Below are 42,370 nucleotides of genomic sequence, written 5' to 3'. Positions count from 1 at the left end.
CATACCCTGTCAGCACGGCATAAGAGTGCGAATCGAATAGGTAATTCCGCGCCGCGCTCTAAATTTACCGAAAAATAACAACGGCATACGCCAAGCACCTCTTGGACTGTCATCATAATTCTACGAACTGGAAGCAATAGCTTGCGAGGTTCTGAGCATAGCAATGCCCTCACGCTCCGTGCTGCATACGTGTAAGCACGGGCCCGAACAACGAGCCGATCTCAGGCAAGGCGGCCGGGGTCAATCCAGAAATTTTGGGGAATTGCAATAATTGCAGACGCGCTATGATTGCTCGATCACAGCGCACGCGCATGATCCTTCCATCCGGAAGATCGCGCTCTTCGATCCATTGGCCATATCCCCATAAGGGATGCGGCAATGTTTATCTCGACACTCTATTTCAGAAGAATGCACGTCAAAACCATGACGCAAAACGCTTGATTTTGCGCCTCAATTACACCCGAACGGCATTCTCTGTCCTTTCAAATACACCCTTACTCTCATGAGACATTCGACGGGCCAAGCAATTTAATTCACAGAACTCTATACTACTCCGAGCAAGACCTTATTCATAATGAATTTACTCTCGTAGTTCGGAACATTAAAGGGTGTGTAGTCTGCTTGCATTCCGCTGCGATCCGCAAAAGCGGTACTGAAATGCTTTATTTCCACGCAATCTCCGCCCTCTGCTCGGGCCCGCAGGCAAGTGTCGATCAGCAATTCGATGACCAGCCCCCACCGATCGGCGCAGGCGAAAGCCAAGCGGCGAAGAAACTCTTCGGTGGCGAGACCCTCGAAATCCAGACCAACTGCGTCGCAATAGGTGAAGCAAACTCGGTTCAGCTCGCTCATGTCGCTTGGAAGCCGGATGTTCTGGAAGCGGACCCGTCTCAACAGGCGATCGAGCTGTTCTTCCTGTTCCACGTGTCCAGCCAACTCATCGACGCCGCTGAGGATCAACATAAGCGGCCAGTCGGTGTTCTTCATCAAAGACTTGAAACTATCAAGCAGTGCCCGGGTGGTCTGGTCCGGCTTGGTTGGAAAGATATGTTGGCACTCATCGAAATGGATGGCGACAACCCCCTGCTCTTTCGCCTGAAAGGTAACACGGGACCAGATCTCGCTCTGCGTCATTCTGCGCTGCCGAACGGGATAACCGAGCGCCTCAGCGGTCCTGAAGCCCAGATCTTTCCAAGTCATTTTTCCATCAAGGATGCAGGAAACGGCTGACGCCACCTTGCCCGACGGCAGCTCCTCTTTTGCTTCGTTGAACTTGGAGAGCATTGACCGGATTTCGCTGGTCTTGCCGACGCGCGACGCCCCGGTCACCATCAGGCCGCGAGCCTCGAAATGCTTCCCGGTCGCCGCCCGGCCCCAATACTCCGTAGCGATGCTCCCGAAGGCGCTTTGCAGTCGGTCCGCACGCTCGAAGGCATAGCGCCATTTGTAGAGATCCGTGGCCGTATCCAGGGCCTTCCTGTTGATGAAGCTCATTTCAGCAATCCCTTGGTGTCCGGCCGCCCGAGCCGGCTGGCTGATGCAGGCGCGGTCACAGTTTCGTCCTCAAGGTGTTCCTCAGGCTCGAGCGCCGGCTGAAGTCCCCTTCCGACCGGCAGCGCACCAACTGGGTCGTCGGCCATGAGCCCTCCCGGTTCGATGACGTCGAGCAGCTTGGTGGAAGGAGCAAGATGAATGCCACTCGTAACCCGTTGGGCCCGTTCTTCGAGCTCTTCGAAGGTCGAAAAGGAGCTGCCCTTGGTGGGTTTGGGTTCGAAGGTTGCATTGAGTTTCTCAATGGCCCGGAGTGCTTCGACGAACTGGTACTCAGACACCTCTGCATCCTGCGGAGCTTGGCGACGGCGCTCCTCCATGGCCTCGACGAACTCCGCGAGGGTCAGGCTTGCCACGTAGGTTGCCGTGAGGTCCGCCTCGATGACCCCGACATAGCCCTCAATCTGAACGGTCACGGCCTGAATATGGTCAGGGTCGATACAGACAGTCCATTTCCCCGGATACAGGTCACGCAGGCGCTGGAACTCGCGGCTCTGGTAAGGAAGACCGCACGCCTTGATACCCTCATCGGTCGGAGTGGCCTTGACCTCTCCACCGAGATGAATGCGCCGGCTTCGCATCGAAGGGGGCCTGACCATTCCGGCCTCTTTCAAAACGCGCTGCATGGCCTGGTACGGCGTGCGCCCGTCCATTCCGAAACCGTGGTGCGCCGTGTGCGAATAGACATCGACCAAGTAGCGGGTCAGGATCTGGTAGAGGGCATCTAGCGGGAGCTTCGCGTTCTCGACCGCATCGTAGCCCGGCAGGGCGCCTGCGGCATTTCCAGTATAGCCCGTCAGCCCAGAGATCAGCTCAGACTCGATCGTGCCGAACAGCCGTTCAATGAACGGCCGGTCGGAACTGTGATAGCTGCGCGTATCGACCGAAATAATGCCGAGACCCGCCATCGCCTCCTTTACCTCTCGGTTACGCAGACCCGTCCCGTTGTCATTGCGGACTTTGCCGATACCGACGGCAGGCGCAGGATTCTGGTCGCAACCATGCTTCACCTTCTCCCTCTCCTTCGAGCGGGTGGCCATGCGCAGAAGCTCCAGCGTCGCGTCAGCCGAGGGCTGTTCGGCCAAGGTCCAAGCTAGAGGCATCCTCGTTGCAACGTCGATCATCAGGAGGAGATGCACTCGCTTAGTGACCACTTCCTCAGCGCCCTTGGGTGCCGTCCCGTGGCTGGAATGCCCCTCTTCCGGCTGCTGTGGCCTCTTGATGGGAATGAGAATGGAAAGCTTGCACTCATCGATCTCGACGAGTTCCCCAAACATCAGCGCCCGGAGGTCAGTCGATCCGGGTCCACGCTTGTTGTAGGCAGCCCGCTCACCCTCGCGCGCAATCTGCTGCCCGATCGAAGAAACGTGCTTGTCGATATGAGCTCGCAAGGAAGCCTGCGACGGCAATGCCAGCTCTGCTTCACCCCTCCCCCTCCGGGACATATTCTCAGCTTTAAGGAGGAGCTTGAGCTTCTGGTAGGCCTTTGCCATCGGAGGCTTGCGCTTATCAAGCCAGGCCTTGCTCGCCTCGGTCATGAGCGGCCGAAGCTCCGGAGCGAGACGACTGGTACGATTGCCCTTCCACCTGTGCTTACCCTGAAGAGCGAGCGGATCGAAATGCTCCGCCTCGAAGAGCCGGTAGTACTTCAACAGCGTCCGACCCTTGGGAAGTGGGAAGACGCGTGTCATGCTCCCCCCGCGAAGTGCGGAGATCGCGATCTTCCCCTCGAAGTGCATTGCGGCAAGCTTGCATATATCCTGCCGCACCTGTGGCTTGTTGAGGATACCTTCCGACAGCCTCAGGCCTTGCCCGACGAGCTCATGGATCGCGTAGCAAAGGGCCGCGCGGAAACGCACATTCTTGCGCTCCTCGCTGGACAGCTGGTTGAGATAGCGGAAGCTGTCATCCTCGATCCCGGCTGCCACAACCTCGCCGTGCTCGTTCTCGAGCACGCAGGCGCCATCCCTCAGCAAATGGTCGAGCTGCTTGCCCGGGAGGAACATGCGCCTGCGGTCTGCCGAACTGACGAGGACGGAGCCACGTTCAGACCGGCTGTCAATAAGGTACCGCTGCTTTTCCAAGACGACCGAAGCATTCTCCGGAAGAAGGTACGTTGCCCCCTGCTTCATTCCGGCCACCAGATGCGAGAGTAGTAGGAGATCACGTGATCGAGGTTCGTGTGCAGCTGCCTGCGGCCAATCAGGCGAAGGATCGACTGGAAGGCCACGCACGGCTCAAAGTCGACCGCGGCGATCAGGTCACGCAGGAGCCAAAGCGTGCGAAGGCGAGCAGCTGTCTCCAAGACGATCTCATCGACTTCGGGCTCAACCTGGTCGAATGCGATCTTCATCCGGTGCAGGTTGTCGCGCCGGGGCCGAGAGTAACTGTCGGCGTCCACGACCAGCACCCGATGCCCTTCGCTTTCCGGCGTCGCGGCGACGAGAGCCCTGAGCTTCGCTTGCTCCTTCGGCCGCTGAAGGCTGGTCCGGTTGCGGACAAAGACAAGCCGCCGCTCCCCGCAGACCATTGTCAGGCGGAGATCGTAAGTATGGTCGTGCTTGGTCCCATCGAACAGGAACGACACCCTGCAAGGCTGGAACTCCAGATCGTAGAGGCGCGGATCCATCAGCGCCTCTTGCGCGACGGCGAGCTCAGCCGCGCTCTCGCACTTGCCGATCCTCGGCTTGTTGTCGTTGGCTGGCACGCAGTAGGTCAGCGTCACCCGGTGGCTCGAGCTGCTGGTTGACAGCGGGCTCCGGACACCCGCGAAGGGCAGAACGCCCTCCACCGGGCCCAGGGTGATAACCGTTTGTCTCTTATACTTGGGCGGCGAATACGCCCACTCGTCGTGTTCGAGGATCATGACTTCTTCCGCTCCCGGAAACCCACGGCTCCGGGCGATCGATGGATATGACCGACTGCGTTGTTGCGGGTGCCCGGTGTTCGGGTCTACGGTCCGCGATGTGATGAGGCCGCAGTCGGCCTTCGACTTCCGCGCGCTCTTCGGGGCGCGCTCTTTTTTTTGCCTGCTCTGCGCCCTGACGCCGTGTTCGAAGCCCGCTGTATGGCGGCCCGGTGGGTCAGGTACGGCTTCCTCAAGATCTCCAACTGCCTCGTCTGCCTTCAACATGAGCGAACCGGGTGAAAATCCCGAGCGGAGATTCTCGGTTGTCCACATGTTTGAGGTAGCGAGGCCTAAAGCAGCACCCCGCAGATTCGTAAACACCTGAAATTATGCAAAAAATCGAGGTTTAGAATTTTCGCAAACCTCCCCGCGCCGCGCCTTCAAGGGGCTGACGCCCCCCTCTGACCGAGGTCACGGCCACTATTTTTCATATGACCTAACGTCATGAAGAAGCGTCTTCTCGATGAACCCGCGCTTTGCCCACCGCCGCTTGTAGCGTGCCGGAGATCGGCTAACCTCCGGCCATGCCGAAGCCCAATCCGTATCGCCCCTACCAGCCCGACCTTGCTCAAATGGCACTGAGACCCGCCGTGTCGGGGAATGACATCAACGGGCTGAATAATCCCGATCCGCATCCGCCGCGCCTGGTCTACTGGGCCCCCGATCCGGACCAGATCCCGCATGGCGAGATGCAGCGCTGGTTCTACACGGTCCAGCCGGACGCGCCGGCGCTGCTCGCGGAACGGGCCGCTCGGCAGACGATCCTCGAAGCGCCGTTGCCAGAGGTTGCCGCGGAGCAGGTCACGCGCGCGCCTGGAGAATGGACCACCCTGCTCGATGGCTTCGTCGAATCCGGCCTGTGCGAGAAAACCGGGGTCGCCGAAATGCAGGACGAGTGGTGCTACGAGGGCCGCTCGGTGCCGCAGTCGCGGGTGATCATGCTTGGGGTGCAGCACGACTACACTCGCCTGAGCCAGGCGCCCGAGGTCGAGGCGGGCGCCGAGGTCATCCGGCAGTATGGCAGGGCAGCGCATGCAGCCAAGCAAGTGGCGGGCTGGCTGCGACAGGAGGGATGGGCCGCGGAGCCGGTAACCGGGCCGATGACCGGGGACTTCACCCTCATCCCGCCCGCGTTGGCCTGCGGCTTCGGGGAACTCGGCAAGCACGGCTCGATCATCGACCGTGTTCTGGGCGCGAACTTCCGGCTCTCGGCCGTGCTGACCGATGCACCCTTCGCCCCCACGCCGCCGCGCGAGCATGGCATCGATGCCTTCTGCGCGAGTTGCCGGATCTGCGAGGACGCCTGCCCTCCGGAGGCGATCTACGCGGAGAAGCAGCAAGTGCGCGGCGCGCACAAATGGTACGTGGACTTCGACAAGTGCTTGCCCTTCTTTAACGAGCACCACGGCTGCGGAATCTGCATCGCAGTCTGCCTATGGTCCCGGCCGGGGGTCGGGCCGAGCCTTGCGGCCAAACTGACGCGGCGGGCTAAGAGACACATAGAATGAACAACGAGACTGACCCTCCAGCTCTACAGGCTAGGGGCTTGAGCGCCACCTAACATGCGGATCGGAACCGCCTGCCCATTGCCCCGGTCCAGATGCTTGCTGACCAGAGTGTCTGACGCGCCGAGCCAGTGCGCGATCTCTGCAAGATTGCCTTGACCATGCACTGCCTCTGACTGAATGGCACGGCATCGCTGATGCCGTTAGAGGGCAGTTACAGCACCAACGCCCCCTCTATCTCAAAAGGGAATATCGTCGTCAAAATCGGGCTCGTTGGGTTTTTTTTGATTGCCAGTATTAGAATCAGCTTGACTCCGATCGACGCCGACTTTTCGTTGCTGAACATTAAATCCCTCACCACTATCGTTAGCGCCGCGCCCCCCTAGCAAAGTCAACTCACCATTAAAGGGACGCACCACGACCTCAGTTGAATATCGGTCATTGCCATTCTGGTCCTGCCACTTACGAGTCTCAAGCTGACCTTCAATGTATACGGTCGAACCCTTTTTCAGATATTGCTCCGCGATCCGGCCTATCCCTTCATTATAGATTGCTACCGAGTGCCACTCAGTACGCTCCTTGCGCTCTCCTGAGCTCTTGTCCTTCCAAGACTCGGAAGTGGCCAAACGCAAGTTGACCACCTTCCCACCGTTCGAGAACTCGCGAACCTCAGGGTCACGACCCAAGTTTCCGATTAAGATGACCTTGTTGATAGAACTAGCCATGATGAATTCCTATTTTAAGATTGCGGCGGCGGTTGCTGCACGCAGCTCCTTACAGAGAGGGCGGCTACTAGGGTCAGGACCCATTGATTGGAGTGGAAGGGCATGATTCACCGCGCGAAAACAGAGCGGTGATATGTCTAATCTCTTCTGGCTAAGCGATGCGCAGATGGCTCGTCTGGAGCCCTACTTCCCGAAGTCCCATGGCAAGCCACGCGTCGATGACCGGCGTGTCTTGAGCGGGATTATCTTCATCAATCGCAATGGGTTGCGCTGGCGAGATGCACCCAAGGAATACGGCCCTCACAAGACGCTCTACAACCGCTGGAAGCGTTGGAGCGACAAAGGCATCTTCGCGGCGATGATGACGGGATTGGCCGCCGAGCACGGCGAGAAGAAAACCGTGATGATCGATGCAACCTACCTGAAGGCTCACCGAACGGCGTCCAGTCTGGGCGCTAAAAAGGGGGACGTGGCCGCCTGATCGGGCGGACAAAGGGCGGCATGAATACCAAGCTGCACGCCATTTGCGACAGCCAGGGGCGACCTTTGAGCCTGTTCGTTACCGCCGGGCAGGTCAGCGACTACATCGGCGCGCGGGCTTTGCTGAGCAGCCTGCCGGATGTCGATTGGCTGCTCGGGGATCGCGGTTACGACGCCGATTGGCTTCGGGAACTGTTGAAAGACAGGGGGATACGCGCCTGCATCCCCGGACGGAAACAGCGCAAGACGCCAGTGAAGTATGACAAGCGCCGCTACAAGCGTCGGAACCGGATCGAGATCATGTTCGGCAGGCTCAAGGACTGGCGACGCGTCGCCACGCGCTACGACCGATGCCCGAAGGTTTTCCTCTCCGCCATCGCTCTCGCCGCGATCGTTATTTATTGGCTATGAGTCCTGAACCTACGCTTCCGAGAATTGAATCTGGAACTTCCACGCGCTTCGCCCCTACGCCCTCCCATAAATTTCAGCCCACTGCACCCGTTACTCAGGATAGAATCTTTATGTCTTACGAGTGGTAATCGTTGAACCTACCCCTAGCAAGCGCGGCGGGTTTGAACACAGGAAATTCCTTCTAGCCTCCGCGCGCATTGAGGCGAATTTTTCTCGTGATCAGATGACAAGGGGAGGCACCCTGCTCCCTACATACTGATTGCGCCTTGAAATTTCCAAGTTCATAGCAGCCAAAATTTAATAAACAGCAAACCACACCTCAGATCAGCGCCATGAAATCTAGAAGCACCTCCAAACGGCAGCAGCACCTTAGCGGATGCGGATTTACATACCCCCACACAAAAGCCGGATTGGCACTCGAACAAGTCGCCTCTGAAGAAGCTTAACGACCGATCAAGAATATGCTGAATACCCGCTACATTGCCGCGCCCGTTACAAACTATCGCACTTGAACCCGAGCTCATCTCCAATCTCATCCAGTCGCTCTCATCGAAATGAGCTGTCAATATTTGATCGGCATTGCAGCTTGCCTAATTTTGCCAGTCACGGAGAATTCGGTCATCGGGCTCTCTGGCAAGGATGTCGATGTCCTTGGCAATCCCAATACGACCGAGAAACAGCTCTGCTCTTTCCATATGTCAGCCTACGCCTGAGACCCGTGCGCAGGGCGGACCATGCCGACCGATTCCGCCTTTCGCGTGGCACTGCTGCGCGCCCCCGGGGGGGGCAACAATCACGCTTGTACTGGTCAGGTCCGGACCAGCGGTTAGCGCAGCATTCCCTCGACCAGCACAACGTATCCCCAGCCGCGGGCCGCCACACTGGCCGCCTGCCTATCGCGTTCGCTTTCCTCGGCGGCGTAGCGAATTACGGCGCTAACCTTGAGATCGGAGCCGGGACCTCCCGCACCGAAGTTGTTGGCGATGAAACCGACCTGACGCTTTTCGCCCGACGGGGCACGGTGGAACAGCCCCTTATTGGCGCCCGCACCGCGCCCGCCTAGTTCCAACCGGTCGCCCACGGCAACCCGGGTTTCGATGTAGGCCTGCGTGGCATCGGGGTCGAGGTTGAAGGCTGAGCGGCACATCGCCCAGCCGATAGCCACCTGTTTCGGTGTCCCAGTCAGGATCTGGCTTTGCCCATTTGCACCCTCAAAGCGCTCTGGACGGAACCGGCCCCAAGCGTACTCGCGGTCGCCCACGTAGTAGACCAGCCGAGACTTCGCCCGAGTCAACGCTACGTAAAGCAGACGGGCCTCCTCGGCGGCATCCGCATCAATGTCCTGAGCGTCGCTACCGAAACCAGTCCGAGATGGCATGACGATGACGTTGTCGTACTCAAGACCCTTAACCTTGTGAATCGTCGAGACGACGGCTTCGCCTTCGCTATGACGCGCGCCCAGCAGGCGTTGCAAGTCGTCGCTCTTCAAGACCTTCAAGAAGCGAATGAGCGTCGACAGGTGCGGGAACGAGCTTTCTTGGGTGCAAAGGTCCCATAGGATTGAGAGGTCCGCTTCTGGGGTAGCATCGCGCTGGGTCTCTGGGATGTCGGTGCCGATGTGGAAGGCGTCGAGAAGCTTGGTCCGCAGCGGATCGGTTAATGCCTGGTCTTGCCGCGCGGCCTCGATCTCCAAGAAATCGATCCAGAGCGCAACGTGGCGTAGCGACCGAGTCGAGAGGTTTTCGCTGTTCTGTACGGCAAGGCCCGGGAAAGCGTCCGCAAGGGCGCGGTGGACGCTGGCTACCTCGTCATTGGAACGACACAAGATCGCGATCGAGCCGGGATTCTCGGAGATAAGTCTGAGGCTGACCTCCCTGACCTGGACGAGCATCTGGTCCCAGCTCAAACCGCGCGCGTCGAGGCGTTCACAGCGGCTGTCAGATGCACCTTGAGCGGCGCACAATAGGCTTGTCTTGAGCCGGCTCGAGCGGGAGTTCCGGTCGAAGAAGCGCTGGATCATATCCTGGCTTTTCTTCACTACTTCGGTGCCTGAGCGGAAGTTCACGCCCAGCTCGAGCGTGGCGAGATCTGTGCCGCCGAAGTCCTCTTGAAAACGCCGGAAATAAAGCTCGGCAAAGGCGCCGTCCCTCGCGGCACCGGATTTGCGATTCCAGCGCAAGATATCTTGGTCGTCATCTCCGATAACCATGACTCCGGCTTGCGACCCGCTGCCCTCGTAGAGCCTGCGGATGATAGCGTAGACCTCCTCTGTGACGTCTTGGAACTCATCAATCAAAAGACTGCGGCATTGCCCGGCGATGTCCTGACGGAAGTCGAGGTCTACGGCGAGGCGCTTCGCGAACTCCTGCAACAGGTTTTCCGCAGATGCGTCCTTGGGTGGGGTATCAGAGCCATGAAGACTGCGCATGGCAAGCGCGTGAAAGGTCGAGACCCGCACCTGCGAGGCGTAGGCAGCATAGCCCAGCGATCGAAAGAGGTCGCGGATTCGCTTGCGTATCTCGAAGACCACTGCGCGATTGAAGGCTAGGACCAGGATCTCGGACGGCTTGACGTGCTGTTCGCGGATGAGGTGAGCGATCCGCCCTACGAGCACAGAGGTTTTGCCCGCGCCGGGTCCTGCGTTGACCAGAAGGTGGCGGTTGAACGGGTGCTGCATGGCTTGCCATTGTGCGGGCTCCTCCGAGGCCTTGTAACGCTCGAAGAACTCGGTGGCCCGAGTGGCGCGCAGCTGGTCGCGCTTCTCGGCGATGAGGCCGCTCTCGTCCTCGATCTCGCCGAGCTGGCCATCGAGAAAATCCTTGAGCGTGTCGACGCTGGCATTGGCGAAATAGCCTGGGATGAAGCGGTCGCGCGCTTCGTCCGGAAGGTTGGCGAATACCTCCATCGCGAAGATCCGCGCTCCAGCCAGTTCGTTGACGCTATTAAGCTCCTCGACAAGCTCGGGATGTTGCCCGAGACCCGGTCGCGCGTCGCGCAGGAGCAAGAGGTAAGACAGCGGCAATAGGTCCGGCAGGGCACTGACGAGACCAAGCGACGATAGCAGCCGCAACAGCGCTTCTAGATCGGCGACGCGGAAAGTCTTGTCTGGGTGGGCATCTTCAAGCTCGCGGATCAAACTGTTGACCTGAATGGACTTCAGATCCTTCGCGTGAAGAAAGACATCTAGGAGAGACGGGGCTTGAGCAAGCAAGGTGTCGCATGCTTTCGCAGCGAACCGGTTGCGAGCCAGGGGAAGCCGCGCATGCCAATAGATCTGTTCGGTCCCCTGCTGCACGCCTTGCTTGAGCCTGACGCCGCTGGCGCGGGCCAGCGTCCTGAAGCCGTTGAGAAAGGCGCGGTGAAAACGAGCCTTCCGCGCGTCGAGTTCGGCTTGCTCCCGCGGCGAGAGGGACTCCGTATCCTTCGGCTCACGCAGGTCTAGCGCTTCGATGTTGAACCACTGACTGGGGGTGAACTGCAGTTCTCCCGTCTTCTTGATGCGTTTGAGCAGGTCGCGCACGGCGTTGCCGACCATAGTCATTAGCGCCGCAATCCGTCTGGGCTCTTCCGAAAGCATCGGGCGTTTCGCGAACTCAAGCGTCCATTGGAGCTCCAGTGCCCCGAGCGATGCCAGCTCCACGATCAGGGACATAGTCGCATCCATGCTCTCGATCTGGCACTGGCGGCGGACTTGGGACAGATTGATCATCGCATCGTTTGTGTCGCCGATGCTTGCGTTGTCGAGGGTCCGAACGCGCACACCCACAGTGTCAGAGACGCGGCGCAACAGATCCGCAGCCACACCCTTCTGTTCCGGCTCATCCTGCGTGGCGCCGAGGATGGCCTTGGCGACGCGACCGTGGAGAGCTTCTTCAGAAGCAATCTGGGCAAGCCGGGAGGGATGAAGCGTGACCGTCAGCAGGTCCGCAACCATGCCGAGCTGTGCGATGTGCCCTGCAGTTTCTAACCAGTAGAGCGCGAGGCGCAGCCGCGTCGCGTTGGCGCGCTTCTCACCTGGTGTCTTGTAGGACCAGTAGCCGTGGCCGGGCACAAAGGCGACCTTTTGGCCATCGAGGATCTCGGCGTTGGCGAAGATCTGGTCTTCGATCTCGTCGACCTGAGGGACGTGTAGCTCGTTGCCAGCACGCTGGCTTCTAATATTCTCGAAATCCTGCGGCGAGGCTAACATTACCGCGTCGAGCTCGCGGAGGCCTGCCTTTTGCCGTTCCACGGCGCCCCTGCCGATACGACCAACTTCCTGAAGGTAATCCTCTAAGTAGCTTGGCGGAGCGAGATGAACGACCCAGTGTATGTCGGGGATGTCCATACCCATGCCAAAAGCTTTGGTCGCGACCAGATTGTCGAGCTCGCCGTCGCGGAACCGGTTGTAAATGTCCTCGCGCGTGGGAGCATCGAGTCCCGCGTGGTAGCTTTCCACTTCGCACTGCATGCTGCGAGTCAGCATGTTGGCCAATTCGTCCGCGTGAGCACGGCGCGAGACGAAAATGATCACCGCGCTGCGTTGGCCCGTTGCCCGCGCGTTGGCGCGGGCTTGGGTAATGACCTTCCTGATCTGAGGCAAGCGTTCTTCCAACGCATTTCCGAAGGACTGCGTGTCAAAGATGTTGCCTTTCATCGGCCGGGGCGAAACCTTGATATGGTCGCGCAACGGGCTTCCTTGGGCCGCAGGATCGGGGCATACGGCGAGGGGTAGGATCGCGTCGCCGCGGGCCGTGCGTTCCAATATCCCCTTGATTCTGCGGCGGTCAGACGCAGTGAGGGTTGCCGAAAGCAACAAGAACGGCGTGGGCTCCTGAAGCGTGCCGTCCCGGAGAGAGATCATCAAGAAGCTGAAGGCAAAGAAGTAGTCGGGACGGAACTCATAGCCCCACTGGTTGATGCAATGAGCCTCGTCGAAGACGACGTATTCCAGCCCTCCGTCGGCCTGGATTCTGCGTCGAAGCACGTCAACGAAGCGGGCGTTGCGCAGCCGCTCCGGCGCGACGTACAGTAGCACGATGCGGTTCTCGAGCAGACCTTGCAGGACATCTTCTTGTTCGAAGCGGGGCCGGTCACTGCTAATGTAATCGACGGATTCTGCGAAGCCTTGCTCGTGCAGCCGGGTGACCTGATCGCGCATCAGCGCTTTCAAAGGCGATATGACCAGCGTTAGTCGACGGTTGCGTAGTCCTCGGCATAGCGCAGGGATCTGAAACAGTACGGATTTGCCCTCGCCGGTAGGCAGCGTCACCATAACATCCTTGGTGCGTGTGCGGATGTGCTCCATTGCTTCGGCCTGCGTCGACTTGAACCCGGTAACACGGTTGCCGCCAGATTGGCCCGCGGGCTGCCAGTTCTCGACGAGGAAGCGTTCCATAGAGGCGAAATCTGAGGGTGCGTCCTCACGCTGGACATGGAAAGCGGCAAAGACGTTCTCGAGCCGCTCGCGCAGATCGGCGGACCAGTCCTGCAATGTAATGGGCATGCGGTCCAGTTGGGCGCGTAGTTCGTAAGCCGCGCTTTCGAGGCGGGGGTCCAGTATGATAGGCGCGAGAGGACTTTCAGTTAGGCCGGATTCCTCGAGCCAGGGCCCAAGCCAAAATCCAATGAGTTTCTGAAGATCCTCGAGAAGCTCGATGTTTGATATCGCAAGGGGGCCTTGAACTGTTGCATCTGTTTGCGACTGGTTTTCGACCTCGGACAGGGCATACCACTCTTCGAGCGGGAGGGCCTCAACGACCGGCTGGAGCGGAACACCCGCGTCCTCGGCGATGGACTGCCAGTCGCGCCACTGGTCAATGCTGTCGACTATGACGCAGCCGCGTGTCACGGCGCGCAACAGGTGTTCGCGGCGGCTGCGATGTGCTGGCTTGATCTCTGCTATGCCGACCTCGGCGCAGGCGGTGACCAATATGTCGATCATGGTCCGGCTCGTAGTGCTGGTCAGCAGGAACACCGGAACGGTGCCACCTTCACAGATCGCTCGAAGGGATGCGAGCTGCCCCATCCAATAACCGCCCTGCGCCTGCGAGCCGGGGAAAAGAGTCGGGAATTGCCGCATGGCCAGGTGGGGTCGTGTGCGGGGAGGGCTCGGCCGTTGTTGGAAGATCTCGAATGTTTCGGGGATGGCGATAACATCGAAGCCGCGCCATCCACCGCCAACTTCGAGCACCCGCGCCGCCGGGTCCTGCAGCGCCCAGCGGGCCCCGTCATACCCAGGAACTTCGAGGAGAGCGATGTTGGCAGGGGCGCTAAGCTGGAGCGTTTCCTCGCCGGTCAGGATACGACGGTTGACCACTAGGGCAGCGTTGCACGGTAGAACCGCCTGCAGCCGTGCCGTTGCGACGTCAGTCCACCACCGGGGCGAACTTGGTAGAGGCGCGACCCGGATCGCCGTAGTGCCCGCCGGGACGAAACAGGCCCGATCGATTGCGGTCACAAGCCAAGGCGATTTCTCAATCAGCCATTGCGGGACCATGTTGCGCCGCACAGCGACGTTTTGCTGCATCGCGCGGCTGCCCACGGCGAGCAAGACAAGCGCGTTGGGCGTGTGGCGCTGGTCATCGGTCAATGCGTCATAGAGGCGCGCGATGTCGATTTGCCAGTAAGCGGGATCGAGACGTTCGTCAGCGGTGGCTGGAACTACCTGCACGCCGGGAACCCAGTCTACCTCGTGAATACTATTCAGCTGCATTAGCATGGGTATGCTGGGATCTGCCGCATCCAAGAAAGCGGGGGCCGGGCGTGCGAGCGACAGACCTTCCGGTAGATAGGCGATGAGCGCTGTGATAAGCGCCTCAGGTGACTGGAACCGCCCGAGCAATATCTTGGTCTTGAGCCCCAGAGCGATAAGGTCGAGCTGCCGGGCAAATAGCTCCAGGGCGGCTTTCGCGTCGGTTTCCGCGTGGTGGTTGGAGCCAAGAGCATGAGATCGAGCTTGCGGTTCAAGGAGGAATTGAACCAGCAGCGTGTCCCATGCCAGCGGCATGGCTAAATCCGGCGCCAGCCCCGACAGGATGGGCCAATCCCAGCCCAGGATGTTATGGCCAACGAGGAGTTCGGCTTCGTTGAGCTGGGCTGCAAGCGTCACCAGGGCATTCTCAAGGCTGGTGCCCAGAGCCGCGTCGTGTAAGCGGGTGCAGCTGTCGTGACCGGCGCTACCAATTTCCCATGTCTGCTCCCCGTCGGTTTCCAAGTCGATTGCCAAGGCCGAGCGCATCAGGATGTCAGAGCCAAGCGCAGAGTCAGCATCCAACGCGCATTCCAAGGGCGCCTTGTTCTTCTTCCAGGAGGCGCGCAGGGCGCGCTGCGTGGACGGCGATAGCGAGGGAAAGAGCGAAATGGCCAAGACAGGGTCGCGGTTGACCAAGCTGTCGAAGTCTTGCTTCTGCATCCAGCCCCGGTCGGCTAGCATTCGAAGCCATGACACGAGCGCTTTAGGTAGGGTTTCGCCACGGTCAAGGAGGCGTTTAGCCAAGATTGCCTCAAACTTCCTGTTTCCCGCCAATACGGCAGAATCGAGATCGGCGTAGGCGCCACGGTGATGTTCTAGAAACCACTCGAGGACATCGGCCTTCTGGGCATCCTCCAGCTTGACAGGAGCGCCCGCGGTTTCAGGTGGCTCCGACCAAGAGGAAGCCAGCCACTCTATTTTGGGAGCACCGATCCGGGCAAGCTGAGCAGGCGAGAATGTCGAAAGCAGTGTAGAGACGGAACAGGCCGAGCTGTCAGGATCAAGCTGCTTGGCAAAGGCAAGTGGGCTTTCCGACAGCAACGTTGGAAGATCGAGCGCCTTGAGTGCGTCGGGGGACAGTGGGACAAGCCGTTCCAGCCAAGCCAGCTTCAAGACGGGGTCGAATAGGTCCGACGGCGGGGTGCCATCCCACTGGTTTTTGTACCACTTCGCAGTGACGGCGTAATCAAGCTTTTTCGGGTGCAATTCTCGCAACACCTCAAGCCGGATGGAATCAACGGTTTCCTGGCTACTGGGCAGGCCATATTCCGGCCAATCCCAATCTGCCAAAGGCGCCCAAGTGACCGCGGAGCGCTTGGCTGGCTCGCGAGGCGTACTGCCGATCTGGCAAAGTACTTTGTCGCCCTCCGCCAGCATCGCGTAATCCGTCTGCCGGCTCAGCGATGCGGTAACGTGGAAGAAGACTTTTCCCGGCATGCCCTCTAAGGCAAGGAAACCAAAGCCGCGATCGGCGACCATGGCCTCGATCGTTGCGAAAAAGGGTAGTTTGACGAGGGCCGATTGGAGCTTCGGATGTTGGGATGAGGCGGGCCGTGCCAATGGCTGAGAGGAGACCTGAAAGCTCAATGTAATTTGCACTCGGAGGTGTTGGACGCCAAATTGACTAAGTATTTAAAATAGATTGAATGTCGGCAAGCTGCCGTGGGCTGGTAAGAACTCCGTCGCGATTTCACGATCTGCATCGCGGCTTCTCTGTGATCTCGTCCCGACATGGGGCTCAAACCTTGCGGCAAATCTGGCCCAACGAGCCGAGCGGCAGTGCATCGAAGTATCTTAATGCGCGGCAGCATAAGGCCTCCAGTGGGGTGACGCTTTCGAGAAGGCGTTTTCTCATAGAATGAAATTCGTCCGCAGCAGAACTCTGCGAGCCGCAAAAATTGCAGCCCTCAGACATGCATTGACTCAACAACATCTGCTTTCAATTCGGCTCGCCTCCCAGCTTACTGTAACCGGAGTCGGGTAGCGCGGGTTCGAAAAAAGAACTTCTCGATTGAGGCATGATATCGCCTCGACCTGCTTGTTTGCAGAAGCTTCAAAGTCGAAGAATGGATCACGCCCCGCCTCTTGAACACGCCAGGAACCCAAACCCTGATCAAGCCTAACGCTCACACAAGAGCCGTCTTCAAACTGGAGCCTGACAATACGAGCGTGATCGACACTGCGTTTATCTAAAAGGTCGACCTTTGCACCAAGCACCCCCGTCAGGACCCGTTTCCGTATTGAGTCGTCTTCCCAATTGTGATGCAGACGATCAGGCAATGGCGTATTGGCAAGCCCAGTCGCCCCCCGAGGTGGCCGCTTCGCTTCACTTTCGACGCGGACCTCAGTCACCGGGTCGCGCCCTGGAGCTGTCGCCAGCACCTGCATCAGGAGCGCCACAGGCGCAGGTGCGTGTAGGTAGCGATCAGAGTAACACAGGCGCGCCAAGCGCAGCCCTGGACGGAACGCTTGGGGCCGAACTTCCCGCACTTTATCCCAGAACTTTCGCCCGAATTCCGAAAGCGGCCCATCGAATTCCTTAAGGACTAGCGCCTCGGTAGAGTTCGGTAGACCATGCTTAGCTAGATCGACCGCTTCAACAAGATGCCCTGGATTAAACTCAGGTGCGGGACCGGCGATAAGAGGCATTCGATCAGCCTGCCCCCACTCTCCGTCAGGTAACACCACTGTCTCGTCCGGCGAAAGAATAGCTCGCCAACTTGCACCTTTTCGAAGAAGCGCGAGAATTGGGTACCCCCCAGCCTCTGGCAGGTTCTGCGTCAGAGACAGCCCCGCATCACCCCGGGCAGTCAAACGCAGTAGATCCATGCGCTCGGGATAATCAAAATAGGTAATGCTCCGAACCGCACTCATTACTCGGGTCGCAGCACCTGCCTCGGAGGCTCGACGAATGACCCTCCCACCGGGCCAGCGCGGGAGATCCCAGTCCCGGTCGTCACCGGGAAGGGTAAGAATTACCTCTTCGACTCCACCGCCGCCAAGGCAAGACAGAATTTCGGCTTCGAGCGACCGCGTAACTGCAGTGCTTTCAGATCCGAAAACGCGAAGGTCTTCAGGTAAGGCAAGGTGCGGGAGTACATCCCTAATCATGGCCTCGTAGCCGCCAGGTCGATCGATGGCCCGCATGTCGAACTGCAAATCGCGCCGCAAGATGCATTCAGGACACCCATGCGTACAGGCACTGGGACAATCGAGCCGGCGGGCCGCATCTACCATAAGAGAAGAAATCTCCGCTTCAGCCGAGACAGCGAAACCTGCGCCTCCTGCTGCCAGATCGTAAAGGAACATGCTCACCCGCTCGATCCCGCCGGAACTGAGACCTCGCGCAACACCCACTCCGACCTCTTCGGCCCCGATGCCAAGTCGAGAGCAGAGCGCCTCGCGCAGCGCTGCCACGATGGCGAGTCCTTTACGTCGTCCCTCTTTATTCCATGAGAGCGTTTCCAGCTGGAGTTCGAAGACGTCGGTTATGGTCTCAGACCCCAAACGAACATGTCGGCGAATACGCAGGCTTGCAGCTTCGGTGCCAAGACAGCGACCATCGCGGCGAGCCTCACCTTTTGGCCGTTGGAGTGGCCTGTGCTCTTTCATGGCTTTCGAGAGCGCATCAGTCCCTTGCGTTTCAGCTTCAGCACGCCCGCAAGTGATGCAGATCGCGTAGCCACTGCCATCTTTTCCGGCCGATGTCGTGACCACTCGTCCCGCCCGGGTCGCTCGAAAACGCCCCGCGTCCGGATCGGGCAATGCAGTCCAAAAGCCGCTGTCGGCAGAGATCTGTGGTGGCTCCGGAGGCACGAAATCTAGCGCCTCATAGGCGGCGTGGGGTGTTTTAGTTCCAAGAAAACCCGAAGGTTTCAGAAGCTCGAATCTGTTTACGCGGCCGTCACAACGCGGACAGGCTTCCGGCGGATTTCGCTCGATACCGAAGGCGCGACACTCGCGGCAGGTCCAATGGGTTCTCAGATCTTCAATTCGGTCAGGATTTTCGCGGTTGCTCCAGCTGGGGAGTATCCCCTCGGATCGATAAACAAGACCGTCAATCACTACCTCAGTGCCCGGCGCATAATCCCGAATTGCGGTCGAAAGCGGTCGGCTTGGTCCACTATTTCGATCGTAGTGTTCGAACGTGACCACATCGACGGGAAAGCCGTAGGCCGGAGTAAAATTACGCCGCGCAAGCTCCGTGAGTAGGAACTCTCGACGCATGCGATTGGCTCGATTAACGTAGAAGCCCCGAACAACAGAGTCGCTGCCGGCCGCTTCCTGCGCGGTTAGTAGTGCGCGATACTCTTCCTCCCATTTACGCTGCAGCGCAGAGAAATCGCGGATACAGCGATCTCGGAGCAAAGCGGGATCAGCTACGGGCGCCCCACGGGCCAGCAGGCGCAGCGCATCAAGGACTTTCCCTTCGGCACCCCAAGCACCCTTCAGGGCATCCAAGAATCCCGAGGCGGCGCTATCATGCAAAATGGGTTGCTTGGACGCGCTATCTAGCGTGGGGTCGGTGGCACCGAAAAAGCTGCCGATATTCTTGGTAACCTTGATGCCGCCTGAGCTCGCTCGCAGATGCATAGCCAACAGTAATGAGTTCGCATGTCGCTGTAGCACGATCGCACTATCCAAGCGCACAGACGGCGCGCGCACCTCACCCTGTAGCAAGGTATGCGGGTCAGAAAATACGCGCCGGTCAAGCGGCTGATCCTTACAGAAGGTAAAGGACAGAGCCCATGGCTCCCCCCTCCGGCCTGCGCGCCCCACGCGTTGGCGATAGTTCGAGGGCGCAGGGGGCACATTGGTGTTGACCACTACGCTGACGTCGGGGATATCGACGCCCATTTCCATCGTAGTCGAACAGTTGAGGATATTTATCCTGTGCGCTTTAAAGTCGACCTCGAATGTACGAAGGCTTCCGCGATCGATTTGAGCGGAGTGCTCTGCGGACCTTAGAAAAGGCGTAAACTCAACGATCCGATCATGGAGATTCGACCACAGACCTTGGCTTCGAAGTCTTGCGACCTGCGGATCTATGGCGAGCCAGTCGCGTAGTCTCGCGCGCTCGACCTCGCTTAAACCCGCCGGCTCAGCCAGCGGCGGTATCGGCAAGGCTACAAGCCGTGTTAGTGCTTTCGATGCAACCGGATTCCGCCTGTCGATTGCGTTTAGCGAAAGACCTGCCGGCGCGTAAGGTAACATCTTTCCAGTGCGAAGACACAATGGCGTCTCGCGGAGTGCAGCGATTTCTGCCCGCTCCAACCGAAGGCGGTATCCCAAACTACTGCTACGTACGAGTAGGCCAGACGACTCAAACGTGGTCCAAATCGCCGCAAGGAGACGCCCCACGCGATCGATGTCGGTCGCGCTACTGGGACTCCCGCCGCTAAGCATAAAGCATAGTGCTGTTAACAACGATTCTCCCTTGGCACTGGGGAACCGGGAATGAAGATTCGCGTCGAAGTGCTCGGATTCTACTGTTGGTGGTAGCACGCTCTTTGTTCGACCGCGCGGGCTGATCCAGTGGCGTATGTCCACCGGCGCTTCTGAAAGCGACACAGCGAGATTGGCCCGGAACACCAAATCAACCGCCGCATGCAACAGATCGCACCAAGCTTGTTCACCATGCCCCGCCTCAGCTAGCTCGGACGGTACTCGAAGCTTTGCCTGTGCCTCCAACTCGGGGAAGACAAGTCTGGCAAGGCCCATAGTCTCGACGTTGTTCTGCATACGTGGTCGCCTGAACAACTCACGAAACAGCATCAATTCTGCGAGCGCTCCAGGCTCCTCTCCGAGTATGTCGCCACCCTTCGGGCGCGACTTCCAGATCTCGCCCGCGAACCCACGGAGTTCGGAATGCCCTGCAAGCCGCGAAATCATGTCCCGCCAGGAAACCCGACCAGCGCTGTTTCCCAATGCGGCCTCAAGTTTTGCGCGCGTCGTGGTAAGTAACGCTGAAAGGCTTGGAACGGTCTCCACGGCCTTCTCGAGGCCAGCGATTTGCGATCTTAGCGCAGCCACCTCCGTTGGGTCATTCTGCCCTGCAGCTTGTACGGCGTGATATATCACAGCGCGCGTTAGGTTTCGTTCGGCATCCTGCTGTAACTTTGCTGAAAAGCGCGCTGTGCCTTGCCGACTATCAGTAAAGGATAAAAGCCGTCGTCCATCTGAGGGTTCGGCCCCGCTACGATCATGCGACGGCACAGCCTCAAGCAGCAGTGGCATAGCATTGCCCATTAAAAATGGTGCGCCAAACCGACGGGGTTTCAAGCTGACTGACTTTTCTTGTGCTCGAGCACAGCAACCACGATCAGTAGCGTCCTCGACGACCTGAACTGCAGCAGAGTGTCCCTCGGGCTTAGTAGTAAAGACTTGTCTGTCCTTCAGGCGCAGCCAGAGATCAGGCACCGAACGCGCACCGGTAGGCCCCACGTAGACGATACCGTCGGAGTGAACGATCTCCGCGTCGGAGTCAGGCTCATGCTCGAAGGCGTAGTCATCCTCGTCATCACCATCCAGCTCCAAACTTAGACGTTCGTTCGCGCCTGAAAAACTACGCGTCGCACGCAGCCAAGGCGTCGCACATTCATCGCAGGCTACGACCTCAAAGATCGGCGCGCCGCACGAGCAATGTTCGCGCGGCTCTAGATGCAGTCGTCCGAAAGGCCAGTCTGTACCGTCCTCACGGAACTCAACATCGCGGCTTTTACATTCCGGGTCGACGCAGGCCCAGAGCCCCGCTTGCGCGCGATGAAAGGCATGCATTCGCCAAGGCGCAAATCTATGGCCACTATGGGGGTCCCGCGCAAGAGCCGCGGCCTCTACGGCCTCCATCGCCGCAGCCCGCGATAGCGGCGCGCCCGGCGATCCCAAAATGGTGGCAGCACTGCCAAGGGAGACGCCGCCATCTCGCATTGCCTGGCGTACCGCGCGAAATTTTGGATGCGGAGCAATGCGGTGCCAGAGTCCCGTCTCGTCCACTGGCAATTCATCAAGCGAAACTGGAAAATCGGGTCCGATCTCGGGTAGCGGCGTCAACTCCTCTAACCCTTCAATCACATCCACGCGGTCGGTTGAGATACCGGCCAGGTCTGCCACGAAGCTTCGCAACGCCTCACGTGTCTCGTTCCCTTCTCCAATGGTGGCAGAGGTTGCGACGAGGCGCACATCTTCAGGCGCGACCTCAAACGCTTGTCGCACCCGGCGTAGCAATAGCGCCATCTCCGCAGCCTGAGCCCCTACGTAGCTGTGCGCTTCGTCAAGAACGATCCATCGCAGCTTGCCTTTAGACTGATCCAAAATCGCCCGGTCTTGTGCCCGGAGAAGCAAGTACTCGAGCATCGTGACATTGGTCACCAGCACTGAGGCCGGATCGGTTCGCAGGGTAGCGCGGTCACGAATTTCAGCTCCCAACCGCGCTTCTGCCTTGCGCAGCTGGTCCGGAGTATCACCATTGTAAGTGGCAAAGCTTAGACGGTCATCAAAAGGCGCAATCCAGGCCGAAAGGCGCTCTCGCTGACTATCGATTAGCGCGTTGAGGGGATAGATGACGAGTGCTCCGGTTCCTTGTAACCGTCGCCCGCCGGCTTGACGCAGCAAGTCGTCGATCATTGGCACCATGAAGCACTCGGTCTTGCCTGAACCAGTGCCTGAGGTGACCATGTAGCTACGCCCCGCTCTTGCTACCTCCCAAGCTTGCAATTGATGCAGATAAGGAAACCAATCGCGCGCGAAGCGCTTTTCTCCGGCTGCGTCGAGTGCGCCGACAAGCTCAGGTAAGAGCAGTTCCCCTGCCAGCTCACCCAATCTCCGATCCGCATTTTTCCAGATACGCGAGGCCTCGAAGACAGGGTCGCCGATCAGTGCTTCTCGAGGAGTCGCAGGTCGCGTTAGTCGCCGCGACAAAGCAGCACGAAAAGCATCCGAACGCACGCGTCCCTGCGCCACAAGTGCGCGCGCTGCACGTTCAGCTACCCGGTCAAGCGTCTCCTCAAAACCTGAGCGGAGTCGAGCTCCCTCTGTCGTATCTTTCATCCGAGGTTCCCCATTCCTGTCATGTCTGCGCAGCGCACCAAGTCATTGCTAGCGGCAATGCACTTGCGATCCAGTCCGGATCTCGTTCAGCTAGGTGTAAAAGCGCGATTTCTTGCCTGTCATTTAAGCGTGCTGGGCGGCGTCCATATGCGATCTCCGCCAACAATAGGGGCGCTCCGAGATACCCATGAAAATCCTCCGAAAACCGCCGAAAGCGGTCAGGTACGTTTCTCGGGACCAGGTTAGAAAACGACCGAGGATCGCCCGATTGCAATCGAACGATTTCGTCGGCTCGAGCCTCAAGCGCGGCCCCTGCTTTCACCGCGTTAACATGATTCATGTCGAGCCGGCCGACCCAAGCGGGCAAGTCCTTCGGGCACACCGGCACTTGGATCAACGCCGGAAGGACATGCCCCATCAACTCCGGCCGAAGCCGCAGTAGATCTCGCACAACCAGTTGGAGGTTCTCCATAGCCAACCCTTCGGCATGCTCACCGAGACCTGGCACTCGTGCGATAGCACTCTTCAATCGATTGACTTCTTCGGCGATCCCTTTTGCCCAGTACTCCGGTGCGATCCGAGTCCAGACAGGCCCCCCTTGCATTTCAAGTGAAAGCCGATCTGCCAATGCCTGCGAGCTACCAGCCAAGAGCACGCGTACCGCCGCGACAGGTGCTTGGGCAAGTGCTATGCACTGGTCAAAGCTTGCGCCAATGTGCCGCTCGGTAGCGAAATCAACAACCCGACCGATGGCTTCTATATCTGCATCTGACAGGCCATCACGCAAACAAGTCGCATAGGCGGAGATACGTTCTTTGCGCCTACCATGCTCGCCCGCAACGCGCATCGCTTCACTAATACCTCGATCCATTGATAAGGGAGAGCTTTCTCGCTCTTCAGGCCGCACGAAGGGTCGCGGGGGGCGTAGCAGCTCACCATTGCAACTGGGAGCTATGAACCAACACCCCGCGTCAAGCAGCTCTGTAAGCCTCGCACCAGAGGCGACGTGCAGACTGACGCTCTGAGACGGGTTGTGAAGGTTGATTGCGTCCACTTCGAGCTTGATCGGAGTTGCTAGCTCCCCCGAGAGCATCAGACGGTCCCCGTTCCAAACAGCCGCACTCGAAAAATCACGCACATAGAGACGAGCAGTCTCATCAAGACCTGCCGCGAGCCGCACGCGCAGCTCACTGTCGGGCCCACCTAAGACGAGAAGGCGTCGAATAACGTTTTCGAAACTTGAAAGAGGACGAGCATCTGGCATGGGTAACGTTAGACGGACCCCGCCGTCAGATAAGTTCGGCCCCATGACCCGCAGAATTAAATCTGTTCGCTCAGCTTGCGCCGGAATAAGCTGCCAAGCGCTCAATCCCGCCGGAGAAACCTCAATTTCTGCGGGTGCCGCTCGGCCGAATGAATCGACAATGCGCGGCATGCGCCGCCGCAAACTGAACCGAAGCGCTAGCGTCTCGCCTGAAACCGGGTCAGCCAAATGTAGCGGAAGCTCCGATAGTTCAGCGCTATCACTGGCAAGCTCTATTTCAGCATCACCCAAAGCCCCCAGCACTACTGGGGCAGCCCCTGCTACAGTCAGATGCCATCCCGGAGGTCCACCTGCTATACACAAGCGTTCAGGCCACTCTTCTACGAGCGACAGATGCATGTTTGGAGGCACCACTCGCACGCGAACCCGACAGCCGAATTTAGCATCTGAAAACTGCGCTAGATAGAATGTCCCGGCCTCATTGGCCAGCGGCGCTCCTGACTGCCATCGCTGCTGACGCGGTTTCTTATACTTTAGCTTATTACGCTCTACCTGTTGCGCCATTTCGCCCTGCGGGCGAAGCCATAGGTCGGGCACCCCACGATATACCGCCGCCCCCGCAGCGTCATGCAGACCTGTTACGATCGAGCCTACAGCGAAAGCTTCGTCTCGAGCTTCCTTGTCCGACCCAGTCTCGATAGCAACCGACCAACCGGCGAAAGCAAGGCGCCCCTTCCCCTCAACGCGCCACAGCTGGGCATCAAACGAGTTTCCGGCCGGACTTACACCTAGTCCATCTGTCCCGATAGGAGGTTCCATTCCTGGTACCCGAACCCAGACACTTGGCGCACGAGTTCTCATACCGCCCGTCCCTACCAGAACAAGTCGATTAATTTCTCCTTCTTCATCCGTACCAAGCGCTGCCCAGATAGTGAGTTCATCCTCAGCAAGTGGACCGCCAGCGGGAAGCGCGACACTCCCCAGCACTTTACCGTCGGCAATGGCGACAAAGTCTGCCTGTCGTTCGAGCGGATATGGGACCTGCGCACCGCGTCGGCCGCTAATCCGACGGGCTGTGAAATCAGGAACGCGTCCAGGCTTTGAAGCGTCACGTTCGACCATCAGCAACAAGTGCGGGGAGGCAGAAGCGAGCATGCCGGACGGCCCAAGGCGCAACCGACTATGCCCTGCCGCCACATCATCTAACAGACGAGCCTCGATGCCGCCCCGTTCCGCGATTTCGATCCGAGGATGCCAATCGGAACCTTCTCGATAAAGCACGCGGCGAAGAGGGCTGCCTTCGACTTGACTACGTGGTGCCGAAACTATCTGGGAGAGAAGTCGTTCTGCACCTCGCTCATCGAGGCGTAAGACCATTTCTTCGCGCCAGTTTGCACGCAGCTCGTCAAGTCGAGGGCAAACGTCATGCGCTAAAAGTCCATCCCCCAATTCTGCGCGAAGACCCACAACTTCACGTGCAAATTCAGCAAATAGACGCCGAAACTCTTCGGTTCGGTAGCCCATTGACAAAGAAGCGGTTCGAGCGTTGGCGAAGCCAAGGGCTAGCTCATCAGAGCAGCCTAAACCGAAGGGCTCTATATCAGAGATTAATCCCGAGATTGCTTGCTGCCATACTCCGTCAGACGAGAGCAATGCTAGGGGGATTCCTCCTTCGGCAGCGAGGGTGCGGAGATACTGGGTTCCGTTCTCAGACCTCAGAAGATTAGTTCGCCCGAAATGAGACAGTCCTGCCCGGGTCATTGCACGGAGGTCAGCTTGATCAAGAGAGACCTTAAGAGGTGCAGTTAGAAACTCCCAACTCGCCACACCTCCATCATAATAAAGCCGATAACGCTCTGCTGCCCAGAGAACGAAATACGGAGCGAGAGACAAACGAGGCCCGCGCTGAAACGCCTGCGATAGAAGGACTTCAATGGCAGCGTAGCTCACCGCCGATAACCGATATTTATGAAGCGGCTGATTTGCTACTACAAGCGGCAGGTCGAATGATGCCGTCCTAGAACCATCAGGGCTCATTACGGCACAGCACAGATTGAAATGGCACCGTGTAACATTGCTACCCGCTCCTTCTTGGCCCCGCCCCACTAAGGGCGCAAGCCGCCCCCTTGGAACAACCTAGACATGCAAGAGGGAGGTCGACAAGGAGCCACTGCTAAGAAGCTAAAAGTTTACGGTAAACAAAATTCTTAGATCGAGTAACAAAAAAAACACAGGGGATAGGGTGGCTAGGCTCACCCGGACGCTGGGCCTGACCTGCTCCCCTGAGAGTCCTCGTTTATAGGTTAGCTCCGTTCAGGGTTTGGTCGTTTTCAGTCTGGTGGTGATACTCGCGGGGCGTTAGCCCGTCGAGGCTCGTATGAGGGCGGTGGTGGTTGTAGTCGTCCCGCCAGGCCTCGATCAGCTGGCGGGCATGGCGCAGGTTCGAGAACAGGTGCTCGTTCAGGCACTCATCGCGCAGTCGCCCATTGAAGCTCTCGACGAAGCCGTTCTGCATTGGCTTTCCCGGCGCGATGTAGTGCCATTCCACCTTGCGGTCCTCCTGCCATTTCAGGATCGCGTTGCTGGTCAGCTCCGTGCCGTTATCGCTGACCACCATGCAGGGGTAGCCTCGCAGTTCGGCGATCCGGTCGAGCTCACGCGCAACCCGTTGCCCAGATAGCGAGGTATCGACGACGGTCGCCAGACACTCCCGGGTGAAGTCGTCGATCACGCAGAACACCCGGAACCGCCGGCCATCGGCGAAGCTGTCGGACACGAAGTCCAGGCTCCACCGCTGGTTCGGCCCTTGCGGGATCGCCATGGGCGCCCTTGTCCCGATGGCGCGTTTGCGGCCCCCGCGCTTGCGCACGGTCAGCCCTTCCTCGCGGTAGAGCCGATACAGCTTCTTCCAGTTCAGCACCCAACCCTCCCGTTCCAGCAGGAGGTGCAGGCGGCGATAGCCGAAGCGTCGTCGCTCGCCGGCAAGTGCTCGCAGCCGCCGGCGCAGTTCCTCGTCGGAAGGTCTGGTGGGCCGCCGCCGATACACGCGCGGATCGATCCCCACCAAGGCGCAGGCGCGCCGCTGCGAATAGCTCTTCTCTGTCATGGCCCAGTCCACGGCACGTCTCCTCGAACCAGGCCTCAGAAGTTTTTTGCGAGCATTTCCTTGAGCGTGGCCATGTCCAGCATCTGCTCCGCCAACATCTTCTTCAGCTTCGCATTCTCGGCCTCCAGCGCCTTCAGCCGCTTGGCGTCAGGCACCTCCATGCCGCCATACTTCGAGCGCCACTTGTAGAAGGTCGCATCACTGATCCCGTGCTGTCGGCACAGCTCCTTCACCCCGAGCCCGGCTTGATGCTCCTTCAGGATGCGGATGATCTGCTCCTCGCTGAACCGGCTTCTTCTCATCGTCTGTCTCCTCGCTTGGAGAACAGGCTAACTTCAAAGCGCGGACATTTCAGGGGAGCAGGTCAGGCCATACTGGCGAATGGTACGACCACAAACGGAAGGACAAGAGCTCGGTTCATGCTCAAGATCGTGGGCCCATTTCAGCCACACCACGCTCATATCAGCTACTATTCGTCAGCAGCGCCGTACAAGTAGATAGCGACGCAAGCTCACCCGTCGGGGACGCGCGATCACTCGACTTGCAACAGCATCACTTCTGGGCAACGAAGACTTCCAGCGTCTCGCTCGGAGCATGGCCCACTGCAGACGCTCTCGGGCCACTTGATAAACGGCTCGCCACCATCGTGAAGAAGAACTGCGACGTTATCCCTCGCTAGGTAACCCAGTTTTTCCACAAGATACCGCGCTATAAGCGCCACCGCTTGTAGCGCGGCTGCGATCGGATAACTTCCGGCCATGTCGAAGCCTAATCCATACCGTCCATTCATTCCCTATCCCGCTCAGCTGACGCGGACGCCGTCGTATCGAGCAAGGAGATAAGTGAGCTGAGCACCTGGTCTCTCGCCTGTTACACGTGGCCTACAGAACTCGAGCAGGACTAACTCCGCGGTGGCAAGTCGCAGGGCTGGTTCTCCAGCGAGGCACGGGACAGGTCAATTACTTTAATCTCTTTTCAATTAACAACTTTACTTTGGAAACGACCTGCAATGGCAAAGCTCGAAGAAATTAGATCTGGAGGTCGCGTAGCTGGCGTTGTGCCGGGTACAGCGGTGGATGTGGTGTCCGTAGAATGGATCGGCAACCAAGCCATCAACCTTGTATTTCGTCAGACGAGTGGCACTGTAGCCGAGACGACCATTTACCGCGATGACGAGTACCGCATTGATATCCAGTCTGCCGGCCGAAACTGGTCGTTCGACGCGGATGGGGCACTCCTGCGCCTGGTGACCGAAGCAAACCGCATCAAGCTCGCCCATTTTTTCGATCCTTATCTGGCGATCCACACCAGTCAGGTCGATCCTCTTCCTCACCAAATCTCGGCAGTTTACGGAGAGATGTTGCCAAGGCAGCCCTTGCGGTTCCTGTTGGCCGATGATCCGGGCGCGGGCAAAACCATTATGTCTGGCCTTCTGATTAAGGAGCTAATCGCCCGCAGTGATCTCGAAAGATGCCTAGTGGTCGCACCTGGCAGCCTTGTTGAGCAGTGGCAGGATGAACTTGGAGAAAAGTTCGGCTTGGAGTTCGATATCCTGAGCCGAGACATGATCGAGAGCTCCCGCTCCGGTAATCCATTCAACGACTGCAACAGGATGATTGCGCGCCTGGATGTCCTGGCGCGCAATGAAGAGCTTCAGGAAAAGCTCCTCAAGTCGACAGAATGGGATCTGATCATCGCCGACGAAGCCCACCGTATGTCCGCGACATTTTTTGGCAGCGAGGCCAAATACACCAAGCGGTATCAGCTTGGGCAGAAGCTGGGACAGGTCTGTCGTCACTTCCTGCTGATGTCGGCCACGCCCCACAACGGCAAGGAACGTGACTTCCAGCTTTTCATGGCGCTCTTGGATGGGGACCGCTTCGAAGGCCGTTTCCGGGACGGCGTCCATGTCGCAGACGTCGAAGACATGATGCGCCGTCTGACCAAAGAAGAGCTGCTGCGTTTTGACGGTCGCCCCCTCTTCCCGGAGCGTCGCGCCTACACAGTCAAGTACGACCTCTCTCCGGAAGAAGCCGAACTCTACACCGCGGTTACGGACTACGTGCGCGATGAGATGAACCGCGTCTTGAGGTTCGCTGACACGGATGGGCGCAAGAAGAACAACGTCGGTTTCGCTCTGCAAATTCTCCAGCGACGTCTGGCCTCCAGCCCCGCCGCAATCTACCAGTCGCTCAAGCGACGCCGGGAGCGGCTCGAAGCTGAGCTGAGCGAGGCGCGGCTCGCCGCCAAGAGTGAGAGGGCAGGCTTCTCCCAACCCAAGGTCAATCAAGACCTGCTGACCAATATCGACGAGTATGGTCAGGACGAAATCGACGAGATGGAAGACCTAATTTCGACTAGCGCAACTAGTGCGGAGACGGCCGAGCAGCTGGAGATCGAGGTCGAAACCCTTAAAGGACTGGAGGGCATGGCCCTCCGCGTTCTTCACTCCGGGCATGACACCAAGTGGCAGCAGCTCGACAAGATCCTCGATGATGATCTGATGCTCGATCCCGACGGGCACCGTCGCAAGCTGATCATCTTCACCGAGCCGAAAGACACGCTCGAATATCTTCGCAACAAGGTGACCGCGCGCCTCGGCAAACCCGATGCAGTGGACGTGATCTATGGCGGAGTGACGCGCGAGGAGCGCCGCAAGGTCGTCGAACGCTTCATGCAGGACAGGGACATGCTTGTCCTCATTGCTAACGATGCGGCAGGTGAAGGCGTCAACCTTCAGCGCGGGCATCTGATGGTGAACTATGACCTTCCCTGGAACCCGAATAAGATTGAGCAGCGGTTTGGTCGCATCCATAGGATCGGGCAAACCGAGGTATGCCACCTCTGGAACCTCGTTGCGAAAGACACCCGCGAAGGGGACGTCTATGCGCGCCTGCTCGAAAAGCTTGAAGCCGCCCGCGAGGCTTTAGGAGGACGAGTCTATGATGTCCTGGGCGAGCTCTTCGAGGATCGGCCGCTGCGGGATCTGCTTCTGGAAGCAATCCAGTACAACGACGATGAGGACGTGAGGGCGCGCCTCTACAAAGCCGTCGATGGCGCGGTAGATCAAAGCCATCTCCTCGACCTTCTTCAGAAGCGGCAACTCACAAACGACACTATGCCAGCGGCCCAAGTCCAAGAGCTTCGGATCGCGATGGAGAAGGCCGAGGCGCAACGCCTCCAACCTCACCACATTCAGAGCTTCTTCGTGGAAGCCTTCCAGCGCCTTGGCGGTCAGATCAAGAGACGGGAAGAAGGCCGGTGGGAGATTACCCACGTCCCGCTCATCATCAGGGAGCGGGATCGCCAGATCGGCGGCGGGGCGCCGATCCAGAAGAAGTATGAACGGATTTGCTTCGAGAAGTCGAAGATCAACCAGCAACCGGTGGCGGCCTTCGTCTATCCAGGCCACCCCTTGCTAGACGCAGTGATCAGCGTAGTCCGCGAACAGAACGATCACCTGATGAAACAAGGGGCCGTGCTGGTCGACGACACCGACGACGGGACAGCAGTCGAAGCCCTTTTCCTTCTGGAACACTCGGTGCAGGACGGGCGTCCTGGTCACGCAGGCAATGCCAACCTTGTCTCGCAAAAGCTCCAATTTGCAACAATCAGTCAGGCAGGTGAAATTCATGATGCCGGGATCGCGCCGCACCTGAACCTGCGGGCTGCGACACCAGAGGAGATCACCTCTGTCCAGACTGAGATCAGCGCCCCTTGGCTTACGGCAGACTTGGAAAAGCGCGTCGTCCAATACGCGACCATCGAGCTTGCTCAAGGCCATGTTGCCGAAGTTCGAGAGCGGCGCCTCCCGGAGATCGATAAGGTCGAGCACGAGGTCAAAGCGCGCCTGAAGAAAGAGATCAACTACTGGGATTCTCGCGCCGCCGAGCTGAAAGAAGAGGAAAAAGCGGGCAAGAAGGTCCGGTCAAACTGGCGCAACGCGGAGCGACGGGCTGAGGACCTCGCCGAACGCCTACGCCGCCGTCTAGAGGTGATCGAGCAGGAGCGCTTTATCACGTCCCTGCCCCCGCGCGTCCGGGGCGGAATGGTCGTGGTTCCGAGAGGCCTGCTCCTGAAGAAGGGCAACTCTGTTGCACCCAATGGCTTTTCAGAAGACCCTGAAGCCCGCCGCGAGATCGAGTTGAAGGCGATGGCTGCCGTCATGGCGTCCGAGCGTGCCCTTGGAAACGAGCCCGAGGACGTGTCCGCCCGCAAAATCGGCTATGACATCGCCTCCTTCGATCCTGATACCAACCATATGCGGTTCATTGAGGTCAAAGGCCGGGTCGACGGCGCAGATACCATCATGTTAACCCGCCAAGAAATAATCACCTCGCTCCACGAACCCGAAAAGTTCATCCTCGCGATCGTGCAGGTCAAAGAGGGGTTCGCTTCTGCCCCGAGGTATGTACACGGTGCGCTCGACTCGCGCGAACCGCCGTTCGATCAGAACGCAATCCAGTTTAATATCAATCGCTTGCTTGAGCGAGCAGAGGCACCGGCATGAAGATCGAGAAAGCGCTTATCATCGACGAACCTTGGATCAGCAAGATCATGAGAAGCGAGAAGACATGGGAGATGCGAAGCACCTCTGCCAAGCAGCGCGGCTGGATCGGTCTCGTCAAGAAGGGCAGCGGCCATATCGTTGGCGTGGCCAAGATGGTGGGGGCTGAAGGCCCTCTGTCCGATCAGAAGATGCTCGACAACCAAGACAAGCATCACATCCCACCCGAGACTTTCCTCTCGGGAAAATTCGCGAAGCATCGACATGCATGGATCATGTCAAGCGCCGTGAGGCTTCACCGGCCCATTCCATACACCCACAAGAGCGGCGCAGTCATCTGGGTCACTCTCGATCAACGCGTATCTGATGCTCTAGCAGCAGACGAGGCTGTAAAGGCACTCGCATGACCCAAGCCTACAAGAAGAAACTAATCGAAGTCGCGATCCCCCTCGAAGCGATCAACGCGGCGTCGGCGCGGGAGAAGTCGATCCGGCATGGGCATCCCAGCACGCTGCACCTGTGGTGGGCGCGGCGGCCGTTGGCGGCGTGTCGGGCGGTGCTGTTTGCGCAGCTGGTGGATGACCCCTCCAGCCACCCGGATCAGTTCCCGACCGATGAGACAGTAGAGGTCGAACGCAAGCGTCTGTTCCAGATCATCGAAGAGCTGGTGAAATGGGAGAACTCGACCAACGAGGAAGTCTTAGAGCGCGCACGGGCAGAAATCCGGCGCAGCTGCGGCGGTGAGCTGCCGCCGGTCTATGACCCGTTCTCGGGTGGTGGGTCGATCCCGCTAGAGGCGCAGCGCCTTGGCCTGCCCGCCTATGGGTCGGACCTGAACCCGGTGGCGGTGATGATCGGCAAGGCGATGATCGAGATCCCGCCGAAGTTCAAGGACATGGAACCGATCCATCCGGGCATCAAGGACCGGTCGTTTTATCGCAATGCCGAAGGGCTCGCCGAGGATGTGAAATACTACGGCGAGTGGATGCGCGAGAAGGCATGGGAGCGCATCGGGCACCTCTATCCTGACGCCGAAACACCGGAAGCATATGGTGGCGGGCGCGCCCCGGTCATTGGATGGATTTGGTCCCGTACCGTTCCTAGCCCGGACCCTGCCTTCTCAGATGTTCAGGTGCCGATTGCCTCAAGCTTTCTGCTGAGCTTGAAGTCAGGGCGGACAGCTTGGCTTGAGCCCGTGGTAGATAGACAGACCAAATCGATATCGTTCAAGATTAGGGTGGGCGGTTCGAAGGCTGACCTCGAGAGCGCAAAGAGCGGAACAAAGGAAGCCCGTGGGGCGAACTTTCGCTGCATAATCTCAGGATCGGCGATTACCCCGAAATACGTTAAAGAGTGCGCGCGCAGCGGAAAGATGGGCCGCACCCTTCTTGCTGTTGTAGTGAGCGCAAAATCTGGACGTGCGTTCGCAGAGGCTACTTCTCAGCATGAGCATATTGCAGACTCGGTTCGCCCGAACTGGGAACCGGGAACGAAACTGCCAAATCACAGCCAGTATATCGGCGTTCTAGGATATGGCTACGAGACTTTCGGAGATCTATTCACGGATCGTCAGCTCGTTGCGCTCAACACATTTGCTGATTTACTCGAAGAAGTAAGATCTGAAATCAGGCAGAGTGACGATTATGCATCCGCAGTAGTCACGTATCTTGCCCTCGCGATAAGTCGGTTGGCAGACAGTTGCAACGCACACTGCCGCTGGGCTGCTGACAAAATTCAGTTGAAGAATATGTTTGGGCGCCAAGCTATTCCGATGACCTGGGACTATTTTGAAGCGAATCCGTTCTCTGGCACAGCCGGAGATTTTCTGGTTAGTGCGACCACTGTTTCGAAGGCCGTAGATCGATGGGTTGGCGGCGGCTCAGGAAAGATCGTCAATATTGATGCTCAGAGCGTCACCTACTCAAGTGATATGGTGATTTCTTCAGATCCGCCGTACTATGATAATATCCCTTACGCTGATCTTTCCGACTTTTTTTACGGCTGGTTGAGGCGGATGCTCCGGGAGATCTACCCTAGTATTTTCGGAACGATGGCGGTTCCGAAAATGGATGAACTCGTTGCTGACAGAATGCGACATAGCGGCACTAGTAATGCAGAACAGTTTTTCCTGTCCGGAATGACCGCAGCAGTCTCGAGAATGGCTCGCAGTTCAAGTGAAGCCTTTCCCGCCACAATATACTATGCATTTAAGCAGAGCGAGATCGCGCAAGAGGGAGTAAGCTCCACAGGTTGGGCGACTTTTTTGCAGGCAATAATTGACGCTGGCTACTCGGTCGTAGGCACGTGGCCGATGCGTACGGAAATGGCCAATAGGATGAGAGCTGCCGGTTCAAATGCTCTCGCTAACTCCGTCGTGCTCGTTTGTCGGAAGAAGGAAGAGATGGCCGAGACAATCACCCGTGCTGAGTTTACTCGTGCTTTGAAGCGCGAACTGCCACCAGCCATTGCCGAGCTTCAGGCTGCGAGCATCGCCCCGGCCGACATGCCGCAATCGGCTATCGGCCCCGGTATGGGCGTCTTCTCCCGATACGCGACAGTGCTAGAAGCTGACGACAGTCCGATGAGCGTTAAGACAGCCTTGCAGCTGATAAACTCTCAGCTGGATGAGTATTTGAACGACCTGCATGGCGAGTTCGATGCCGAGACGCGCTTTACTGCCACCTGGTTTCAACAGAACGGGTTCGACAAGGGTGTGTATGGCACCGCCAACAGCATCGCCACGGCGCGCGGCATCTCGGTCGAAAGCGTCAAGCACGCGGGGATCATCGAAAGCTCGGCCGGAAAGGTCCGCATCCTGAAGCGTGACGAGCTCGACCCCGACTGGGACCCCGAGACCGATGATCATTTCACGATCTGGGAGGCCTGCCAGCACCTGATCCGCGCGCTGGAAAATGACGGCGAATACGCGGCGGCAGAACTGCTGAAGAAGATTGGCAGCGAGCGCGCTGAGACGGTGAAGGATCTTGCCTACTACCTCTATGACGTCTGCGGCAACAAGCGCCAGGACGCGAAGGAGGCGACCTCCTACAACGGCCTGATCGCTGTCTGGACAGATTTGACCCGGCTGGCAGCCACGATTCGCGTGACCGACAAGAACCGCCAGACCCGCATGGATATTTGAAAGTGATATGAGATGGCAAAAAGTACGCGCCAATATGTGTTCGAGGGGATGGAGCATATGCAGAAGGGCCTTCAGCCCTTCGTGATGCAACGGCTCGAAGCGGGGATGGGCAAGGGATGGCCGCAGGACGTAATCTCGCGCTTCCCAGAGTGGCGACCGGAATCTAACGGCAAGTTCACCCTCGATACGCAGAAGCTTCTGAAGATCATGGAGCGCCTCTGGAACGAGGCGTTCCGCGACGTTCTGGACCGGACGCACCGCTCGATCGTCAACGAGCTGATCGACGTCCGCAACAAGCTCGCCCATGATGGCAAGTTCTCCTACGACGATGCGGAACGGGCGCTGGACAGCATGCGCCGCATCCTCGACGCAGTGAGCGCGGGGGACAGTGCCGACGAGATCGGCAAGATGCGGGAGTCGATCTTGCGGACCAAGTTCACCGAGCTTGCCCGGAACGAGGAGCGCAAAAAGAGCAGCTCCACAACGATTTCGACCGAGACCGTTTCGGGTCTACTGCCCTGGCGCGAAGTGGTGGAGCCGCATCAAGACGTGGCGACCGGCGAGTTCCAGCAGGCAGAGTTCGCGGCTGATCTGGCCAAAGTCCATAAGGGCACGGCGGCGCAGGAATACTGTGACCCGCGCGAGTTCTTCAGCCGAACCTATCTGACCGAAGGCCTGAGTGCCTTGCTCAAGGGGGCTGCAAAGCGCCTCTCCGGAGCCGGTGGCGATCCGGTCGTCGAGCTGCAAACTAATTTCGGCGGCGGCAAGACGCACTCGATGCTGGCGCTCTATCACATGGCCGGGCAAACCCGGGTCGGCGATCTGCCGGGCCTCGATCAGCTGCTTTCGCGCAACGGGCTGGATGTCCCTGCGAAGGTCAACCGCGCCGTTCTGGTCGGGACGTCGCGCGGGCCGCAGGACGTCATCACCTTGGAAGGCGGGCAGGTCATCAAGACGACTTGGGGCGAACTGGCATGGCAGCTTGGCGGTCAAGCTGGCTTCGACATGATTGCGGAGAATGATGCCCGCGGTATCGCGCCGGGATCGAACCTGCTGGAAGAGATCTTTAACAAGTTTTCGCCCTGTCTGATCCTGATCGACGAATGGGTCGCCTACCTTCGCCAGATCTACAAGGTCGAAGGACTGCCGTCCGGTTCGTTCGACGCGAACCTGTCCTTTGTCCAGGCGCTGACCGAGGCGGTGAAAGCCGCACCGCAAACGCTGTTGGTTGCCTCCCTGCCCGCCTCTCAGATCGAGGTCGGCGGTGAGGGTGGACAAGAAGCTCTGGCCCGTCTGAAGCAGACCTTCAGCCGTGTCGAAAGCTCTTGGCGGCCGGCATCGCAGGAAGAAAGCTATGAGATTGTCCGACGGCGCCTGTTCCGGGAAATTCCCGGTGACAAGTACCTGCACCGCGACAATACGCTGAAACAGTTCGCGAAGCTGTACAGAGAGAACCCGAACGACTTCCCGCAGGGCTGCGCCGACGAAGATTACCGCCGGAAGCTGGAGAAGGCCTATCCGATCCACCCGGACCTGTTCGATCAGCTTTACACCGCTTGGGGATCGCTTGAGAAATTCCAGCGGACACGCGGCGTGCTGCGTCTCATGGCCCAGGTCATCCACGAGCTTTGGATGTCCGGCGATCCTTCCGTCATGATCATGCCGGGCAGTGTGTCCATCAGCTCTGAACGCGTGGAGCCCGAACTTCTGCACTATCTAGACCCTTCGTGGCAGTCGATCATTGCTGGCGACATTGATGGCACATCTTCGACCCCGTACAGGGTCGACCAAGGCGCGCCGAACCTGAACCGCTACTCGGCTACGCGCCGCGTTGCCCGCACAGTATTCATGGGGACAGCCCCACTACACTCTCAGGAAAATAAGGGCCTCGACGACAAGCAGATCAATCTTGGCGTCGTGCAGCCCGGAGAGAAGATCGCAATCTTTGGCGACGCACTGCGCCGCCTGACCAACCAAGCCAAGTTCATGCACGGTGACCTTGGTCGGTATTGGTATTCGATGTCCGCGAGCCTGAACCGGGTAGCGGCAGATCGGGCGGGGCAACTCGAAGATGCCCTTGTCCTTGTCGAGATCGACAAGGCCCTTTCGACCTACATCAACGGCATTGCCGATCGAGGGAACTTCGATGCCGTTCAGGTCGCCCCCGACAGCTCCGCAGCCGTACCAGATGAGGCAGGCGGCGTCCGTGCCGTGGTTCTTGGCGTGGCGCATCCACACAGTGGCCGCGACAACTCGGAAGCGATGACGGAAGTGAAGGACATCCTGCTTCAACGTGGCTCAACGCCACGCGTCTATCGCAACACCTTGGTCTTCCTGGCTGCGGACGCCCGTCAGCTCGACAACCTGAAAGACGCCATGCGTTCTCTACTGGCATGGGATGGGATCATTCGCGATGCGAACAGCGGACGCCTGGATCTCAAGTCCAGCGAGATGTCTCTCGCTAAGGACAAGGCTCAGGAAGCCAAGGAGACCGTTCAAACGAGGCTCAAGGAAACATGGGCTTTCCTGATCTATCCTTATCAGGACAGCGCGCAAACCGACGTCGGCTTCTCATCGGCCCGCATTCCTGCCCAAGAAGGGCTCCTTAGCCGGGCGAGTAAGAAGCTTGTCAGTGAGGAAGCCCTTCTGCCCGAAATCGGCCCTGAACGTCTGAACCGCGATCTGGAGAAGTATATCTGGAATGATCGCGACCATCTGCACCTTAAGGACCTCTGGGAATACCTGAACCGGTATACCTACCTACCTAGACTGAAAGACCGAGATACTCTCATTCGGTGCGTGCGCTCCGCTGTCGGAGCCATGGTGCCAGGGCCGTTTGCATATGCTGAAATCTTCGAGGGTGCCCGCGGTGAATACCGCGGTCTTTCCATCGAAGGCGCTGGCGGCGCAGCCATCACCATCGACGCAGACAGCGTCATTATCCGACCCACTGTCGCCGAGGCGGCAAGAGCAAAGCAAGTGCCAGCTCAAGGAGAAGGAGCCAAGCCCACCTCTGGAACTTCTCCGGGCAAGCCTGTTCCGACTAGCCCGACCCAGGGTGAGCCGAACGATCCTACGGTGGACCCTGATAACCCGGAAACCGAGGCTCCGCACCACCCTACAAGGTTCCAAGGGGCGGTCCGGCTTTCCGCTGACCGCCCTGCCAGGGACATGGCTCAAATTGTCGAAGCAATTATTGAGCAATTGACCACTCTACCTGGCGCAGAGGTAACTCTCCAACTTGAAATTAATGCCGAGGTTCCGTCCGGTTTGGATCGATCAAAAGTCAGGACTTTGATCGAGAACGCGTCAACTTTAGGCTTTCTAGACAAGGCGATCTCCTAATCCTCTAGTCACCCCAATCCACATCGCAAAGCAATAACACTCCGTAGGTTTGAATTGGATACTCAATTCTCCCTACCCTCAAGGTCGCACCATGCCCGTAAATTTGGTTCGGGCATGGTGGCGCGATCGGACTCATTATTGTCCGGCTCAATTCCGCAAGCCAATTACTTTGGCTACTGCTGCCACAACCACAGAAACATCTACGCCCTCCAGCCGAACCCTAGCTGCACATCTCTAGGGAAAACTGGCGCTCATTATTGAGGCATAATGTTATCACTTCCCCTCTCCGTTCCCCTCGGCGAACAGGAACCAGCCTTCTCCTTCATGTCGCGCCTCGCGAGCCGGAATGGCTTGCCAACCAGTACCTTCGGCGCGGACTTCGAGCTTCCCTTCTCGAAGATCATTCAAGGCGATGAGTTGGTCTGCCAGCGTTTGGCAGAACTAGGTGGGGTAGCGCTCGATGCCCTTTTGGAGTGGACACCCATTCACCTAGGAGGTCGCGAACATTCGTTTCGTGGTGAAATCTTCCACGCTAAGAGCATTAAGCCCGTGGCCATCAGAGGCTGCCCTGCATGCCTTCGAGAGGACATGGCCAAGGACCCGTCCCCCTGGATGCCCCACATGCGCGCCGACTGGTTGCTGCGCCACCTCCGTGTTTGCACCGAGCATGAAATGCCGCTGGTCGACCTATGGGCCGATCCTGCTTCAACTGTCCGCTTCGACTTCGCTGCGCGTCTAGCTGAGATCCGAACGTCCCTCGAAGAGGGGGGGCTCGATGGTGAGCCGAGGGAGGCGAGCCTCTTCGAGCTATACGTGGCCGACCGGCTGCACGGTCAGCATAGCGGGAACTGGTTCGATGGCATCGATCTGCAGGCCGTCTGCGTCTTTTCCGAACTACTAGGGCGGGCCGCGGTACGTCTGGAGACCGGAGGACGAAACCGCGTTCATCCGGACGAGCTTTGGGCCGAAGCGGCAACGGGGTATGTGCTTTCGGCGGAAGGACCAGACCAAGTTCGCGACACGCTTGCTCGGCTGCAATCCAAGTTGGGAGCGCCCCGGCAGGGACCGAAGGGCGTCTTCGGCGACCTGTACGACAGGTTTGCGCATGAACTGACGTCCGAGCCTTACGGCGTTTTCAGGGGAATCATTCGCGACCATATCCTGGCAACCTGGCCGGTCGGCGCAGGAGACAACGTGATGGGGGAGCCCGTTCTCGAGCGTAGGCTCCATTCCGTTCGGACGGCTGCGGAGGAGGGCGGGATCGATGATCGCCGTCTGCGTAAACTTCTGCGCGAGCGAGGAATACTGACAGGCGCGGCCTTGAGCAGCACCGACGAATGGGCGGTGTTCGACGCCAAGGCGGTGAAGCCCATCATCGAAGAGCTCAATCGAATGGTGAGCGGGATCGAACTGCAGCAGCTGATGAATATCTCTCGGTCCCAATTCGAATCGCTCAGAGCAGATGGCTATCTGTCGCCGGCGATCGCGGCAGCAGGTGCGAAGCCTCTGTGGAAGGCCACCGATGCTCATCGCTTCGTTGCTGACCTCCTACGTGGCGCCGAAACAGTTCATGCAAAGATGCATGGCTGGCGTACGCTGCAAGAGGCCTGCCATCAGCTTCGGGTCCGCCCCGCCGAGATCATCGACCTAATCAAGAAAGGCGAGCTTCGTCGAATTGGCAGCTACTCGCAGGCCACAGGCTACGCCTCGATCCTGGTCGACCGAGACGAACTGCAAAGCAAGCTGAATATCGATCACGCTCCGGGCCTAACGCTCGAGGTGTTCGCCAAATCAGTCGGCCTCAAGCCCACGCAGATGACGCAGCTCGTTGCCTCCGGCCATATCCGAGCCACGAACGCTTCCAACCCCAAGCGAAAGGCGGTCCAGCCCTATATCACTGAGAGCGATCGCCGGTCCTTCGACGAGACTTTTGTCCCGCTCCGCCGCTTGTCGCTGGAGACTGGATGGCCATGGCAGAAGTTGCTGTCGCCTGCTTTCGGCCTGCTGGAGCGGAGATTCTTCGACGGCGAAACAAAGCACGAAAACCTCTTCTTGTGGACGGCCCTTGAACGCCACTTTCTATGCCATTGGCCTAAACGAGAATGACCCCGGCATGTCTGCCGGGGTCATCGTAGAAAGCACTTGACGTGTAACTCGCACGCTTATGCTTTCAATTCGCACTCATATGCCTTTCTGGCATACCTGCCAGAGCGGCATAAGAGTGCGAATCGAATAGATTTCTCTGATCTTAGACCCAAATTTAATAAGCAATATCAGCCACCTGCGCGCCTCTAGCATTTATACGGGGCCATAAGCTTGCGAGCTGATAGCAATTGTTTGCGAGTATTCGAGCGCACCAAGACCCCTCCGACCCTGTTCAGCAAACAGCCGATCACAAGTTTGCAGTTGGGAAGCGGAGCTCGAGATGTTTGGACGACATCAGTCAGATCAACCGGGGAGACCGTCGTAGTCGCTGGCGCGAGGCGATACCTCAAGCGCTGCGCGCGGGTGCAAGCCTCTAGCCGGCGGAGCACGCGTCTCGGAAAGTCTGCGGTAGCTCATCCGCGCCGTCATGACTTCGTCGGCTCACCGCACCCGCCAGACGTGTTTCGGCGCCATTTCATGAACTGGCTACTCTGGCCGCATCAGCCGAACCAAGCGGATCTGGCTTCGCCACCCCTCGCGGCGCGCGACCTCCCCTGCGCGGGCCGACCAACCACGGACAGAGGAGCCCTACTCGACCCCGAACAAGATCCTCTTCATATCGAATGCACGTTCGTAGTCGGGCACGTTGAACGGCGTGTAATCTGCTGGGGTTCCGCTGCGGTCAGCGAATGCTGCGCTGAAATGGCTCTCCGACATCCGATCGGCACCTTCGGCCAATGCGTGTTGGCAGGCGTCGATCATAAGTTCGATGACCAACCCCCACCGATCGGCACAGGCGAATGCCAACCGGTTGTAGAAGTCCTCGGTGTCGAGGCCATCGAATTTGATCCCCGCAGTATCGCCATAGAGAAAGCAGAGCCGGTTCAACTCCTCCACGTCGCTCGGTAACTGGATGTTCCGGAAATGGATCGGCCGAAGCAGGCGAGCAAGCTGCTCCTCCTGCCGCACGTGCCCGGCAAGCTCATCGACCCCGCTGAGCAGCAGCATGAGCGGCCAGTCCGGGTTTTTCATGAGCGACTTAAAGCTATCGAGCAGCGCCCGCGTCGACTGGTCCGGCTTGCGCGGGAAGATGTGCTGGCACTCGTCGAAATGGATAGCAACCACTCCCTGCTCCTTGGCCTGGAACGTGACGCGCGACCAGATCTCGCTCTGGGTCATCCTGCGCTGACGGACAGGATAGCCAAGGGCCTCCGCCGTCCTGAACCCCAGATCCTTCCAGCTCATCTTGCCATCAAGGATGCAGGATACGGCGGATGCCACCTTCCCGCAGGGCAGTACGTCTTGCGCCGCGTTGAACTTCGAAAGCATCAAGCTGATCTCGCTGGTCTTGCCTACGCGAGAGGCCCCGGTCACCAGCAGGCCCCGCGCTTCGAAGTGCCTACCTGTTGCAGCACGGCTCCAATACTCCGTCACGATGCCGGTGAACGCTTGCTCCAGCTGGGCCCGCCGTTCGAATTCGTAGCGCCAACGATAGAGCTCGGTGGCGGTGTCGAGAACATCCCTATTGATGAAGCTCACGTCATCTTTCCTTTGGTTTCCGGGCGGCCGAGACGGCGCGCTGTCGGGGTGGTAGGCGAGGTCTCATTTGGTGAAGCGGCCGGCGCCACTTCCAGCGGCTCAGGAGCGCCCTCCCCGATGGAGAAAGCGCCAACAGGATCGGCATCTGCGAGACTTCCCGGCATCGCGACCGCGAGCGGGCCAGTCGATTGGGGAAGATGGATGCCCTGTGTCATCCTCTCAAACTTTCGCGCTATGTCTTCCCACGAGCCGAATTGGCCCTCGAAGGCCCGGTTGGTCGCCTTGATCGCGCGCCATGCTTCCATGAGATGATGCTCGGAAGGATTGGCATTCCGCGGGTTCTGGCGGCGACACTCCTCGATGATCGCTTTGGCTTCGTAGAAGTCGAGATCAGCAAAGAACGTAGCAGTCAGCTGAGCTTCGATCGGTTCTTTATAGCCTTCGATCAGCACCGTCGCGGCGCGGAGGTCATCGGGATCCAAGTAGACAGCCCATTTGCCGCGGTAGAGGTCACGGAGCTTCTGGAACTCAGTGCTCTGGTACGGCAATCCGAAAGCCCGGATCCCCTCGTCGTTCGGGGTAGCCCTAGCCATCTTCCCGAGATGGACGCGCCGATCGTGAGGCGACGGCGGGGGGATCATCCCCTGCTCCCGCAGGGTCTGCTGCATGACCTCATAGGGGGTGCGCCCGAACATGCCGAAGCCGAAATGAGGTTCGTGTGGGTAGATATCGGTCAGGTAGCGGGTGATGATCTCGTACAGCACGCCCACCGGCAGCTTGCCGTTTGCCACGGCATCGTATGCGGGCAAAGCCCCCGGGGCGTTGCCGGTATAGCCCGTCAGCCTCGCAATCAGTTCGGTCTCCAACGTGCCGAACATCCTTTCCACGAAGGGTTTGTCGGCACTGCGATGGGTCCGCATGTCGACCGAGGTCGTCCCGATACCGGCCATGGCTGTCTTCGTC

The 42,370-nt window shown here is 58.8% G+C and carries 17 protein-coding genes (1 of these 17 running past the window's edge); 7 read left to right on the top strand and 10 right to left on the bottom strand.

Annotation, left to right across the window (positions count from 1 at the left end):
- Window positions 1-543 precede the first annotated feature (543 nt).
- From CJ301_RS05765 to CJ301_RS05755, 3 genes are read right to left on the bottom strand one after another with little or no spacing between them, the layout of a single operon-like run.
- The gene (locus tag CJ301_RS05765; RefSeq protein ID WP_099275204.1) at window positions 544-1,494 is read right to left on the bottom strand and encodes an AAA family ATPase; all 951 of its coding nucleotides are present in this window, start codon (window positions 1,492-1,494) and stop codon (window positions 544-546) included.
- Window positions 1,491-3,692: a DDE-type integrase/transposase/recombinase gene (locus tag CJ301_RS05760; protein ID WP_216823247.1), complete on the bottom strand. Its 2,202-nt coding sequence runs from the start codon at window positions 3,690-3,692 to the stop codon at window positions 1,491-1,493. The genes CJ301_RS05765 and CJ301_RS05760 overlap by 4 nt, the downstream gene beginning before the upstream one ends.
- Window positions 3,680-4,417: a hypothetical protein gene (locus CJ301_RS05755; protein ID WP_099275200.1), complete on the bottom strand. Its 738-nt coding sequence runs from the start codon at window positions 4,415-4,417 to the stop codon at window positions 3,680-3,682. The genes CJ301_RS05760 and CJ301_RS05755 overlap by 13 nt, the downstream gene beginning before the upstream one ends.
- Before the next feature lie 566 nt (window positions 4,418-4,983).
- On the opposite strand from CJ301_RS05755, the gene CJ301_RS05750 reads away from it, so the two are divergent.
- A complete protein-coding gene (locus CJ301_RS05750) occupies window positions 4,984-5,967 on the top strand; it encodes a 4Fe-4S dicluster domain-containing protein (RefSeq protein ID WP_099275198.1) in 984 nt (327 codons plus the stop codon).
- A 236-nt stretch (window positions 5,968-6,203) separates the two neighbouring features.
- On the opposite strand, the gene ssb is transcribed toward CJ301_RS05750, so the two are convergent.
- Entirely contained in the window at window positions 6,204-6,689 is a 486-nt protein-coding gene (ssb, locus tag CJ301_RS05745; RefSeq protein ID WP_099275196.1) for a single-stranded DNA-binding protein, read from the bottom strand.
- Between the two features lie 133 nt (window positions 6,690-6,822).
- Between ssb and CJ301_RS05740 the strand changes: the two genes are divergently transcribed.
- A protein-coding gene (locus CJ301_RS05740) for an IS5 family transposase (RefSeq protein ID WP_099275194.1) occupies window positions 6,823-7,580 on the top strand; the annotation gives its coding sequence in 2 pieces (ribosomal slippage) (window positions 6,823-7,147 and window positions 7,147-7,580; 759 coding nt in all).
- An 826-nt stretch (window positions 7,581-8,406) separates the two neighbouring features.
- Here CJ301_RS05740 and CJ301_RS05735 read toward each other — a convergent pair.
- From CJ301_RS05735 to CJ301_RS05710, 4 genes are all read right to left on the bottom strand, one after another.
- Window positions 8,407-15,792, bottom strand: coding sequence for a UvrD-helicase domain-containing protein (locus CJ301_RS05735; RefSeq protein WP_099275192.1), 7,386 nt, complete (start codon window positions 15,790-15,792; stop codon window positions 8,407-8,409).
- Window positions 15,793-16,236: 444 nt separating this feature from the next.
- Window positions 16,237-22,359, bottom strand: coding sequence for a DEAD/DEAH box helicase (locus tag CJ301_RS18645; protein ID WP_162620430.1), 6,123 nt, complete (start codon window positions 22,357-22,359; stop codon window positions 16,237-16,239).
- A 19-nt stretch (window positions 22,360-22,378) separates the two neighbouring features.
- On the bottom strand, window positions 22,379-25,660 hold the full coding sequence (locus CJ301_RS18640; protein ID WP_301553810.1) for an STY4851/ECs_5259 family protein: 3,282 nt from the start codon (window positions 25,658-25,660) through the stop codon (window positions 22,379-22,381).
- A 259-nt stretch (window positions 25,661-25,919) separates the two neighbouring features.
- A protein-coding gene (locus CJ301_RS05710; protein ID WP_099275186.1) for an IS3 family transposase occupies window positions 25,920-27,031 on the bottom strand; the annotation gives its coding sequence in 2 pieces (ribosomal slippage) (window positions 25,920-26,779 and window positions 26,779-27,031; 1,113 coding nt in all).
- Window positions 27,032-27,738: 707 nt separating this feature from the next.
- On the opposite strand from CJ301_RS05710, the gene CJ301_RS05705 reads away from it, so the two are divergent.
- From CJ301_RS05705 to CJ301_RS05685, 5 genes are all read left to right on the top strand, one after another.
- A complete protein-coding gene (locus tag CJ301_RS05705) occupies window positions 27,739-31,239 on the top strand; it encodes a protein NO VEIN domain-containing protein (protein WP_099275184.1) in 3,501 nt (1,166 codons plus the stop codon).
- Window positions 31,236-31,643: an ASCH domain-containing protein gene (locus CJ301_RS05700; protein WP_099275182.1), complete on the top strand. Its 408-nt coding sequence runs from the start codon at window positions 31,236-31,238 to the stop codon at window positions 31,641-31,643. The genes CJ301_RS05705 and CJ301_RS05700 overlap by 4 nt, the downstream gene beginning before the upstream one ends.
- Window positions 31,640-34,378, top strand: a complete 2,739-nt coding sequence (locus tag CJ301_RS05695; protein ID WP_099275180.1) for a DUF1156 domain-containing protein — start codon at window positions 31,640-31,642, stop codon at window positions 34,376-34,378. The genes CJ301_RS05700 and CJ301_RS05695 overlap by 4 nt, the downstream gene beginning before the upstream one ends.
- 12 nt (window positions 34,379-34,390) lie before the next feature.
- On the top strand, window positions 34,391-37,723 hold the full coding sequence (locus CJ301_RS05690; RefSeq protein ID WP_099275178.1) for a DUF499 domain-containing protein: 3,333 nt from the start codon (window positions 34,391-34,393) through the stop codon (window positions 37,721-37,723).
- A 267-nt stretch (window positions 37,724-37,990) separates the two neighbouring features.
- Window positions 37,991-39,829 (top strand): TniQ family protein, encoded by a 1,839-nt coding sequence (locus CJ301_RS05685; RefSeq protein WP_099275176.1) that lies wholly within the window; start codon window positions 37,991-37,993, stop codon window positions 39,827-39,829.
- Between the two features lie 627 nt (window positions 39,830-40,456).
- Here CJ301_RS05685 and CJ301_RS05680 read toward each other — a convergent pair.
- Both CJ301_RS05680 and CJ301_RS05675 read right to left on the bottom strand, forming a co-directional pair.
- Window positions 40,457-41,407 carry an AAA family ATPase gene (locus CJ301_RS05680; protein WP_099275174.1) on the bottom strand — a complete coding sequence of 317 codons (951 nt, stop codon included), beginning with the start codon at window positions 41,405-41,407 and terminating at the stop codon, window positions 40,457-40,459.
- Window positions 41,404-42,370 carry the final stretch of a DDE-type integrase/transposase/recombinase gene (locus CJ301_RS05675; RefSeq protein WP_162620428.1) on the bottom strand. It continues 1,145 nt past the right edge of the window, so the window shows 967 of its 2,112 coding nt (coding positions 1,146-2,112); the start codon falls outside the window, past its right edge — the gene reads right to left on this strand; the stop codon is at window positions 41,404-41,406. Before CJ301_RS05675 ends, CJ301_RS05680 begins: the two co-directional genes overlap by 4 nt.

The organism is Limimaricola cinnabarinus, from assembly GCF_002723615.1.
Lineage (GTDB): Bacteria > Pseudomonadota > Alphaproteobacteria > Rhodobacterales > Rhodobacteraceae > Limimaricola > Limimaricola cinnabarinus_B.
The sequence above is the reverse complement of the archived record's forward strand: the minus strand, read 5'-3'. Positions and strand labels throughout refer to the sequence as shown.

Bases quoted from the DNA above. Each gene is read 5' to 3' on its own strand.
- CJ301_RS05765 (WP_099275204.1), bottom strand. From the start codon at position 1,494: ATGAGCTTCATCAACAGGAAGGCCCTGGATACGGCCACGGATCTCTAC.
- CJ301_RS05755 (WP_099275200.1), bottom strand. From the start codon at position 4,417: ATGATCCTCGAACACGACGAGTGGGCGTATTCGCCGCCCAAGTATAAG.
- CJ301_RS05750 (WP_099275198.1), top strand. From the start codon at position 4,984: ATGCCGAAGCCCAATCCGTATCGCCCCTACCAGCCCGACCTTGCTCAA.
- ssb (WP_099275196.1), bottom strand. From the start codon at position 6,689: ATGGCTAGTTCTATCAACAAGGTCATCTTAATCGGAAACTTGGGTCGT.
- CJ301_RS05735 (WP_099275192.1), bottom strand. From the start codon at position 15,792: ATGGTCGCCGATCGCGGCTTTGGTTTCCTTGCCTTAGAGGGCATGCCG.
- CJ301_RS18645 (WP_162620430.1), bottom strand. From the start codon at position 22,359: ATGAAAGATACGACAGAGGGAGCTCGACTCCGCTCAGGTTTTGAGGAG.
- CJ301_RS18640 (WP_301553810.1), bottom strand. From the start codon at position 25,660: ATGAGCCCTGATGGTTCTAGGACGGCATCATTCGACCTGCCGCTTGTA.
- CJ301_RS05705 (WP_099275184.1), top strand. From the start codon at position 27,739: ATGGCAAAGCTCGAAGAAATTAGATCTGGAGGTCGCGTAGCTGGCGTT.
- CJ301_RS05700 (WP_099275182.1), top strand. From the start codon at position 31,236: ATGAAGATCGAGAAAGCGCTTATCATCGACGAACCTTGGATCAGCAAG.
- CJ301_RS05695 (WP_099275180.1), top strand. From the start codon at position 31,640: ATGACCCAAGCCTACAAGAAGAAACTAATCGAAGTCGCGATCCCCCTC.
- CJ301_RS05690 (WP_099275178.1), top strand. From the start codon at position 34,391: ATGGCAAAAAGTACGCGCCAATATGTGTTCGAGGGGATGGAGCATATG.
- CJ301_RS05685 (WP_099275176.1), top strand. From the start codon at position 37,991: ATGTTATCACTTCCCCTCTCCGTTCCCCTCGGCGAACAGGAACCAGCC.